This window comes from Streptomyces sp. NPDC004561, from assembly GCF_053602155.1.
Map to the genome: position 1 here is coordinate 1 of NZ_JBSGDB010000004.1, position 57671 is coordinate 57671.

Annotated in this window: 44 protein-coding genes, 2 tRNA genes and 2 pseudogenes (1 of these 48 running past the window's edge); 33 read left to right on the forward strand and 15 right to left on the reverse strand. The window is 68.3% G+C overall.

The window, feature by feature from the left end; translation table 11 throughout:
* Window positions 1-94 (forward strand): annotated as a pseudogene (locus ACWEN3_RS00985) (single-stranded DNA-binding protein); the annotation flags it as partial.
* Between the two features lie 5 nt (window positions 95-99).
* Here the strand turns inward: ACWEN3_RS00985 and ACWEN3_RS00990 are convergent.
* Window positions 100-1527, reverse strand: a complete 1428-nt coding sequence (locus tag ACWEN3_RS00990; protein ID WP_452963997.1) for an amino acid permease — start codon at window positions 1525-1527, stop codon at window positions 100-102.
* A 269-nt stretch (window positions 1528-1796) separates the two neighbouring features.
* Here ACWEN3_RS00990 and ACWEN3_RS00995 point away from each other — a divergent pair, with 269 nt between their 5' ends.
* Together ACWEN3_RS00995 and ACWEN3_RS01000 are read left to right on the forward strand one after the other, a co-directional pair.
* Entirely contained in the window at window positions 1797-2282 is a 486-nt protein-coding gene (locus tag ACWEN3_RS00995) for a ribose-5-phosphate isomerase (protein ID WP_452963999.1), read from the forward strand.
* Between the two features lie 74 nt (window positions 2283-2356).
* Window positions 2357-3166, forward strand: a complete 810-nt coding sequence (locus ACWEN3_RS01000) for an Fpg/Nei family DNA glycosylase (protein ID WP_452964001.1) — start codon at window positions 2357-2359, stop codon at window positions 3164-3166.
* A 142-nt stretch (window positions 3167-3308) separates the two neighbouring features.
* On the opposite strand, the gene ACWEN3_RS01005 is transcribed toward ACWEN3_RS01000, so the two are convergent.
* Complete coding sequence (locus tag ACWEN3_RS01005; protein ID WP_452964003.1) at window positions 3309-4550, reverse strand: GNAT family N-acetyltransferase; 1242 nt, start codon at window positions 4548-4550, stop codon at window positions 3309-3311.
* Window positions 4551-4725: 175 nt separating this feature from the next.
* Here ACWEN3_RS01005 and ACWEN3_RS01010 point away from each other — a divergent pair, with 175 nt between their 5' ends.
* Window positions 4726-5898: a PP2C family protein-serine/threonine phosphatase gene (locus tag ACWEN3_RS01010; protein ID WP_452964005.1), complete on the forward strand. Its 1173-nt coding sequence runs from the start codon at window positions 4726-4728 to the stop codon at window positions 5896-5898.
* 57 nt (window positions 5899-5955) lie between these two features.
* Window positions 5956-6417, forward strand: coding sequence for an HD domain-containing protein (locus tag ACWEN3_RS01015; RefSeq protein ID WP_452964006.1), 462 nt, complete (start codon window positions 5956-5958; stop codon window positions 6415-6417).
* Here the strand turns inward: ACWEN3_RS01015 and ACWEN3_RS01020 are convergent, their stop codons facing one another.
* Window positions 6418-7527 (reverse strand): acyltransferase family protein, encoded by a 1110-nt coding sequence (locus ACWEN3_RS01020; RefSeq protein ID WP_452964008.1) that lies wholly within the window; start codon window positions 7525-7527, stop codon window positions 6418-6420.
* Window positions 7528-8038: 511 nt separating this feature from the next.
* Here ACWEN3_RS01020 and ACWEN3_RS01025 point away from each other — a divergent pair.
* On the forward strand, window positions 8039-8233 hold the full coding sequence (locus ACWEN3_RS01025) for a hypothetical protein (protein WP_452964010.1): 195 nt from the start codon (window positions 8039-8041) through the stop codon (window positions 8231-8233).
* Between the two features lie 512 nt (window positions 8234-8745).
* Here ACWEN3_RS01025 and ACWEN3_RS01030 read toward each other — a convergent pair.
* A tRNA-Gly gene (locus ACWEN3_RS01030) sits at window positions 8746-8816 on the reverse strand.
* 161 nt (window positions 8817-8977) lie between these two features.
* Between ACWEN3_RS01030 and ACWEN3_RS01035 the strand changes: the two genes are divergently transcribed.
* From ACWEN3_RS01035 to clpX, 5 genes are all read left to right on the forward strand, one after another.
* Window positions 8978-9054: transfer RNA gene (locus tag ACWEN3_RS01035), tRNA-Pro, on the forward strand.
* A 179-nt stretch (window positions 9055-9233) separates the two neighbouring features.
* Window positions 9234-10604 (forward strand): trigger factor, encoded by a 1371-nt coding sequence (gene tig / locus ACWEN3_RS01040; RefSeq protein ID WP_452964012.1) that lies wholly within the window; start codon window positions 9234-9236, stop codon window positions 10602-10604.
* 392 nt (window positions 10605-10996) lie between these two features.
* Window positions 10997-11602 carry an ATP-dependent Clp protease proteolytic subunit gene (locus ACWEN3_RS01045; protein WP_452964085.1) on the forward strand — a complete coding sequence of 202 codons (606 nt, stop codon included), beginning with the start codon at window positions 10997-10999 and terminating at the stop codon, window positions 11600-11602.
* A 69-nt stretch (window positions 11603-11671) separates the two neighbouring features.
* Window positions 11672-12337 (forward strand): ATP-dependent Clp protease proteolytic subunit, encoded by a 666-nt coding sequence (locus tag ACWEN3_RS01050; RefSeq protein WP_452964014.1) that lies wholly within the window; start codon window positions 11672-11674, stop codon window positions 12335-12337.
* 169 nt (window positions 12338-12506) lie between these two features.
* Window positions 12507-13793, forward strand: coding sequence for an ATP-dependent Clp protease ATP-binding subunit ClpX (gene clpX / locus ACWEN3_RS01055; RefSeq protein WP_030648610.1), 1287 nt, complete (start codon window positions 12507-12509; stop codon window positions 13791-13793).
* 201 nt (window positions 13794-13994) lie between these two features.
* Here the strand turns inward: clpX and ACWEN3_RS01060 are convergent, their stop codons facing one another.
* Entirely contained in the window at window positions 13995-14963 is a 969-nt protein-coding gene (locus tag ACWEN3_RS01060) for a hypothetical protein (protein WP_452964016.1), read from the reverse strand.
* A gap of 137 nt (window positions 14964-15100) precedes the next feature.
* Between ACWEN3_RS01060 and ACWEN3_RS01065 the strand changes: the two genes are divergently transcribed.
* From ACWEN3_RS01065 to ACWEN3_RS01130, 14 genes are all read left to right on the forward strand, one after another.
* The gene (locus tag ACWEN3_RS01065; protein WP_452964018.1) at window positions 15101-17725 is read left to right on the forward strand and encodes a valine--tRNA ligase; all 2625 of its coding nucleotides are present in this window, start codon (window positions 15101-15103) and stop codon (window positions 17723-17725) included.
* Between the two features lie 196 nt (window positions 17726-17921).
* Window positions 17922-19436 carry a bifunctional tetrahydrofolate synthase/dihydrofolate synthase gene (gene folC / locus ACWEN3_RS01070; protein ID WP_452964020.1) on the forward strand — a complete coding sequence of 505 codons (1515 nt, stop codon included), beginning with the start codon at window positions 17922-17924 and terminating at the stop codon, window positions 19434-19436.
* A 10-nt stretch (window positions 19437-19446) separates the two neighbouring features.
* The gene (locus ACWEN3_RS01075) at window positions 19447-19803 is read left to right on the forward strand and encodes a DUF4233 domain-containing protein (RefSeq protein WP_452964022.1); all 357 of its coding nucleotides are present in this window, start codon (window positions 19447-19449) and stop codon (window positions 19801-19803) included.
* Between the two features lie 64 nt (window positions 19804-19867).
* On the forward strand, window positions 19868-20281 hold the full coding sequence (ndk, locus tag ACWEN3_RS01080; RefSeq protein WP_452964024.1) for a nucleoside-diphosphate kinase: 414 nt from the start codon (window positions 19868-19870) through the stop codon (window positions 20279-20281).
* Between the two features lie 273 nt (window positions 20282-20554).
* Window positions 20555-21574, forward strand: a complete 1020-nt coding sequence (locus ACWEN3_RS01085) for a rod shape-determining protein (protein WP_046421714.1) — start codon at window positions 20555-20557, stop codon at window positions 21572-21574.
* 163 nt (window positions 21575-21737) lie between these two features.
* Window positions 21738-22679 carry a rod shape-determining protein MreC gene (mreC, locus tag ACWEN3_RS01090; protein WP_452964026.1) on the forward strand — a complete coding sequence of 314 codons (942 nt, stop codon included), beginning with the start codon at window positions 21738-21740 and terminating at the stop codon, window positions 22677-22679.
* A gap of 13 nt (window positions 22680-22692) precedes the next feature.
* The gene (gene mreD, locus ACWEN3_RS01095) at window positions 22693-23370 is read left to right on the forward strand and encodes a rod shape-determining protein MreD (protein ID WP_452964028.1); all 678 of its coding nucleotides are present in this window, start codon (window positions 22693-22695) and stop codon (window positions 23368-23370) included.
* A 167-nt stretch (window positions 23371-23537) separates the two neighbouring features.
* Window positions 23538-25796: a penicillin-binding protein 2 gene (gene mrdA / locus ACWEN3_RS01100; RefSeq protein WP_452964030.1), complete on the forward strand. Its 2259-nt coding sequence runs from the start codon at window positions 23538-23540 to the stop codon at window positions 25794-25796.
* Window positions 25793-26989, forward strand: coding sequence for a rod shape-determining protein RodA (gene rodA, locus ACWEN3_RS01105; RefSeq protein WP_452964032.1), 1197 nt, complete (start codon window positions 25793-25795; stop codon window positions 26987-26989). The genes mrdA and rodA overlap by 4 nt, the downstream gene beginning before the upstream one ends.
* A 112-nt stretch (window positions 26990-27101) precedes the next feature.
* A complete protein-coding gene (locus tag ACWEN3_RS01110) occupies window positions 27102-28601 on the forward strand; it encodes a CYTH and CHAD domain-containing protein (RefSeq protein ID WP_452964034.1) in 1500 nt (499 codons plus the stop codon).
* Between the two features lie 70 nt (window positions 28602-28671).
* Complete coding sequence (locus tag ACWEN3_RS01115) at window positions 28672-30633, forward strand: TIGR03960 family B12-binding radical SAM protein (RefSeq protein WP_452964036.1); 1962 nt, start codon at window positions 28672-28674, stop codon at window positions 30631-30633.
* Window positions 30634-31025: 392 nt separating this feature from the next.
* Window positions 31026-32636: an MFS transporter gene (locus tag ACWEN3_RS01120; RefSeq protein WP_452964038.1), complete on the forward strand. Its 1611-nt coding sequence runs from the start codon at window positions 31026-31028 to the stop codon at window positions 32634-32636.
* Between the two features lie 718 nt (window positions 32637-33354).
* Window positions 33355-33885 (forward strand): hypothetical protein, encoded by a 531-nt coding sequence (locus ACWEN3_RS01125; RefSeq protein WP_452964040.1) that lies wholly within the window; start codon window positions 33355-33357, stop codon window positions 33883-33885.
* A gap of 56 nt (window positions 33886-33941) precedes the next feature.
* Window positions 33942-34802, forward strand: coding sequence for a hypothetical protein (locus ACWEN3_RS01130; RefSeq protein ID WP_452964042.1), 861 nt, complete (start codon window positions 33942-33944; stop codon window positions 34800-34802).
* Window positions 34803-35762: 960 nt separating this feature from the next.
* Here ACWEN3_RS01130 and ACWEN3_RS01135 read toward each other — a convergent pair.
* From ACWEN3_RS01135 to ACWEN3_RS01150, 4 genes are all read right to left on the reverse strand, one after another.
* Entirely contained in the window at window positions 35763-36716 is a 954-nt protein-coding gene (locus ACWEN3_RS01135) for an NADP-dependent oxidoreductase (protein WP_452964044.1), read from the reverse strand.
* Between the two features lie 1582 nt (window positions 36717-38298).
* Window positions 38299-39558: a radical SAM protein gene (locus tag ACWEN3_RS01140; protein WP_452964047.1), complete on the reverse strand. Its 1260-nt coding sequence runs from the start codon at window positions 39556-39558 to the stop codon at window positions 38299-38301.
* 142 nt (window positions 39559-39700) lie between these two features.
* Window positions 39701-40030 carry a hypothetical protein gene (locus ACWEN3_RS01145; protein ID WP_452964050.1) on the reverse strand — a complete coding sequence of 110 codons (330 nt, stop codon included), beginning with the start codon at window positions 40028-40030 and terminating at the stop codon, window positions 39701-39703.
* A gap of 30 nt (window positions 40031-40060) precedes the next feature.
* Window positions 40061-41245, reverse strand: coding sequence for a glycosyltransferase (locus tag ACWEN3_RS01150; protein WP_452964052.1), 1185 nt, complete (start codon window positions 41243-41245; stop codon window positions 40061-40063).
* A 1174-nt stretch (window positions 41246-42419) separates the two neighbouring features.
* Between ACWEN3_RS01150 and ACWEN3_RS01155 the strand changes: the two genes are divergently transcribed.
* The 4 genes and pseudogenes from ACWEN3_RS01155 (at window position 42420) to ACWEN3_RS01170 (ending at window position 50821) form a co-directional block, all read left to right on the forward strand.
* Window positions 42420-43277: a YncE family protein gene (locus ACWEN3_RS01155; protein ID WP_452964055.1), complete on the forward strand. Its 858-nt coding sequence runs from the start codon at window positions 42420-42422 to the stop codon at window positions 43275-43277.
* Between the two features lie 69 nt (window positions 43278-43346).
* Window positions 43347-43806: pseudogene (locus tag ACWEN3_RS01160) on the forward strand (ISAzo13-like element transposase-related protein); the annotation flags it as partial.
* Window positions 43807-46093: 2287 nt separating this feature from the next.
* The gene (locus tag ACWEN3_RS01165; protein WP_452964056.1) at window positions 46094-46471 is read left to right on the forward strand and encodes an STAS domain-containing protein; all 378 of its coding nucleotides are present in this window, start codon (window positions 46094-46096) and stop codon (window positions 46469-46471) included.
* Between the two features lie 1926 nt (window positions 46472-48397).
* Window positions 48398-50821 carry a SpoIIE family protein phosphatase gene (locus ACWEN3_RS01170; RefSeq protein WP_452964059.1) on the forward strand — a complete coding sequence of 808 codons (2424 nt, stop codon included), beginning with the start codon at window positions 48398-48400 and terminating at the stop codon, window positions 50819-50821.
* A gap of 95 nt (window positions 50822-50916) precedes the next feature.
* Here the strand turns inward: ACWEN3_RS01170 and ACWEN3_RS01175 are convergent, their stop codons facing one another.
* The 4 genes from ACWEN3_RS01175 to ACWEN3_RS01190 form a co-directional block, all read right to left on the reverse strand.
* Entirely contained in the window at window positions 50917-51090 is a 174-nt protein-coding gene (locus ACWEN3_RS01175) for a hypothetical protein (protein ID WP_452964062.1), read from the reverse strand.
* 154 nt (window positions 51091-51244) lie between these two features.
* On the reverse strand, window positions 51245-51667 hold the full coding sequence (locus ACWEN3_RS01180; RefSeq protein ID WP_452964064.1) for an arsenate reductase ArsC: 423 nt from the start codon (window positions 51665-51667) through the stop codon (window positions 51245-51247).
* Between the two features lie 30 nt (window positions 51668-51697).
* Window positions 51698-52378, reverse strand: a complete 681-nt coding sequence (locus ACWEN3_RS01185; protein WP_452964088.1) for an aquaporin — start codon at window positions 52376-52378, stop codon at window positions 51698-51700.
* A 59-nt stretch (window positions 52379-52437) separates the two neighbouring features.
* A complete protein-coding gene (locus ACWEN3_RS01190) occupies window positions 52438-52818 on the reverse strand; it encodes an ArsR/SmtB family transcription factor (protein WP_452964067.1) in 381 nt (126 codons plus the stop codon).
* 79 nt (window positions 52819-52897) lie between these two features.
* On the opposite strand from ACWEN3_RS01190, the gene ACWEN3_RS01195 reads away from it, so the two are divergent.
* The 4 genes from ACWEN3_RS01195 (at window position 52898) to ACWEN3_RS01210 (ending at window position 55857) form a co-directional block, all read left to right on the forward strand.
* A complete protein-coding gene (locus tag ACWEN3_RS01195) occupies window positions 52898-53374 on the forward strand; it encodes an ArsI/CadI family heavy metal resistance metalloenzyme (protein WP_452964070.1) in 477 nt (158 codons plus the stop codon).
* A 220-nt stretch (window positions 53375-53594) separates the two neighbouring features.
* Entirely contained in the window at window positions 53595-54125 is a 531-nt protein-coding gene (locus tag ACWEN3_RS01200; RefSeq protein ID WP_452964072.1) for a carbonic anhydrase, read from the forward strand.
* 111 nt (window positions 54126-54236) lie between these two features.
* Window positions 54237-55307 carry an MBL fold metallo-hydrolase gene (locus tag ACWEN3_RS01205; RefSeq protein WP_452964075.1) on the forward strand — a complete coding sequence of 357 codons (1071 nt, stop codon included), beginning with the start codon at window positions 54237-54239 and terminating at the stop codon, window positions 55305-55307.
* 190 nt (window positions 55308-55497) lie between these two features.
* Window positions 55498-55857 carry a PASTA domain-containing protein gene (locus tag ACWEN3_RS01210; protein ID WP_452964078.1) on the forward strand — a complete coding sequence of 120 codons (360 nt, stop codon included), beginning with the start codon at window positions 55498-55500 and terminating at the stop codon, window positions 55855-55857.
* A 19-nt stretch (window positions 55858-55876) separates the two neighbouring features.
* Here ACWEN3_RS01210 and ACWEN3_RS01215 read toward each other — a convergent pair whose 3' ends face one another.
* A complete protein-coding gene (locus tag ACWEN3_RS01215) occupies window positions 55877-57055 on the reverse strand; it encodes an FUSC family protein (protein WP_452964081.1) in 1179 nt (392 codons plus the stop codon).
* A 12-nt stretch (window positions 57056-57067) separates the two neighbouring features.
* On the reverse strand, window positions 57068-57671 hold the 3' portion of the coding sequence (locus ACWEN3_RS01220; RefSeq protein ID WP_452964083.1) for a hypothetical protein. Its footprint extends 395 nt past the window's final position; 604 of the gene's 999 nt are visible here — the last part of the coding sequence; its start codon lies beyond the right edge, outside the window; the stop codon is at window positions 57068-57070.

Below are 57671 nucleotides of genomic sequence, written 5' to 3' on the forward strand. Positions count from 1 at the left end.
GTACCGGGAGTCGGCGGCGGGCCCGTCGGCCCAGTTCCGGCTGGCGGTGACCGCGCGCTACTGGGACCGGGAGAGGAACACCTGGACGGACGGGCGGTGTCAGCCGATGGTGACCTTCTCGGTCTCCTCGACGGCGGGGGCCGCCGTGCCGCGGCGGGACTGGACCGCCTGCTTCACGAAGGCGATCACCACCACGGTCACGGCCACGGCCACCGACAGGATCACGGTCTTGAAGCCGCTGCTCGGTCCCTTGGTGTCGGTCAGCATGTAGCCCAGGACGAACACGATCAGCGCGGCCGTGGCCCAGGTCAGGTACGGGTACAGCCACATCTTCACGACGAGCTTCTCCGGCGCCTCACGCTGGATGATCCGGCGCATCCGCAGCTGCGAGAAGCAGATGGCCAGCCACACGAACAGGGCCACCGCACCGCTGGAGTTGAGCAGGAAGAGGAAGACGGTGTCCGGGTACTTGTAGTTGAAGAAGACCGCCAGGAAGCCGAAGACGACCGAGGACAGGATCGCCGCCATCGGCACACCCCGGGAGGTGGTGCGGGCGAACGCCTTCGGGGCGTCACCGCGCTGGCCGAGCGAGAAGGCCATCCGGGAGGCCGTGTAGAGGCCGGAGTTGAGGCAGGACAGCACCGACGTCAGCACGATGACGTTCATGATCTCGCCGGCGTGTGCGATCCCGAGGGAGTTCAGTGCGGCGACGTACGAGCCCTGCGACTGGATGGTCGGGTCGTTCCACGGCACCAGCGAGACCACGATGAGGATCGAGCCGAGGTAGAAGACGCCGATACGCCAGATGATGCTGTTCGTGGACTTGGTGACGGCCCGCTGCGGGTCCTCCGACTCGCCGGCCGCCAGGGTGGCGATCTCGCTGCCCATGAAGGAGAAGACGACCAGCAGCACACCGGTGAGGATCGAGCCGGGGCCGTGCGGCAGGAAGCCGCCGTGGTGCGTGAGGTTGCCGAAGGACGCCTTGTCCGCGTGCACGCCCGGCAGGACGCCGAACACGGCGAGGAGGCCGATGACGATGAACGCGCCGATGGCCACGACCTTGATGCCGGCGAACCAGAACTCGAACTCGCCGTAGGAGCCCACCGAGACCAGGTTCGTCGCGGTCAGCACGGTCATGACGATGAGGGCCCAGCCCCACTGCGGTACGGCCGGGACCCAGCCCGCCAGGATCTTGGCGCCGGCGGTCGCCTCCACGGCGAGCACGACGACCCAGAAGAACCAGTAGAGCCAGCCGATGGAGAAGCCGGCCCAGCGGCCGAGCGCCCGGTCGGCATGCGCGGAGAAGGAGCCGGAGGTCGGGTTGGCGGCGGACATCTCGCCGAGCATCCGCATCACGAGGACGACGAGGGTGCCGACGAGGGCGTAGGACAGCAGAATGCCCGGGCCCGCCGTGGCGATGCCGGAGCTGGAGCCGACGAAGAGTCCGGCACCGATCACACCACCGATGGCGATCATCGTGAGGTGGCGGTTCTTGAGGCCTGCTTGAAGTCCGGAACCAGGGGTCATGGACGGATTTCCTTTGCGCCGGTGGAGCGGTTCCCGTAAGAGCGGGGAGCGCCGTTGTGGGGCGGGACACGGGGGTTCGTACGAGCGGTGTACGAGCTGGTCCAGTGAATCCGAGGCGAACGAATTCGGGAACCTCTGAATCCGGATTGTTACTTGAGGTTTCCTTGAGGTTCTATGGTCTGGCTCACAATTCCGGCAGCAATTCCATGGCGCCTGGGGCGCCGCCACCCGGGGCTGCTGCCCTGAAACGGGCGTGTCACACTCGTTCCATGCGCGTGTACCTCGGCTCCGACCATGCGGGCTACGAACTCAAGAACCACCTCGTCGAGTGGCTCAAGGAGGCGGGCCACGAGCCCGTCGACTGCGGGCCGCACATCTTCGACGCCCAGGACGACTACCCGCCCTTCTGCCTCCGCGCCGCGGAGCGGACGGCCGCGGACGCCGACGCCCTCGGCATCGTGATCGGCGGCTCCGGCAACGGGGAGCAGATCGCCGCGAACAAGGTGAAGGGCGTGCGGGCCGCGCTCGCCTGGAGCGAGGAGACGGCGTCCCTCGGCCGGCAGCACAACAACGCCAACGTGGTGGCCGTGGGTGCGCGCATGCACAGCACGGCGGAGGCGACGAAGTTCGTCGAGGTGTTCCTCGACACGCCGTTCTCCGGTGACGAGCGTCATATCCGCCGCATCGACATGCTCTCCGCGTACGAGGCGACGGGCGACCTCCCCCCGATCCCGGCCCACCACCCGCAGCAGTAGCGAGCCCGCCCATCCGGTCGTCCGCCGAGCGAGGCGGGCGGCCGGGTGGGAAAACAGGAAAGGACAGCTCAGCCTTGCCGGAAGGGCACACGATTCACCGGCTGGCCCAGGATTACGCCGAGCGCTTCCGCGGCACGGCCCCCCGTGTCAGCAGCCCGCAGGGCAAGTTCTCCGACGCCGCGGCCCTCCTCGACCGCGCCGAGCTGACGGCCACCGAGGCCCACGGCAAGCACCTCTTCCTCCGCTTCCGGGACGACGAGTGGGTCCACATCCACCTCGGCCTCTTCGGCAAGGTCGGCTTCGGGCCGGTGCCCGCGCCCCCGCCCACCGACACCGTCCGGCTCCGCCTCGCCAACGACACCGCGTACGTCGACCTGCGCGGCCCCACCACCTGTGCGCTGATCACCGACACCGAGAAGCAGGCGATACACGCCCGCCTCGGCCCCGACCCGCTGCGCACGGACGCCGACCCGGCCACGGCGTACCGGAGGATCACCCGCAGCCGTACGACGATCGCCGCGCTGCTCATGGACCAGAAGATCGTCGCCGGCGTCGGCAACGTCTACCGCGCCGAGGTCCTCTTCCGGCACGGCATCGACCCGTACCGCACCGGCAGGGAGATCACCCCCGGCGAGTGGCACGCCATCTGGGGCGACCTCGTCGAGCTGATGCGCGAGGGGGTGCGCAGGAACCGGATCGACACCGTCCGCGCCGAGCACACACCGGAGGCCATGGGCCGCCCGCCCCGCGTGGACGACCACGGCGGCGAGGTGTACGTCTACCGCAGGGCCAGCCGGCCCTGCCACATCTGCGGCGACGCGATCCGCACCGCCGACCTCGCCGCCCGCAACCTCTTCTGGTGCCCCACCTGCCAGCGACGCTGACCCGGAAGGCCTCCTAGTGTCCTGCGCCGGAAGTTCGTAGGTAGTTCGCACTGAGCCTCAGGCGATCAACCCGCCTGGTTGTCGACCGGAACCCAAACGCCGGGACGAGACAGATCTACCAACGGATTACTGGCGCAGAACACTAGAAGCCGTGCGGCAGCCAGGGGGCCACCGCCGAGCCGAACGCCACCGAGGCCTCCGCCAGCGCCCCGGCCCGCAGCTCCCGGACCCGCCCGGCCGCCGCCAGCGACAGCAGGCTCACCCCGCCCAGGTAGACCGCCCCCAACTCCCGCACCGACAGGGAGAGTTCGGGCGCGTCCGTGGTGCGCTCGCAGGACGCTCCCTTCGCGTCCCCGGTCAGCCGCCAACGGCCCGTGTTCCAGGGGCAGAAGGAGTCCTCGACCTCCAGCACGACGTCCACCGGCGCCTGGTACGTACGGGCCGCCAGCGCCGCGCCGACGTCGACCAGCCGGACGTAGCAGTCGTCCCGCGACCGGAGCCGGCAGCGGCGGATGTCGGAGACCTGGTACTGCCAGCCGTCGTCGACCGGCCGTCCCCCCACCGACAGGGTCGTCATCAGGTCGACACCGAACAGGAACCGCCACAGCGCGGCCTCGGTCACGGGGTCGAGCGCGGCCACGTCCTTCAGCCGCACCGTGCCGTCGTGTCCGCGCTCGCCCCACCCGAGCTTGGTGTGGAACCGCGCGTACCCGGTGACCTCCCCGTCCCGCTCGGCGACCACGCACTGGAGCGCCGACGCCCCCTCGCGCTCGCTCTCCGGGTCGAGCAGCCCGGCCCGCTCCCAGCCGGGCCGCCGGACCAGCATCCCGGGCCGCGACGGCACCAGCGCCGCGTACACCGCCTCACAGGCGTCGAGGACGTCGGCGGGCGCCGCGTACCGCAGCCGGACCTCCTCGGCGCCGGCCGGCAGCGACAGCGTCACCCGGCTCGTGTCGATCTCGGCGGAGACCCGGAAGGTCGCGGCGTCGAACCCGAAGCGGCCGTAGATCGCGGGCTCGGACGCGGTCAGCACCGCCAGCGGCTCGCCCAGCGCCCGGACGTCGTCCAGCTGGCGGCGCATCATCGAGGTCAGCACCCCGCGCCGCCGGTGCGTGGCCGCGACGGAGACCATCGTCACACCGGCCGCCGGGACCGCGGCCCCGCCCGGCACGGTCATCCGGAAGCTGAAGGCCCCCGCCGAGCCGACGACCTCGTCCCCGTCCCACATCGCGAGGGAACGGTCGAACTCGGTGAGGGACCTGTCCAGTTCGCGCTCCTCCGGCGGCGCGGCGGAGGCGCCGAAGGCGCGGTACAGGGTGTCGTACCAGCGGTCCCACTCGGACTCGCGCAGCACCCTCAGCTCGGTTCCCCGGTCAGTGCCCATGAGTCATGACTAGCAGCGCATCGCGGGACGAGCCAGTGAATTTCTCCCGGTCGGCGGCGCGACGGCCGCCGGTGCCGTTCACTGTGAGGACGAACCGAGAAGTCGGGCCCCGCACGGGGGACAAGTGGGACCTCCCGTGCCAAGCGGCCGGTGCGATGGATAGGGTCCCGAACTAATGGCAGCAGGACGAGGGCGGCGCGCGAAGGCCGAGACGTTCACGGCGCGGTGGCGGATGCAGTGGCACCGGGTCCGTGTCGGGCTGCGCAGAAGCGCGGTGGACTACTTCCGCGGCGACGGCTCCGACTGGATCGCGTTCGCCGGTCTGCTGCTGGCGATCCCGGTCCTCGCGGCCATGACCCTGGCCGACTCGGTGTGGTGCTCCCCGGCCACCCTGGTGCTGCCGATCGTCGCGGGCGGGCTGCTGCTGCGCCCGGCGAGCCTGCTCGGCCTGTACGCGGCGGGCGCCACCGCGCTGATCGTGGAGTCGGTGCGGCTCGGCCCGTACACCGAGGGGCCGTCGCGGGTCACCCCGGGCGTGGTCCTGGTGGTCGCCGCGTGCGGCTTCTTCGGCCTGCTGACCGCGCAGTTCCGCAGCCGGGTCGGCGTGCCCTGGCGGCGCGGCGGCACCATGCTGTTCGACCTGCGCGAGCGGATCCGGGTGCAGAGCAAGCTGCCGAAGCTGCCGCAGGGCTGGCACCACGAGATGGCACTGCGCCCGGCGGGCGGCCAGTCCTTCTCGGGCGACTTCGTGGTGGCAGCCCGGACGAACGGCGGCCGCACCGTGGAGGTCGTCCTCACCGACGTGTCCGGCAAGGGCATGGACGCCGGTTCGCGCGCCCTGCTGCTGTCGGGCGCCTTCGGCGGCCTGCTCGGCTCCCTGCCCCCGCACGCCTTCCTGCCGGCCGCCAACGGCTATTTGCTGCGCCAGGACTGGGAGGAGGGCTTCGCCACCTCCATCCATCTGGTCCTGGACCTCGACTCCGGGGACTACGAGCTGTACTCCGCGGGCCATCCGCCGGGGCTCCAGCTGAGCGCGGGCAGCGGGCGCTGGGAGGAGAAGGCGGCCGAGGGTCCCCTGCTGGGTGTGTACGACGGAGCCCAGTTCGACCCCGTGAAGGGCTCGCTGCGGCCCGGGGACGTGCTGATGCTGTTCACCGACGGTCTGGTGGAGACCTCCGACCGCGACATCGTCGAGGGCATCGACCGGCTCACCGGCGAGGCCGACCGCTATGTCGCCGGCGGTTTCCACGGCGCCGCCTGGCACCTCATCGAGGCCGTCGCCAAGGACGTCAACGACGACCGGGCCCTGCTTCTGATCTGCCGCGAGGCGTTCGCGGTCACCCGCTGAGCGCGCCCCGCGAAACCCGGGCGGCGGGTGGGGTGGGGTACGGTGCAGACTCGAGGGGTGACCGAGAAATCCGTGACACTCACCCTCGCCGAGGTCGAAGCCGTCGCGCGGGCCGCCCACGAGGGGCAGACCGACAAGGCGGGACGGCCGTACGCCGAACATCTCGCGGCCGTCGCGGCGGGCGTGCGCGCCCGCCGCGGCGACGCGGAGCAGATCGCCGCGGCCTGGCTGCACGACTCCGTCGAGGACGACGCGCTGACCCGCGAGTGGCTCGCGGCCGCCGCCCTGACCCCGCGCACCAAGGCCATCGTGGACGCCCTCACCAAGCGGCCGGGGGAGGAGCCAACGGCGTACGCGCGGCGGATCCTCGCCACCCCGGGCGCGCGACTGGTGAAGGAGGCGGACCTGGCGCACAACGCCGACCCCGGGCGGCTGGCCGTCCTGGACGAGCCGACCCGGAGACGACTGACCGAGAAGTACGCACGGATGCGCGCACTCCTCGGTCTCACGACGGACTAGTCAGACGGCGGCCCGCACGCGCTCCTTCTGCTGGCGCTCGCGGGCCAGTTGGGCGGCGTCCTGCTTGAACGCCCACTCCATCCGCGGCTCCATCGCGAACCGGAAGAGACGCTGCACCGGCGGGGTGCACAACAGGGTTACGGCGGTGCCCGCGAGCAGGGTCACCAGGATCTCGCCGAGCGGGCGGTGCAGCGAGGCGTGGTCGAACCAGCCCCGGTAGTCGGCGAACTTCACCAGGAAGCCGTGCAGCAGATAGCCGTAGAGGGTGCCAGCGCCGAGCGCCGTGAACCACGTCCTGCGGCCCGGCACCCAGGAGAAGAAGCAGGCCGTCAGCAGCAGCGAGCAGCCCATCATCGCGAGCGTCGTCACCGGGCCGCACCACCAGGGGGCGCCCAGCTCCTGCGCGGAGTCGCGGTGGTAGAACCACGCGGCGTTCATGCGCGGCACCGCCCACCAGCCGACCAGCAGCGCCGCCGCGAACACCGGCACCGCGGCGATCCGCACCGAGCGGCGGCGCACCAGCCGGAAGTGCTCGGGCTTCATGCACAGGCCGAGCACGAAGTACGGCAGGAACTGCAGGACACGCTGGAGGTCGAGGTCGTCACCGATGCTCGGCGTGACCGACGCCAGCATCGCGATGCCGAGGGCCACCGGCAGCGGCCGGCGCACCAGCTTCCAGATGGGCGTCGTCAGCCGCCAGACGAACAGGGCGCACAGGAACCAGGTCAGATACCAGGGGTCGAGGAGGCTGATCTCCTCGTGGGAGCCGACGACGAGATTCTTGAACAGCGGGTACGCGGTCTCGAAGAGGACGTACGGCACCACCACTCCGGTGAGGAGCCGCTTGAGCCGGTCCGGGCGCATGTCGAAACTGCGCGAGAAGAAGCCGGAGATGATGACGAACGCCGGCATGTGGAAGGCGTACACGACGGTGTACACGGCCTCCAGGATCCGGCTGTCGCCCTTCAGCGGCTCCCAGGAGTGCCCCATCGCGACGAGCACGATGGCCAGGTACTTGGCGTTGTCGAAGAACGCGTCGCGTTGTTTGCCGGGTCTGTCCGACTTCGTGTCCCGCTCCTGCGAACGCGGCGGGGTACGTGGACCGGGCACTCCCTCCACCGGCGACTGTGCCGGGGGAGCGGCCCTGGGCTCTGGCCGGGGGACGAGGCGGCGTCAAACATCTCAGGCACCCTGGCGTCGTCTGTGGGATTCCGTAAAACCCCCGCAGTCTTTCCTGGTTATCGCGTTCGGGTACCCCCTGATTTAACGAACTCGCCTCCTCTGTCTACGTGATGATGCACACACAGGGACCCGTCATTCACCCCCGATGTCCCGATTCATCCCTACTGATTAGGGCATACGGCGCCTCTGTGTCATGAATTCGAATTACCCGCGCATGGGATGTGTGGACACGGAAACGAAGTGGCGCAATTCCTGGTGGAGTCGTGCGCGGACGCCCGTCGAATTACTGTGCGGGGTGTCGCCCGCCCCGTACCGCGTGTCCGGCATCCTGTCAGCGGCCGCATAGAGCAGCCTGGTTGGTGGCACGATGGTTCTGGCGGGGGTGCGCGGCACGGTACCCCCGGGCCGGGAGAGGGACCGACCGAGGGTGTGATCAGTTGTGGCCATTTCACTGTCCGTGGTGCTTCTGTTGGCGATCATCCTGGTGGTGCTGATCCGAGGGGGGAGCATCAAGGCGGGTCCCGCCATCGTCGCGATCCTCTTCGGCTTCTTCCTCGCCTCGACCGGCATGGCGCCGTCCATCGACCGGTTCCTGAACTCGATAGCGGAGTCCATCAACTCGATCAAGTTCTGACCGGCGCGGACCGGCGGAGCCTGAACCGTGCGACTCGGACCGACGAGGACGGCCTGTGCGGCGGGGCGCGGACGTGGCGCCCCTCGCCCGGTCCACCCCCGGCCGCCGGGCGCGCCCCGCTGGAAGCGCGTCATGCCCACCCCGCACACCGCGTGCGTGCGCCCCAGAACACCTGTGCGAGGCCCCGGCCCTCGGAGTGTCGCGACACGATCCTCGCCGGCGACAAATCCAGGCCCGACAGATCGCGTCAGGTCGCGATGCTGCGCCAACTCCAGATGAATGGGCGCTGGGCAGCCCGGCCAGAGGAGCCACGTCTGCTCGGCTCCGCCTGGGTCGACCGGTGGTCGTCACCGTCGTCACCCATATGAAGCAGTTCGCGGAGCCCGGTGCTGACGGCCGGGCCCTCCGCCCGGGCGAAGGGCTCCACACCTTGCCGGAACCACGCACACCGCAGAACGGCTGAAGGCCCAGAGAGAGGAGAACGACCTCTCGCCTGGGCCTTCGGCGTACAGAGCGGGCGACGGGAATCGAACCCGCGTAGCTAGTTTGGAAGACTAGGGCTCTACCATTGAGCTACGCCCGCACCACTGCGCCGCAGGTCCGTGACCGCGGCACTGCAGGCATCGTAGCGGGTCGCCCACCGGTCAGGCCAACGACTACGGCCACGGAGGCACCCCGCGCGCCGCCTCGAAGAATGCGGCCGACGCGATGGGCCCAGCCATGTACCCTACGTGTCGCACCAGACGGGGTGTGGCGCAGCTTGGTAGCGCGTCCGCTTTGGGAGCGGAAGGCCGTGGGTTCAAATCCCGCCACCCCGACCACCGGCACGCGACGTCGGGAAGATCGCCTTTTGGGGCGCTGACCGGCTGCGGTTACTATGCAAGCTGCGCGCCCGTGTGTCCCGGCCCACTCGGCCTACGAACTCCCCCGGGCGGCGAAATCCGCCGGACCACTCTGGCTCCGGCGGAACCCGAGAAGTCAGCCACAAGGAGACCGAACCGTGAAGAGCGCCGTGGAGACCCTGAACCCGACCCGGGTTCGGCTCACTGTCGAGGTGCCCTTCGAGGAGCTCAAGGACAGCCTCGACGCGGCGTACAAGAAGATCAACCAGCAGGTCACGGTGAAGGGCTTCCGCAAGGGCAAGATCCCGGCCCGTGTCATCGACCAGCGGTTCGGCCGTGGCGCCGTGCTGGAGGAGGCCGTCAACGACGCGCTGCCGAAGTTCTACACCGAGGCGGTCAACGAGGCGGACCTGAACCCGCTCGGCCAGCCCGAGGTCGACATCACCGAGCTGAAGGACGGCGAGACGCTGAACTTCACCGCCGAGGTCGACATCCGCCCGGCCCTGGAGATCCCGGACTACTCCGGCATCGAGGTCGAGGTCGACGCCGTCGAGGTCACCGACGAGGACATCGAGAAGTCGGTCGAGCAGCTGCGCGAGCGCTTCGCCTCCACCTCGCCGGTCGAGCGCGCCGCCCAGGACGGCGACGTCGTCACCATCGACCTGCAGGCCAAGGTCGACGGCGAGGTCCTCGAGGACGGCATCGCCGACGGCGTCTCCTACACCATCGGCTCCGGTGAGCTGCTGGACGGCATCGACGACGCCGTCAAGGGCCTGTCCGCCGACGAGGAGGCCACCTTCACCTCCGAGCTGAAGGGCGGCTCCGCCGCGGGCAAGGAGGCCGAGGTCTCCGTCAAGGTCACCGAGGTCGCCGCCCGCGAACTGCCCGAGCTGGACGACGAGTTCGCGCAGCTCGCCTCCGAGTTCGACACCCTGGAGGAGCTGAAGGCGGACAGCCGTAAGCGCCTCACGAACATGAAGCAGTTCGACCAGGCCACCCAGGCCCAGGAGCGCGTCCTGGAGAAGCTGCTCGAGCTGGTCGAGGTCCCGGTCCCCGAGAAGCTGCTCGAGGACGAGATCAACACCCGCAAGCACAACCTCGAGCACCACCAGCTCGGCCAGATGGGTCTCACCCTCGACAAGTACCTGGAGATCCAGGGCAAGACCGCCGAGGAGTTCGAGACCGAGACCCGCGAGGCCGCGGTCAAGGGCATCAAGACCCAGTTCGTCCTCGACGAGCTGGTCAAGAAGGAGCAGCTCAACGTCAACCAGGAGGAGCTCACCGAGCACCTCATGCGGCGTGCCGCCTCCTCCGGCATGTCCCCCGACCAGTTCGCCCAGGCCGTCGTCGAGGGTGGCCAGGTGCCGCTCCTGGTCGGCGAGGTCGCCCGCGGCAAGGCCCTGGCCGTCGTGGTCGAGGCCGCCACGGTGAAGGACACCAACGGCGAGGTCGTCGACCTGGACGACGAGGAGGAGGAGACCGAGGCCGCCGAGGCGTCGGAGACCTCCGAGGAGAACGCCGAGGGCTGAGCCGCCCCACGGCGCCTCTGAAGCGCGTACGACGGGCCCCCGGGACTTCCCCCGGGGGCCCGTCGCGTCTCCCGGGAGCGGCCGGCTCAGGGGCGCGGCCGTATCCCGATGCGCGGCTCCTCCGCGGGGCGCGAGCAGCCGTGCGGGACCCGCGGTGCGGTGGCCGAAAGCGCCCCGGCCCCACGCCCCGCGTCCGGCTCCCCGGCGGGGCCCTTCGCTACGCCCCCGGCGAACACCCCCATCTCCGGGATTCCCCGAAGGGGCCTGAGCGTTAGGGTCCATGAGTACGGGGGCAGGGGAGTCTCCTGAAACCCCCGCCAAGCCTCCGGCAGGACGACGTGAGACGGCCCGGCGCCGTCGTAAGACGAGCAGGTGGATACGTGACGAATCTGATGCCCTCCGCCGCCGGCGAGCCTTCCATCGGTGGTGGCCTCGGCGACCAGGTCTACAACCGGCTGCTCAACGAGCGGATCATCTTCCTCGGCCAGCAGGTTGACGACGACATTGCCAACAAGATCACCGCACAGCTGCTGCTTCTCGCCGCCGACCCTGACAAGGACATCTACCTCTACATCAACAGCCCCGGCGGCTCGGTGACGGCCGGCATGGCGATCTACGACACCATGCAGTACATCCCGAACGACGTGGTGACGATCGCCATGGGCATGGCGGCCTCGATGGGCCAGTTCCTGCTCACCGGCGGTGCCGCGGGCAAGCGCTTCGCGCTGCCCCACGCCGACATCATGATGCACCAGGGCTCCGCGGGCCTCGGCGGCACGGTCTCGGACATCAAGATCCAGGCCGAGTACCTGCTGCGCACCAAGAGGCGCATGTCCGAGCTGACCGCGCTCCACTCCGGCCAGACGGTCGAGGCGATCATCCGCGACGGCGACCGCGACCGCTGGTTCACGCCGGAAGAGGCCAAGGAGTACGGTCTCATTGACGAGATCATCACGCACGCCTCGGGTGTTCCGGGAGGCGGCGGCACCGGTGCCTGACCGGCACGGCCACGCCAAGCACCGCCACGACCTCAGCCCCCAGAACGCCACCAGGACGGTGAACACCCCATGAGCAACTTCCCCGGCGCCGCCAGCGGCATGTACGACGGGCCCCGCCCCGACAGCCGTTACGTCATCCCGCGCTTCGTCGAGCGCACCTCCCAGGGCATCCGCGAGTACGACCCGTACGCGAAGCTCTTCGAGGAGCGCGTGATCTTCCTGGGCGTCCAGATCGACGACGCCTCGGCCAACGACGTCATGGCGCAGCTGCTGTGCCTGGAGTCGATGGACCCGGACCGGGACATCTCGATCTACATCAACAGCCCCGGTGGCGACATGACCGCCCTCACGGCGATCTACGACACCATGCAGTTCGTGAAGCCCGACATCCAGACGGTCTGCATGGGTCAGGCGGCCTCCGCCGCGGCCATCCTGCTGGCCGCCGGCACCCCGGGCAAGCGCATGGCGCTGCCGAACTCCCGCGTGCTGATCCACCAGCCGGCCGGCTCCACCGGCCGCGGTCAGCTCTCCGACCTGGAGATCATCGCCAAGGAGTTCACCCGGATGCGTGACCAGCTGGAGAACATGCTGGCCAAGCACTCGAACCAGCCGATCGAGAAGATCCGCGAGGACATCGAGCGCGACAAGATCCTCACGGCCGAGGAGGCGCTGGAGTACGGCCTCGTCGACCAGATCATCTCCACCCGCAAGCTGAACAACGCCGCCGTCCGCTGACGCGGAGCGGCGCACTCTGTGCCCCTCTTGGCGGGGTTCACGTCAAAGTGAACCCTGCCAAGGGGGGCCCGAACACCGGGCCCGGCAAGGTACCGTCGGACATAAGGCAGCACCAGGAGCCGCTGGACCGCAGTGTCCAGGCAGCTCCCAGGCGAAGGGGAAGCACACCGTGGCACGCATCGGTGACGGCGGCGATCTGCTCAAGTGCTCGTTCTGCGGCAAGAGCCAGAAGCAGGTCAAGAAGCTCATCGCAGGGCCCGGTGTGTACATCTGCGACGAGTGCATCGATCTCTGCAACGAGATCATCGAGGAGGAGCTCGCGGAGACCAGCGAGGTGCGCTGGGAGGAGCTGCCCAAGCCCCGCGAGATCTACGAGTTCCTCGAGGGCTACGTGGTCGGCCAGGAGGCCGCCAAGAAGGCCCTGTCGGTCGCGGTGTACAACCACTACAAGCGGGTCCAGGCGGGCGAGAACGGCGGCGCGAGCGGCCGTGACGACGCCATCGAGCTGGCGAAGTCCAACATCCTCCTGCTGGGCCCCACGGGCTCCGGCAAGACCCTTCTGGCGCAGACCCTGGCCCGCATGCTGAACGTCCCGTTCGCGATCGCCGACGCCACGGCGCTGACCGAGGCGGGCTACGTGGGCGAGGACGTCGAGAACATCCTCCTGAAGCTCATCCAGGCGGCCGACTACGACGTCAAGAAGGCCGAGACCGGGATCATCTACATCGACGAGATCGACAAGGTGGCCCGCAAGAGCGAGAACCCGTCGATCACGCGGGACGTGAGCGGCGAGGGCGTCCAGCAGGCTCTCCTGAAGATCCTCGAGGGCACCACCGCCTCGGTTCCGCCCCAGGGCGGCCGCAAGCACCCGCACCAGGAGTTCATCCAGATCGACACGACGAACGTGCTGTTCATCGTGGGCGGCGCCTTCGCCGGCCTGGAGAAGATCATCGAGGCCCGGGCGGGCGCCAAGGGCATCGGCTTCGGCGCGACGATCCTGTCCAAGCGCGAGCTGGAGTCCAAGGACGTCTTCGAGGACGTCATGCCGGAGGACCTGGTCAAGTTCGGCATGATCCCGGAGTTCATCGGCCGTCTCCCGGTCATCACCTCGGTCCACAACCTCGACCGCGAGGCGCTCCTGAAGATCCTGGTGGAGCCCCGCAACGCGCTCGTGAAGCAGTACCAGCGCCTCTTCGAACTCGACGGCGTGGAGCTGGACTTCGAGCGCGAGGCCCTGGAGGCCATCGCCGACCAGGCCATCCTGCGCCAGACCGGCGCCCGCGGCCTGCGCGCCATCATGGAGGAAGTCCTCCAGGGCGTCATGTACGAGGTCCCCTCCCGCAAGGACGTGGCCCGCGTGGTCATCACGGCCGACGTGGTCCTCTCCAACGTCAACCCGACCCTGATCCCGCGCGATGCCCGCGGCCGGGGGTCCGGGGAGCAGAAGACGGCGTAAGCAGAACCGGTCCGGCCACGACCTCGTACGCCACAACAGCCGCCTCGCGAGAGGCGGCGGCCGTTCGCATTGCGCGCTTGTCCGGCCGGAGCCGGCGCCCCGGGCCCGGCGGGGGCATCGTGCGGGAACCCCCCCGGCGGAACCGGGCACGAGAAAGGCCCCGGTCGCCCGACCGAGGCCCTTGCCGGTGACGGAGTGACATCAGGCCTTGACGCGCACCTCGTTGCGGAACTTGGCCGTCAGCTCGGCGTCCGTCGCCGGATCGCTCGACCGGCCCGCGGCGAGCGTGGCGACGTCCATCGGCATGACCATCCCGAGGGTGCTGTGGTCACCCCAGATGCAGAAGTCGAAGGTCATCTCCTTGGGCCCGGTGGAGTCGGAGTTCGCGCCCTTGGCCTGCTGGCACTTGAGCACCGCGCCGTCGAGCGAGGCCGGCGTGTACGCCTTCGGCTCACCCACCAGGGTGTACTTGTCGGTGGAGTCCTTGGTGCTCTGGTCCTTCATGTAGGCGAACATCGCGTCGACGGTCTTCGCGGGGTCGTCGATCGTCCCGTAGACGCCGCCGAACTCGATCAGCTTCTGGCCCAGCGGGTTGGACGCGTCCCCGGACTTGTACTCGGCGCTGACGTCCTGCGGGTTGTGCACGCCCCACTTCTCGGCGTCCTTGAGGTCGCTCGACGTCATCGTGTCGCTCTTGCTCGACCCCCGCTTGTACTCCGTCAGCACCGTCGCCGGAGTCGTCAGCTTGTGCGGGCCGTCGTCCGCGACGCTCGCGCCGCCGCTGCTGCTGCCGATCAGGAGGTACGCCGCCACCGCGACCGCCGCCACCACGGCCACCGCGCCGATGATCAGGCCCGTCTTCTTCTTGCCGCCGCCGGGCTGGGGCGCCTGCGGCATGCCGTAGGGCTGCTGGCCGTACGGGTTCGGCTGCTGCGGCACGCCCTGCTGGGGGTAGCCGTACCCCGGCTGCGGCGGAGCGGGCGGCTGCTGGGGGTAGCCGTAGCCGGGCTGCGGAGCCTGCGGCTGCTGGCCGTACGGGCCAGGCTGGCCCGGCTGGCCGTACGGGCCAGGCTGGCCCGGCTGGCCGTACGGACCAGGCTGCCCCGGCTGGCCGTAGGGACCCGGCTGCTGGGGTGGCTGGCCGTACGGGCCCGGCTGGTTGTTGCTCATTTCTGGGTTCCCCCTAGGACGCTTATGTGTTCCTGACATCCTGGACCAGGCCCGGAAACCGCACGGCACCGGGGGCCGCACCGTTACAGAACAAACGCGTTTCGGGACCGCCCCGTGACACCTCTAAACTGACCCCCGTGACCGAGAACGCTCAGCAGCAGCCACCCGCGCCCGAGACCGAACTGCCGACCCAGTACGCGCCGGCCGATGTAGAGGGGCCGCTGTACGAGCGCTGGGTGGAGCGGGGTTACTTCGAGGCGGACGCGAAGAGCGACAAGCCGCCGTACACCGTCGTCATCCCGCCGCCGAACGTCACGGGCTCGCTCCATCTCGGGCACGCCTTCGAGCACACCCTCATCGACGCGCTGACCCGCCGCAAGCGCATGCAGGGCCACGAGACGCTGTGGCAGCCCGGCATGGACCACGCCGGCATCGCCACGCAGAACGTCGTCGAGCGCGAGCTCGGCAAGGAGGGCAAGTCCCGGCACGACCTCGGCCGTGAGGCCTTCGTCGAGCGCGTCTGGCAGTGGAAGGGCGAGTCCGGCGGCCAGATCTCCGGCCAGATGCGCCGCCTCGGCGACGGCGTCGCCTGGTCCCGTGAGCGCTTCACCATGGACGAGGGCCTCTCCCAGGCCGTCCAGACCATCTTCAAGCGGCTCTACGACGACGAGCTGATCTACCGCGCCGAGCGCATCATCAACTGGTGCCCCCGGTGCCTCACCGCGATCTCCGACATCGAGGTCGAGTACCAGGACGACGACGGCGAACTCGTCTCCATGAAGTACGGCGAGGGCGACGACACCATCGTCGTGGCCACCACCCGCGCCGAGACCATGCTCGGTGACACCGCCGTCGCCGTCCACCCGGAGGACGAGCGGTACAAGCACCTGATCGGCAAGCTGGTCAGGCTGCCGCTGACCGACCGCTCCATCCCGGTCGTCGCCGACACCCACGTCGACCCCGAGTTCGGCACCGGCGCCGTCAAGGTCACCCCGGCCCACGACCCGAACGACTTCGAGATCGGCCAGCGGCACAACCTGCCGTCCCTCACGATCATGGACGAGCACGCCGTCATCACGGCCCACGGCCCCTTCCAGGGCCTGGACCGCCTGGAGGCCCGCTCCGCCATCGTCGCCGCGCTGCGCGCCGAGGGCCGGATCGTCTCCGAGAAGCGGCCGTACGTCCACTCCGTCGGCCACTGCTCGCGCTGCAAGACCACCATCGAGCCCCGGCTGTCCATGCAGTGGTGGGTCAAGGTCGGCCCGCTCGCCAAGGCCGCCGGTGACGCGGTCCGCGAGGGCAAGGTCAAGATCCATCCGCAGGAGATGGAGAAGCGCTACTTCGACTGGGTCGACAACCTCCACGACTGGTGCATCTCGCGGCAGTTGTGGTGGGGCCACCGCATCCCCGTCTGGTACGGCCCGAACGGCGAGGTCGTCTGCGTCGGCCCGGACGACGAGGCCCCGACCGGCGAGGGCTGGCACCAGGACACCGACGTCCTCGACACCTGGTTCTCCTCCGGCCTGTGGCCCTTCTCCACCCTCGGCTGGCCCGAACAGACCGAGTCGCTCGCGAAGTTCTACCCGAACTCCGTCCTGGTCACCGGCTACGACATCCTCTTCTTCTGGGTCGCCCGGATGATGATGTTCGGCCTCTACGCGATGGACGGCACCCCGCCGTTCCACACCATCGCCCTGCACGGCATGGTCCGCGACCAGTTCGGCAAGAAGATGTCGAAGTCCTTCGGCAACGCGGTCAACCCGCTGGACTGGATGGACAAGTACGGCTCCGACGCGCTCCGGTTCACCCTCGCGCGCGGCGCCAACCCGGGCGTCGACGTCCCGATCGGCGAGGACTGGGTCCAGGGCTCCCGCAACTTCGCCAACAAGATCTGGAACGCGACCCGCTTCGCGCTGATGAACGGCGCGACGGTGGACGGGCCGCTGCCGGACGCGTCGAAGATGTCGGCGACGGACCGCTGGATCCTCTCCCGGCTCAACTCGGTCGTCGCCGAGGTCGACGCCTACTACGAGGACTTCCAGTTCGCGAAGCTCTCCGACACCCTCTTCCACTTCGCGTGGGACGAGGTCTTCGACTGGTACGTCGAGCTGTCCAAGACCGTCTTCCAGGCGGGCGGCGAGCCGGCCGAGGTCAGCAAGCGGGTCCTCGGCGAGGTCCTCGACGTCACCCTGAAGCTGCTGCACCCGGTCGTCCCGTTCGTCACGGAGACGCTGTGGACGACGCTCGCCGGCGGCGAGTCGCTCGTCGTCGCCGAGTGGCCCGAGGACAGCGGCTTCCGGGACCCGGCGGCCGAGCGGGAGATCGAGTCCCTGCAGTCCGTCATCACCGAGGTCCGCCGGTTCCGCGCCGACCAGGGCCTCCAGCCCGGCCAGCGGGTCCCGGCGCGCCTGACCCTGGACGGTACGGCCCTCGCCCCGCACGAGGCCGCCATCCGCCAGTTGCTGCGCCTCCAGCCCGAGGGCGACGCCTTCACCGCCACGGCCACCCTCCCGGTCGCCGGCGCCGAGGTCGCCCTCGACCTGTCCGGCACGATCGACGTGGCGGCCGAGCGCAAGCGCCTGGCCAAGGACCTGGCCGCCGCCGAGAAGGAGAAGGCCCAGGCCACGGGCAAGCTCGGCAACGAGGCGTTCCTCGCCAAGGCCCCGGAGAACGTGGTGGACAAGATCCGCACCCGCCTGGCCAAGGCCGAGGAGGACATCGCCCGCATCCAGGCCCAGCTGGAGAGGTTGCCGCAGGCGTAGCCGTACAGCGTGCCGAAGGCCCCCGGAGCCGCAGGGTTCCGGGGGCCTTCGCGCATTCGGGCGCCGCTCGCAGGCGCCGCCGCGTGCGAGGGGGCGCGGGGAACCGCGCGAGCGCTCGTCACGGACCCCCGCCCGGCGATGCTGAGCGGCCACCCCGAACCGGCCCTTTGTCGGCACGGCTCCGTAGACTGACCCTGTGAGCGACCTCCCGCACGAGAACGACCAGCCCGACCCCCTCGACGGCTTCGACGAGATCATCGACGCCGAGACCACCCGCGACCCCGACCTCGCGGTCATCGAGGCCGGCAGCCGTACCCTGCGAACCCAGGGCGGCCAGCCGTCCGCCGACGTACCCGCGCGGCCGGCGGACCCCGAGGTCGACAAGGCCCTGCGCGAGGTCGAGGCGGAACTGGCCACCCGCTGGGGCGAGACCAAGCTGGAGCCCTCGGTCGCCCGCATCTCCGCGCTGATGGACGTTCTGGGCGACCCGCAGCGGTCGTACCCCTCGATCCACATCACCGGCACGAACGGCAAGACCTCCACCGCCCGCATGATCGAGGCCCTGCTCGGCGCCTTCGATCTGCGCACCGGCCGCTACACCAGCCCGCACGTGCAGTCGATCACCGAGCGGATCAGCCTGGACGGCGCCCCGATCACGGCCGAGCGGTTCATCGAGACGTACCAGGACATCAAGCCGTACGTGGAGATGGTCGACGGCCTGCAGGAGTACCGCCTGTCCTTCTTCGAGGTGCTCACCGGCATGGCCTACGCGGCCTTCGCGGACGCGCCGGTCGACGTGGCCGTCGTGGAGGTCGGCATGGGCGGCAGCTGGGACGCCACCAATGTGATCGACGGCGACGTCGCGGTCGTCACCCCCATCGACCTCGACCACACCGACCGCCTCGGCGAAACGCCCGCGGAGATCGCCGGCGAGAAGAGCGGCATCATCAAGCAGGACGCGACCGTCATCCTCGCCCAGCAGCCGGTGGACGCCGCCCAGGTGCTGCTGAAGAAGGCCGTGGAGGTCGACGCGACCGTGGCCCGGGAGGGCCTGGAGTTCGGCGTCGTCGCCCGGCAGGTCGCCGTCGGCGGGCAGCTGCTCACCCTGCGCGGCCTCGGCGGCGAGTACCCCGAGGTGTACCTCCCGCTGCACGGCGGCCACCAGGCGCACAACGCGGCCGTGGCGCTCGCCGCCGTCGAGGCGTTCTTCGGCGTCGGCGCGCAGCGCGCGGAGCCCCTGGACATCGACACCGTCCGCAAGGCGTTCGCGGCCGTGTCCTCGCCCGGTCGCCTGGAGGTCGTACGGCGCTCGCCCACGGTCGTGCTGGACGCCGCCCACAACCCGGCGGGCGCCGCGGCCACCGCCGAGGCCGTCCGCGAGGCCTTCGACTTCACCCGGCTGATCGGTGTCGTCGGCGCGAGCGGCGACAAGAACGTACGGGGGCTGCTGGAGGCCTTCGAGCCGATCTTCGCCGAGGTCGTCGTCACCCAGAACTCCAGCCACCGGGCCATGGACGCGGACGAGCTGGCCGCGATCGCCGTCGAGGTGTTCGGCGACGAGCGGGTGCAGGTCGAGCCGCGGCTGCCGGACGCCCTGGAGGCCGCGATCACGCTGGCCGAGGAGGAGGGCGAGTTCGCGGGCGGCGGTGTGCTGGTCACCGGATCCGTCATCACGGTCGGCGAGGCCCGGCTGCTGCTCGGGAAGGGCTGAGGCTCAGAGGATGCGTACGCTCTGTTCGTCCACGCTGATCGGCGAGTTCTTCGTCATCGGGTTCGCCGGACTCGTCGCCATGAAGGACCCGGGCCTGTCCGTGTCCACGGTATGGCTGGTCAGCGGCATCGCCATGCTGCTGTGCGTGCTGCTGTGCGCCATGGTGACCCGCCCCGGCGGGGTGGCCCTGGGCTGGGCCCTGCAGATCGCCCTGATCGCCTCCGGCGTCTTCGTCCCGACCATGTACTTCATGGGCGCGGTGTTCGCGGCGCTGTGGTGGGCCTCGGTGCACTTCGGCCGGAAGGTCGACGAGGCCAAGGCCCGGTTCGCCGCGCAGAGCGCCTCCTCCACGGCTGACGCTGCGTAACCGGCGGCCCGGCACGCCCTGTAACCTCGTCCCACCGCGAAGGTCCGTCCTAAGGAGTCCCCCCGTGAGCCAGCGCACCCTCGTCCTCCTCAAGCCCGACGCCGTCCGTCGCGGCCTGACCGGCGAGATCATCAGCCGTATCGAGCGCAAGGCCGGCTGGCAGATCACCGCGCTGGAACTGCGCACCCTGGACCGGGCCACGCTGGAGCAGCACTACGCCGAGCATGTCGGCAAGCCCTTCTACGAGCCGCTGGTCGAGTTCATGTCCTCCGGCCCCGTCGTCGTCCTGATCGCCGAGGGCGAGCGGGTCATCGAGGGCGTGCGCGCGCTCGCCGGCCCGACCGACCCGATCGCCGCCGCGCCCGGCTCCATCCGCGGCGACTACGGCGTGATCGTCCGCGAGAACCTGATCCACGCCTCGGACTCCGAGGAGTCCGCCGAGCGCGAGGTGAAGATCTTCTTCCCCGGCCGCGCGTAACGCCCGCGGCAGTCGCGAAGTCAAGGTCCGGGGACCCGTCCCCGGGCCCGACTTTTTATGCATGGGTACCGGCGATTGAGGGAACGAGCGAACCCGAACGCCCGTCTCCAGAAGCGAGGCGGCCCGCCATCTGGTGACAATGGCGGAGACCCTCGCGCAGTGTTCGTGCAGGCCCGTTTACGATGGAGGCCTTCACGTCACAGCACCCGCCTCGCCGACCTGATATGCCCTCAAAAGCTCAGGAAGGCCAGATGAATCCGGATGGGGAACTCAATGTCGTTCATCGGCCGTGACATGGCTGTCGACCTCGGGACCGCCAACACGCTGGTGTACGTCAGGGGTCGCGGGATCGTACTCAACGAGCCGTCCGTCGTCGCGATCAACACCAACACCGGTGGCATCCTGGCGGTCGGCGCCGAAGCGAAGAAGATGATCGGCCGGACGCCGGGCAACATCGTTGCCGTGCGGCCGCTGAAGGACGGCGTCATCGCCGACTTCGAGATCACCGAGCGGATGCTCCGCTACTTCATCCTGAAGATCCACAAGCGGCGGTACCTGGCTCGTCCGCGAGTCGTCGTCTGTGTGCCCTCGGGCATCACGGGCGTCGAGCGCCGCGCGGTCATCGAGGCGTCCACCCAGGCGGGCGCCCGCCAGGTGCACATCATCGAGGAGCCCATGGCCGCGGCCATCGGCTCCGGCCTGCCGGTCCACGAGGCCACGGGCAACATGGTGGTGGACATCGGCGGCGGCACCACGGAGGTCGCGGTCATCTCGCTCGGCGGCATCGTCACCGCGCAGTCCATCCGGGTCGCCGGTGACGAACTGGACAACGCGATCATCCAGTACATCAAGAAGGAGTACAGCCTTCTGCTGGGTGAGCGCACGGCAGAACAGATCAAGATCACGATCGGTTCGGCGTACGAACTCGACTCCGACGAACACACCGAAGTGCGCGGCCGGGACCTCGTGTCCGGGCTGCCCAAGACCGTCGTCATCTCGGCCGCCGAGGTCCGCAAGGCGATCGAGGAGCCCGTCAACGCGATCGTCGACGCGGTCAAGACGACCCTCGACAAGTGCCCGCCGGAGCTGTCCGGCGACATCATGGACCGAGGAATCGTTCTGACCGGCGGCGGAGCCCTGCTGCGCGGGCTCGACGAGCGGCTGCGGCGGGAGACCGGCATGCCGATCCACATCGCCGAGGACCCCCTGGACAGCGTCGCGCTCGGATCCGGAAAGTGCGTCGAGGAGTTCGAGGCCCTCCAGCAGGTCCTCGACGCCCAGCCGCGCAGATGACGTAACACTTCGATTCCGCCGTACGAGACATTCTCCTCTCGTACGGCGGATCGTTGATTCGAGGCATAAGCTCCCCCAAATGGGCCCTGTCGGTTTGCGTTTCACACATCGCACCGCAAAGGGGCTCCCGAATTCCTATTGAGGAAGGGCACGGCCGCCGCACGTGAGGGACACGAAAGAGAGCCGGCTGCTCCTGGTCCTGCTGATCGCCATCGCGTTCGCGTTGATCACGGTGGACATCCGAGGAGGCCGGAACTCCCCGGTCGACGGCGCCCGGCAGGCCGCGGCGGCGGTGTTCGGCCCGGTGGAGAACGGAGTGTCCTCCGCGGTCGACCCGGTCGGCAACGCCGTCTCCGCGATCCGTGACTCGGGCAGCCGGCACAACCGGCTCGCCACGCTGGAGAAGGAGAACGCGGCCCTCAAGGCGAAACTCGGCAGCGACGACCGCAACCGCAGCCGGCTGAACCAGCTCGACCGGATGCTGAAGATCGCCGGCGAGGGCCAGTACGGCCTCAAGGGCGCCCAGGTCATCGCCATAGGGTCGGCGCAGGGCTTCTCCTGGACCATCACCATCGACGTCGGCGCCAACGACGGCATCAAGCGCGACATGACCGTCCTCAACGGCGACGGCCTGGTCGGACGGGTCACCACGGTCGGACCCGACACCTCCACCGTGCTGCTCGCCAACGACCCCGACTTCACCGTCGGCACCCGTATGGAGGGCAGCGACGAACTCGGCTTCGCCTCCGGGCAGGGCGACCGCCCGCTGCGCGTGGAACTGCTCAACGGCCAGGCGGAGGTGAAGAAGGGCGACCGGCTCGTCACCTTCGGCTCGGAGGCCGACAAGCCGTTCGTGCCGGGCGTGCCGGTCGGCGTGGTCTCCCGCGTCGACCCCTCCGGCGGCGGCCTCACCCGCACCCTCTACGTCACCCCGTACGTCGGCTTCACCAAGCTCGACATCGTCGGCGTGGTCGTCGCGGCCCCGAACAAGGACCCGCGCGACGAGGTCCTCCCGGCCAAGCCGAAACCGGTACCGACACCGACGGTGACGGTCACCGTCACCCCGTCCGCCAACGCGACCGCCAACGACCAGCAACAGCAGTAGGAGCTGAATCCCCATGCGTGTCAACCGGATCCTGCTCTCCTCCGCGCTGGTCGTCGTCGCCCTGGTGGTCCAGGTGAGCGTCCTCGCCCGCCTGCACCTGCCGGGCGCCGTCCCCGACCTGCTGCTGCTCACCGTCCTGGGCCTCGCCATGGTGTACGGCCATGTCGGCGGCGCCCTCGTCGGCTTCGGCGCCGGACTGCTGGCCGACCTCGCCCCGCCCGCGGACCACGCGGCCGGCCGCTACGCCCTCGTCCTCTGCGTGACCGGCTACTTCGCCGGACTCATCAAGCCGGACCACGGGCGCCTGAAGTCGGCGACCGGCCCGATGGCGGTCGTGGTCGCCGCCGCGATCGGCTCCACGCTGCTGTACGCCGGGGTCGGCGCCCTCGTCGGCGACACCGTCGCCCGCCATGTCGGCCTGCCCGGCCTGCTGTTCTCCGCGGCCCTCTACGACCTGCTGCTGGCCCCCTTCGTGGTCCCGGCGATCATGTGGCTGGCCCGGCGCGCCGACAACGACCCGCTGACCGAGACCACCACCACCGCCAAGGCGAGCGACATCTCCTCCGGCTGGCTCTCCTCCGGCACCGGCCTGCGCATCGGCAGCCAGCGCAGCGGCCTCGGCGCGCTCAAGGCCAAGGCCCGCACCCGATCCGCCCGGGTCGGCCGCATCAAGGGGGTCAAGCGCCTGTGAACGCGCGTCAGACGGCCGCACGGCACCGGCAGTTCACCCGAACGGGTCAGCGTTCGCGGAACGCGGCCTCACAGACTGATCGTTCATCATTCGTACGCACGCGGCCGGTTCGCACACACGCGCCGCGCGTACACACGTCCATGCACTGAGAGGGGGAGGCAGCCGCAGTGACCAACATCCCCGAGACCGGTCGGACCCCACGGGTCCAGATCCGGCTCGTCGTGATCCAGATCCTCGTCCTCTCCCTGCTCGGCACGCTCGGCGGCCGGCTCTGGTACCTGCAGATCCGGGAGGGCGCCCAGTACCAGAAGGAGGCCTCCGGCAACCACGTCCAGCAGGTCGTCCAGCCCGCCGTGCGCGGCGACATCCTGGACGCCCGCGGCGTGCCCCTCGCCGACAACGAGACGCGCCTGGTGGTCTCCGCCTCCCGCACCGACCTGCTGAAGCAGCGCGACGACGGGAAGGCGGTCCTGATCAAGCTGGCCGGGATCCTCGGCATGAAGCCCGAGGACGTCATGCAGAAGGTCCGGCTCTGCGACGCCAAGACCCCCCAGCCGTGCTGGAACGGCTCGCCGTACCAGCCGATCCCGATCACCGACAAGGCCACGCCCCGGCAGGCCCTGCAGATCCGCGAGCGCTCCGAGGACTTCCCCGGCATCAGCGCCGAGCCCGAGGCCGTGCGCCGCTACGCGGGCCCCGGCAAGTCCAACACCGCGCAGGTCCTCGGCTATCTCTCGCCCGTCACCGACGGCGAGATCCAGAAGGCCAAGGACACCAGCTCCCCGTACCTGCGCTCCGACATGGTCGGCCGCTCCGGCCTGGAGCGGCAGTACGACAAGGAGTTGCGCGGCAAGGCCGGCGTCACCCGCTACGAGGTGGACAACCTCGGCCGGGTCATCGGCAAGGCCAAGGCGGACGCCGCCCAGCCCGGTTCGAACCTGGTCACCAGCATCGACTCCCGGGTACAGCGCGTCGCCGAGTACGAGCTGGACAACGCGATGAAGGCCGCCCGCCAGCAGTACGACAAGATCACCAGCGAGAACTACAAGGCCGACTCCGGCGCCGTCGTGGTGATGGAGGCCAAGACCGGCCGCATCGTCGCCATGGCCTCGGCCCCGACCTACGACCCGAACGTGTGGGTGGGCGGCATCTCCGCCAAGGACTACAAGGCCCTCACCGGCAAGGACTCCGACTACCCGCTGCTCAACAGGGCCATACAGGGTCAGGCCGCGCCCGGCTCGACCTTCAAGGTGGTCTCCACGGCCGCCGCGGTCCAGGCCGGCTACGCCTGGGACGGCGGCTACCCGTGCACGAGTTCCTACTCGGTGGGCAGCCAGGTCTTCAAGAACTTCGAGGGCGAGAACTTCGGCGACATCTCCCTCGGCCGCGCCCTGGAGGTCTCCTGCGACACCGTCTTCTACGGCCTCGCCGACCGGGAGTGGAAGCGGGACGGCGGCATCAACCCCAAGAAGGGCCAGCCGAAGGACTACTTCTTCAAGACCGCCCACCAGTTCGGCCTCGGCCACGAGACCGGCATCGACCTGCCCAACGAGGTCACCGGCCGCGTCCCCGACCGCCAGTGGAAGCTGAACTACTGGAAGGCCAACAAGGACGCCTGGTGCAAGTCCGGGAAGAAGGACGGCAGCTACGTCGAGAAGATCGCCTACGAGAACTGCCTCGAAGGCAACAAGATGCGCGAGGGTGACGAGATCAACTACTCCATCGGCCAGGGCGACACCCTCGTCACGCCGATCCAGGAGGCGATGATCTACGGCGCCGTCGCCAACGGCGGCACCGAGTACGCGCCGACCATCGGCAAGGCGGTCATCAGCGCCGACGGCAAGACCGTCCAGGAGATCAAGCCCAGGGTGCAGCGCAAGCTGCCCGTCAGCCAGGCCACCCTCAAGGGCATGGACGACGCCTTCGCGGGCGTCATCACCCGCGGTACCGCCGCCTGGAAGTTCAACGGCTGGCCGCAGGACAAGATCCCGCTGCACGGCAAGACCGGTACGGCGGAGGTCTACGGCAAGCAGACCACCTCCTGGCTGGCCACCTACTCCAAGGACTACACGGTGATCATGACGATCGCCCAGGCCGGTACCGGTTCCGGCGCCTCCGGTGAGGCCGTGCGCAACATCTACAGCGCGCTCTACGGCGTCCAGGGCGACGGCTCCGTCGACAACAAGAAGGCGCTGCTGCCGCAGCCGCAGAAGGACCTGCCGAAGGTCCGCACGGACGGCACCATCGCCGCGCCGAAGGTCACCGGCGACCCGGGGAAGGACGCCGAGGCCTCCCAGAAGGACAACCCGAGCAACGGCAGCGACCAGCAGCCCGCCGCCACCGCCTCGCCCACCACGGGCAACCGCAACACCCGCAGAAGGCCACGCCGGAACCGCGGGCGAGGAAGCCGGAGGATGCCCTCATGACCGGCGCGAACAGCTTCTCCGTCTCCGGGTACGGCCCCGAGCGAGCCGGCTGGACCAGGATCTTCGCCCGCGACTCGCTGGCCCGCCGACTCGACTGGCCGATACTTCTGGCCGCCGTAGGGCTCTCGCTGCTGGGCTCGCTGCTGGTCTTCTCGGCGACCCGCAACCGCACCGAGATCAACCAGGGAGACCCGTACTTCTTCCTGGAACGGCACCTGATGAACCTCGGCATCGGGTTCGCCCTGATGCTCGCCTCCCTCTGGCTGGGCCACCGCGCCCTGCGCAACGCGGTGCCGGTCCTCTACGGCCTGTCCGTCCTGCTGGCCCTGGTGGTCCTCACCCCGCTCGGCGCCACGATCAACGGCCAGCGCAACTGGATCGTGATCGGCGGCTTCTCCATCCAGCCCGCCGAGTTCCTCAAGATCGCGATCATCCTGGGCATGGCGATGCTGCTGGCCGCGCGGGTGGACGCGGGCGACAAGCCGTACCCGGACCACCGGACCGTGGCCCAGTCCCTGGGCCTCGCGGCCGTGCCCTGCATGATCCTGCTGCTCATGCCGGACCTCGGATCGGTCCTGGCCATGGTGGCCATCATCCTGGGCGTCCTGCTCGCCTCGGGCGCCTCCAACCGGTGGGTCTTCGGCCTGCTCGCCACCGGCGTGATCGGCTGCATCGCCATCTGGCAGCTGCACGTCCTGGACCAGTACCAGATCAACCGCTTCGCGGCCTTCGCCAACCCCGCCCTGGACCCGGCCGGCGTCGGCTACAACACCAACCAGGCCCGCATCGCCATCGGCTCCGGCGGACTGACCGGCGCCGGGCTCTTCCACGGCTCCCAGACCACCGGCCAGTTCGTGCCCGAGCAGCAGACCGACTTCGTGTTCACCGTCGCGGGGGAGGAGCTGGGCTTCCTCGGCGCCGGCTTCATCATCTTCCTCATCGGCGTGATCCTGTGGCGGGCCTGCCGCATCGCCCGCGACTCGACCGAGCTGTACGGCACGATCGTCGCCGCGGGCATCGTCGCCTGGTTCGCCTTCCAGGCGTTCGAGAACATCGGCATGACCCTCGGGATCATGCCGGTCACCGGTCTGCCGCTGCCCTTCGTGTCGTACGGCGGCTCATCGATGTTCGCGGTGTGGGTGGCGGTGGGGCTGCTCCAGTCGATCAAGGTCCAGCGACCCATGTCGGCGTGAGGCCTACAAGCCACTTCACGAGGCCGTTCACAGGGTGATGGAGGGGAGTTTTCCCGCCATTCACCCGGAACGGCCTCTGCCGCTTCGGGCCGCAGCGCACTAGATTCGGTTCATGGCGGATGCGAAACGCGAGATAGAGCGCAAGTACGAATCCGACGACAGCGGGCTGCCCGACCTGACCGGAGTCGGCGCGGTGGCCGCTGTCCTCGACAAGGGCCTGGTCGAGCTGGACGCCACCTACTACGACACGGCCGACGAACGCCTGGCCGCCGCCCACCTCACCCTGCGCCGCCGCACCGGCGGATCCGACGCCGGCTGGCACCTGAAGTTCCCCGTCGCCCCCGGCGTCCGCGACGAGATCCAGGCCCCGCTCTCCGACACCGTCCCCGAGGACATCGCCGCCCTCGCCCGCTCCCGCGTCCGGAACGCCGAGCTGATCCCCCTGGTCCGCCTCCGCTCCGCCCGCGACGTCCGCCACCTGGTCGACGCCGACGGCGCCCTGCTGGCCGAGGCGAGCGTCGACACCGTCACCGCCGAGCGCCTCACCGGCAAGGGCGGGGCCGCCCAGTGGACCGAGATCGAGGTGGAACTCGCCGACGACGGCGACCCGGCCCTCCTCGACCAGGTGGAGAAACGATTGGGCAAGGCGGGCGTACGACCCTCCGCCTCGGCCTCCAAGCTGGCCCGCGCCCTGGAGCAGACCGGCGGCCCCCGCCGCAAGACGGCCAAGCCCAAGAAACCGGTCACCGCCGGCGACCACGTCCTCGCCTACCTGCGCGTCCAGCGGGACGTGCTGGTCGACCTCGACCCCGCCGTACGCCGCGACATACCCGACTCCGTGCACCGTATGCGGGTCGCCACCCGCCGCGCCCGCAGCACCCTGCGCACCTTCCGCAGCGTCCTGGACCGGACCGTCACCGACCCCCTCGGCACCGAGCTGAAGTGGCTCGCGGGCGAGCTGGGCATCGACCGCGACCAGGAAGTACTGGCCGAACGCCTGACGGCCGCCCTGGACGCCCTCCCGCCCGACCTGGTCACAGGCCGCGTCCCCGACCGCCTCGCGTCCTGGGCGCAGACCCGGCACGGCGGCGCCCACGCCCACCTCAACGGCGTCCTCGACTCGTCCCGCTACCTCACCCTCCTGGACACCCTGGACGCCCTCCTCGCCGACCCGCCCCTGCGGAAGGCGGCCGCCAAAAAACCCAAGAAGGTCCTCACCAAGGCCGTACACAAGGACCTGGCGAAGGTCACCACCCTGGTGGGGCACGCCCTGAAGACACCCCCCGGCGGGGAACGCGACCTCGCCGTCCACGAGGCCCGCAAGAAGGCCAAGCGCACCCGCTACGCGGCCGAGGCCGCCATCCCCGCCTTCGGCGCCCCCGCCCGCGCCCTCGCCACCTCCATGAAGTCCCTCACCTCCCTCCTCGGCGACCACCAGGACAGCGTCATGGCCCGCCGGACCCTCCGCGAGCTCGCCGCGGTGGCCCACGCGGCGGGCGAGAACGCCTTCACCTACGGGCTGCTCCACGGGAGGGAGGAGCAACGGGCGGCGACAGCGGAGACGGAGTTGCCGGCCCTGTGGAAGAAGATCAGGTCCCAGGTGTCCCTCTGAGCGTTCGGGGGAGCCCTTCGGCCGGGTTACGCTGAATGGTCACCCCTGTCAGCTCATGAAGGTTCGCGAGATGCCTGTCGAGTCGGTTTTCCCGCAGCTCGAAGCTCTGCTTCCCCACGTGCAGAAGCCGATCCAGTACGTCGGCGGAGAGCTCAACTCCACCGTCAAGAACTGGGACGAGTGCGACGTCCGCTGGGCGCTCATGTACCCGGACGCGTACGAGGTCGGCCTGCCCAACCAGGGCGTCATGATCCTCTACGAGGTCCTCAACGAACAGGAGGGCGTCCTCGCCGAGCGCACGTACAGCGTGTGGCCGGACCTGGAGGCGCTGATGCGCGAGCACGGCGTCCCCCAGTTCACGGTCGACACCCACCGCCCGGTGAAGTCCTTCGACGTGTTCGGCCTCAGCTTCTCCACGGAGCTGGGCTACACGAACATGCTCACCGCCCTGGACCTGGCCGGCATCCCGCTGGAGTCCAAGGACCGCACGACCGACGACCCGATCGTGCTGGCCGGCGGCCACGCGGCCTTCAACCCCGAGCCGATCGCCGACTTCATCGACGCCGCCGTGATCGGCGACGGCGAGCAGGCCGTGCTCGACATGACCCGGATCATCCGCGAGTGGAAGGCGGAGGGCCGACCCGGCGGCCGCGAGGAGGTCCTCTTCCGCCTGGCGAAGACCGGCGGGGTGTACATCCCCGCGTTCTACGACGTCGAGTACCTCCCCGACGGCCGTATCGCCCGCGTGGTCCCCAACAAGTCGGGCGTCCCGTGGCGCGTCTCCAAGCACACGGTGATGGACCTGGACGAGTGGCCCTACCCCAAGCAGCCCCTCGTGCCCCTCGCCGAGACGGTCCACGAGCGCATGTCGGTGGAGATCTTCCGCGGCTGCACGCGCGGCTGCCGCTTCTGCCAGGCCGGCATGATCACACGCCCGGTGCGTGAGCGTTCGATCACCGGCATCGGCGAGATGGTCGACAAGGGCCTGAAGGCCACGGGCTTCGAGGAGGTCGGCCTCCTCTCCCTGTCCTCCGCGGACCACTCGGAGATCGGCGACATCGCCAAGGGCCTGGCGGACCGCTACGAGGAAGACAAGATCGGCCTCTCCCTCCCCTCCACCCGCGTGGACGCCTTCAACGTCGACCTGGCCAACGAGCTGACCCGCAACGGCCGGCGCTCGGGCCTGACGTTCGCGCCCGAGGGCGGCTCGGAGCGCATGCGCAAGGTCATCAACAAGATGGTCTCGGAGGAGGACCTGATCCGTACGGTCGCCACGGCCTACGGCAACGGCTGGCGCCAGGTGAAGCTGTACTTCATGTGCGGCCTGCCGACGGAGACGGACGACGACGTCCTCCAGATCGCCGACATGGCGACCCACGTCATCCAGAAGGGCCGCGAGGTCTCGCGCTCGAACGACATCCGCTGCACGGTCTCGATCGGTGGTTTCGTCCCGAAGCCCCACACCCCCTTCCAGTGGGCGCCCCAGCTGTCGGCGGAGGAGACGGACGCCCGCCTCGAGAAGCTCCGCGACAAGATCCGCGGCGACAAGAAGTACGGCCGCTCGATCGGCTTCCGGTACCACGACGGCAAGCCGGGCATCGTCGAGGGCCTGCTCTCCCGCGGCGACCGCCGCATCGGCGCCGTGATCCGCGCGGTCTACGACGACGGCGGCCGCTTCGACGGCTGGCGCGAGCACTTCTCCTACGACCGCTGGATGGCCTGCGCCGACAAGGCCCTCGCCACCTTCGGTGTCGACGTGGACTGGTACACCACCCGCGAGCGCACCTACGAGGAGGTCCTCCCCTGGGACCACCTCGACTCCGGCCTCGACAAGGACTGGCTCTGGGAGGACTGGCAGGACGCCCTCGACGAAACAGAGGTCGAGGACTGCCGCTGGACCCCGTGCTTCGATTGCGGCGTCTGCCCGCAGATGGATACGGCCATACAAATCGGCCCGACCGGCAAGAAGCTCCTGCCCCTGACGGTCAAGAACACTGGTTCGACACCGGCTTCGAGTGGTCATACGCACTGAGGTGGGCAAGGCACTCGATCCGGTGATGGAGGCGCTGGCGGGGTGGAGCGAGGACGAGGTGGCTGCGGCGCTGTTGGCGATCGACACCGTGGGTTCTCGTCCGTCGGCGCCGTCAGCGTCCACTCGGACGCCGCTGCCGCCCCCTGGAAGCGCTCCGCACATCGCCTCCGAAGTGGAGTGGGTTTGAGGCCCGGCCAAGCCGGTCCCCGGGGGCCGCTCCGGCCCCGCCCCTCTTCAGTCGGGCCTCTGCCCCGCTTGCTGCCCGGCGCGATGGACTGGAAGTGACCGCAGTGCTCCTCCTGGACCAGTTGACCGGCCTGATGCCCGCCAAGCGGTTGATCCGTGTGGCGTGGTCGAAGGTCGGTCCCCCGGGAGGCTGAGATGCTGCGCGCATGACTCCCGGAACTGGCATTGCCGAGAGTTCGGCGAGGGCGCGGCTCGTCCTTCTGACGCTCGCTGCCGGTCAGTTTCTGATGGCGCTCGACAGCTCTGTCATGAATGTCTCGATCGCGGCGGTGGCCGCTGATGTCGGCACGACGGTGACCGGGATCCAGGGCGCCATCACGGCGTACACGCTCGTAATGGCGATGTTCATGATCCCCGGCGGCAAGGTCGGTGCGCTGATCGGCCGAAGGCGCGCGTTCATGATCGGCTGCTGTATCTACGGGTGCGGCTCCCTCACCACGGCGCTCGCACCGAATCTCCCCGTGCTGCTGGTCGGCTGGTCACTCCTGGAGGGCCTCGGGGCGGTGCTCATCCTGCCTGCGGTCGTGGCGCTCGTGGCCGGCAACTTCGTCGCCGAACGACGTGCCGCCGCTTACGGACTCGTCGCGGCCGCGGGTGCCGTGGCGATCGCACTCGGACCGCTCATCGGAGGTTTCGCAGCGACGTACCTTTCCTGGCGATGGGTGTTCGCCGGTGAGGTCCTGGTAGTGATCGGCATCCTGTTGCTCGCTCGCCATCTCGCTGACGTGCCGAACGACAAGCGTCCACACATCGATCTCGTCGGCACCGTGCTGTCCGCGCTCGGGCTCGGCACCTTCGTCTACGGGGTGCTGCGCTCCGACGAATGGGGCTGGTTCCGGCCGAAGCCCGATGCCCCGTCGTGGCTCGGAATCTCGCTGGTCGTGTGGCTGATGCTGACGGGCGTGCTTTTGATCTGGCTCTTCGTCGCGTGGGAGGCCCGCCTCGTCGAGCAGCGCCGGGAGCCGCTCATCGATCCGGCCCTGCTGCACAACAAGCAGCTCACCGGCGGCTTGACCATGTTCTTCTTCCAGTACCTCGTCATGATGGGCGTGTTCTTCGTCGTACCGCTCTATCTGTCCGTCGCTCTGGGCCTGTCCGCGCTCGCGACCGGCGCGCGACTACTGCCTCTGTCGCTGACTTTGGTGGCAGCCGCCACTCTCATCCCACGTCTCCTCCCGGACATCTCACCGAGGCGGGTGGTTCGGCTCGGGATCGTCGCGATGTTCGCCGGCGCGGTGATACTCATGGCTGCCCTCGACACGGGTGCCGGCGCGGAGATCGTCACTGTCCCCCTCCTGCTCATCGGGGCCGGCATGGGACTGCTGGCGTCCCAGCTCGGCTCCGTCACCGTCTCCGCGGTGCCGGACGAACAGAGTGCGGAAGTCGGCGGCGTGCAGAACGCCGTCACCAACCTCGGCGCCTCCATCGGTACGGCACTGGCGGGATCGATCCTGCTCGCCGTACTCACCTCCTCCTTCTTGACCAACGTCGAGCAGAATCCGGCCGTTCCGGCCAGGGTGACGAACGAGGCGGTGATCAAACTTCAGAGTGGTGCGACGTTTCTGTCGGACGCCCAGCTCAAGACCGCTCTCGATGAAGCGGGCACGAATCAAAAGGTGACCCAGGCCGCATTGGAGGCCAACGCCGACGCCCGGTTGGACGGCCTTCGCGCAGCGCTCGCGATCCTCGCGTTCGCCTCTGTCCTGGCGATGTATTTCACATCGAGGCTCCCCACTGCTCAGCCCCGCTCGGTGTGACCCGGCACATCCGACACATCATCGAGGGCGGGTGGATCGCTGCCTCCCCCGCACTGCCGCTGGGGAGACCTGCACCGGCTGCCCCTTCCGCCGCATGGAACCGGCAATCTGCATACACCCGAGGCCTTTGGAACTCACGCTGCACCGATGGGCGAACTGGCTTGCGCGCACGGCACCATCGTTACGCGCCTCACCGCAGCACACACGCATCGCCGACGCCTTGCGCGTGATCTTCTTGCGCCAGGGATGGCCCAAGGTAAACCTGACCGAATGAGATCCGTCGCACGCGGGGGCTCGCTCGGAGCCGCTGCGGTTGTAGACGGATGCCTGCCCGCAGATGGATACGGCCATACAAATCGGCCCGACCGGCAAGAAGTTGCTGCCTCTGACGGTCAAGAACGCTGGTCCTAAGCCCGCTTCGAGTGGTCACACGCACTGAGGTGAGCGAGGCACTCGATCGGGTGATTGAGGCGCTGGCGGGGGTGAGCGAGGACGAGGTGGCGGCTGCACTGGCTGCGTTCGGCGCCTCGCCCCCTCGCCCGTCTGCGTCGTTGGCGCCCTCCCGAACTCCGCTGCCGAGCCCAAGGAGCGCCTCGCGGATCGTCTCCGAGGTGGAGTGGGTCTGAGGTATCGGCGCCACGAGGCGGACCGCCCACGACCGCACACGCCATTGGATACCCGCCCCACAGCAGGTGGAACGAAGCAACCTCTACCGGGCTTGACCGGTACCAACAGCGTCGTCGGCTCCGATAGCCGACCCGCTTTCCTGCTGCACCAGCATCTGTCGAGTGCCGGCAAGCATGCTCAGTCGCACAGCCAGGCGGCTGCGAAGAGCCTGGGGAACGATGGCTTCGACATGGGCGCTGCGCTGGCAGAGGCCGACGGGGGCTGGCAAGCGCAGTTGCAGGTGCTGGTCGACGCTTGCGCTCAGATCTCCAACCATCTGGACTACTCGGTGAAGTCGTCGCGGCGGGACGACGACTTCATCGCGACGCGGATCAGCGCCTCCAGGATCTCTCAGTATCTGGACGTGCCACCGCCGACTTCAGATGACGTGGTGCCTCAGACGCCGAAGGCGGAAGGTCCCATCATGGGACGGCCGGCCAGAGTACGCGGAAGGGAGGGCCTCTCAAGTGGACCGGGGCCGTCCGGATACCACGGCGACGACGCCGTGAACAACAGGGGGAGCGGTGCCGACCTTCGAAGAACTTCTTCACGTCAATCTCTCGTCGTTGCAGTCGGCAGCTGACGACTGGGCTGCCACGGCGGCCTTGCTGAAGAAAGTAGCCAAAGAGGCTGGGGGGCATGCGCAGTCTGGCCCAGGGCACCGAGTGGAAGGGCGAGAATGCCACCGTCACCAAGGCATTCGTCGTCCGGGTGTGTGATGAGTTCACCGACGCCGTCACTGAGGCAGAGTCCATCGGAAACCTGCTGAGTTCCGCCCACGACAAGATCAAGGCGGCCAGGGACGACCTGAAGAGTCTTTGTGGGAACCCGCCTGAGGGCATTACGATCCACGCCGACGGCTCGCTGACGCGCAGCCCACAGCCTCCTCGCATGTCGCACGGCGATCCAGAGATCGTGGTGACGCAGGGCGACCTCGATGCCGTGCAGCGTCGCATTGATGCCATCCTCGGTCGGGCTGCGGAAGCGGACTCGACCTGCTCTTGGGGCCTGCGGCAACTCGCCAAGAACAGGCATGAGTTCGGAAGCACTTACTACGGCTCCCTCAAGGATGCGAAAACCGACGCCCGTATGGAGCTGCAGAACACGACGGACTCAGAGGAGTACACGCCGCCCGCGAAATGGGGTAGCGGAACCATCAAGCTCATTGCCGAGTTCCTCAGCTACCGCTCCTGGATGGACGGTGGCGAGGCGCTTCTGCACGGAGACATCAACGGTGCGATTCAGGGCCTGATCGGCGGCGCTCCGTCCGCGGCGGGCGGCGAGGCCAGCAAGCACCTCTCGAAGGGAGCGCTCCTGAGCGATGTGCGCGGCAAACACCATCGCCCCACGTTTATTAATACGATCGGCAAGGTCGGAGAGAAGATATTCGGGGTGCCGGTCGCTGTGATCGCGACCGGGATCGACTTCTACTACACGCCCAAGGCGCCGGGCGACACACATGTGGATGCCCCGGGCGAACCGGGAAAGGTGAGGTACTGATGACGCACTCTGCCGGCCCACCCACGTTGGGGCGCCGCCGCCCAGACCTGCGGCACTGGTTGAGGCCCCAGAGTTCCCGGTCGGTTGTCCTGGGTATGTGCATGTCTGTCGGTGGCCTCGCTGGTGGGGTGCGTTCTGCGATGGACGGGAAGGGGATCTGGACGATCCTCGGCATCTTCGGCGTGGGCGTCCTTGGCGTGCTCATTGTCGTGGGCTATTTCGTCAACCAGGGGGACCGCTGAGAGCACCTGGCCGTGTGCTCTGCTTGCCTTTCTGGGCCCTGCCTCAACTGCGCGATCCGTCCGCAGATGGACACGGCCATACAAATCGGCCCGACCGGCAAGAAGTTGCTGCCTCTGACGGTCAAGAACGCAGGTCCGACGTCGGCTTCGAGTGGTCACACGCACTGAGGTGAGCGATGCACTCGATCGGGTGGTTGAGGCGCTGGCGGGGGTGAGTGAGGAGGAGGTGGCTGCGGCGTTGGCTGCGGCCGGTGCTTCGAGTTCTCGTCTGTCGGCGCCGCCGGCTTCGTCCTGGACTCCGCTGCCGGGCCCTGGAAGCGCTCCACACATCGTCTCCGAGGTGGAGTGGGTCTGAGGTCGTCCCAGGCCTGTCCGCGACCGCGCAGCCCCGCGAGCCCCCTTTCCTGACTGGAAAGGGGGCTCATTGGTGTTCGATGGCGCGTGATTTCGTGAGCCGGCCCCTGGGGCGGCAGCGAGCTACGGCCCTGAGCCGAGACCTGGACATGCAAGGTTGCGGTCAGAACGATGCCTCCGGCGGGGGATCGGCCGGCACCGGGATGGAGGGGGCGCCGTTTCCGGCTGCGGGTCCGTAGGGGTGTGCGCGGGATGCGAGCGAGCTGAGGGAAGTCCTGGGTTGTGGACGCAGGTTGCGGTGTCGGCCCGAGAGACGAAAGCCACTCCACGGCGCCACGGTGTATGCCTGCGGGGCCGCGGTCGGCTATCCGTCCGCGACGTGAATGACGATCTTGCCGCGCCGGTGCTCCTTCTCGAGCGCCTCGTACGCGGCGCGGGTCTGCTCGAGGGGAACGAACCGGTCGATCTGCGGGCTCAGCCGTCCGCTCGTGATCAGCTCGCTGATCGAGTCGAGTCCGTCGCGGTCCGGCTCGACGACGAAGAACACTCCGCGTGTGGCAGGGTCCTGGGCCGCGCCGGGGTCGGGGGGCGCGACGATGCTGACAAGGACGCCGCCCGGCCGCAGAACGCCCCAGGAGCGGGTCTGGGTGTCGCCGCCCACCGTGTCGAACACGACGTCCACGTCGGCCACCTGGTCGTCGAACCTGCCGCTCGCGTAGTCGATGACGTTGTGGGCGCCGAGGCCAGCGACGAACTCGGTGTCGCGGGCCGAGGCGGTCGCGGTGACCGTCGCGCCCAGGGCGGCGGCGATCTGTACGGCGAACGAGCCGACGCCTCCGGCGCCGCCATGGACGAGGACATGCTGGCCGGGCTCCAGGTGGGCCTGGCCGACCAGTCCCTGCCATGCCGTGAGCGCCGCCAGGGGGACGGCCGCCGCGCTCTGGTGGTCCAGCCCCTCCGGCTTGGCGGCGAGGACCCCGGCCGGCACGGCGACGTACTCGGCGGCGGCTCCGTCACGCAGAAACGGGATGAGTCCGTACACCTCGGCACCCACGGCGGGAGTCGTGACACCGGCCCCCTGCTCGACCACGACGCCGGACACCTTGTGCGCGGGAATGACGGGCGTCCGGTCCCGCCCGGATCCGTCGAAGCTGTCGGTCCAGGTGGCTTCCCAAGCGAGTTCTCCGGTGGTGATGGAGGCGGCCCGTACCGCGACGACGACGTCGCCGGAGCCGGGCTCGGGACGCGGTGCGGTCTCGTAGACCAGCTGTTCGGGGCCCCCGCGCCGGTGTCCGCGGACTGCGCGCATCGTGTTCATGAGGCAGTCACTCCTGGTGATGGGCGCTGCCGTGCCGGTGGCCGGGCCGTCGGGTCCAGCATCACAGGTACGGCCGGTGCCGAGCATCGCCCATTCAAGGGATCTTCGCCGCCGCACTCTGCCGGTCGGGGTGCTGCCGAGTTGTCCCGTCGGCGGAGACGTCCCCGTTCGATCGCCGGCAGTTCAACGCGAGACGCAGGGCATGAGCGACGACCGAGCCGAACTCCTAAGGCGGTGGTCGGCGCGGCAGCCGCGTACAGCAGCCCGCTTCCGGGGGCCTGTGTGAGTTGTGGATGACTCCCTGTCCCGCCATGGACACGCAGATCCAGGTCGGCCCGACCGGTAAGAAACTGCTGCCTCTGACGGTCAAGAACGCGGGTCCGACGCCGGCTTCGAGTGGTCACGCGCACTGAGGTGAGCTAGGGGCTCGATCGGGTGGTTGTGGCGCTGGCGGGGGTGAACGAGGAGGAAGTGGCGGCTGCGCTGGCTGCGCTGGCTGCGGTCGGCGTTTCGGTCCCTCGCCCGTCGGCGCCGCCGGTGTCCTCCCGGACGCCGCTGCCGGGCCCTGGAGGCACCCGGAGATCGTCTCTGAGGTGGAGTGAGTCTGAGGGCCCTGTGCAGGCTGTATGCCACTGCATGAGCCGTTGAGCCCTCTTCCTGCTTGGGAAGGGACTCAACGGCTTTTTGGGCCCTCCGCTGCCGGATCCACGTACAACCTGCAAGAATTTGCTCGCCATCCTCCGGCGCCCTTCGAAGGGGATGCTGTGTCGCGTTTGCGACGACTCAGACAGCCTCCTCTATCCGTCCCTGGGGCGTCCCTGGGGGTGTTCGTCGTGCTTCTTTGCCTGGAGGGGTGCGCTACTAGCGCGCCAAGGCCGACGGTGACCCGCACGGTAACAGTGACCCCAACGGTGGTCGTGAAGAGCGCCTCGGTCCAACCCTCTGCGAGCGCAACCCCGACCCGTGCAACCTCCGCACCCCCGTTCACCACCCGTGGTTGCCACCAGTGCCGTCAAGGCGCCCCAGGGAGACGTGGCTCTCGCGGAGTGGCACGACGAAGGTGCCAGTAATACGTGTGTCTCCGACTCAACTCGCTATGAAAACCGATCGGATACTGCGGTCAACACCATCACCCAGAGTTTCCAGACTCTCTACACGCCTAGGCATGAGGACGGCGAGTACCCGCGCCAGCAAGCAGAATCCTCCGCCTCCCGACGGTACCGACGGTTTCATGAGTGAGATTGGGGCGCAGCCGAAGCAGTACTCCTGGACATCAACAGCGGCGGGTGGGCCGGAAGAGAGCGGCCCTCAGCGGTCATCACACCCTCATTCGTCTCCGTTTGCGGCCGTTCATGCGAGCCTCGGCAACCCCGTGGAAATGGTGGCCAGCCCTCCATGAACGCAGGTGAACGCACCTGCACACGGTCCTGTGGAGCGCCAACAGACTTGGCCCGTTGAGGTCTGACCCAACGCCTGACACAAACAACCCCGGACGAGCGCGGGCCACGACGGTCACTGGACCGTCTCGCCACCGGCGAGCACCTGCAGCGATCACGATCTACGGCTGGAGTACTACAGGAGCTCAGGAGCGGTTCTCTGCGGCCTCCATCGACCGAGTTAGCCGCGTGATGCTGGTCAGCCCGGCGAGTTGCTTGCCTTCTGCGAAGTCGACGAACCTGCTCACCTGCTCTTGGAAGGTATGGCGGAACGTTCCACAGCGGTTCTCGTACAGAAGATCATCGAAGGCGTGGTGGGCGCACCCACCCATGCACACCGGGAGAGCGATGCATCCCCGGCACTCCTGGTTTTGGAAGGGGTTGTAGGCGAGCCATTTGGCAAGTCGACCATTGGGGTTGGCGTAGTCACGGATGTCGCCGATTACCTCGTTCTTGTCACCAACCGAGTCCCAGCACTTGTACAGTTCGCCTCTGCTGCCCACCACAAGCTCGTTCGCCCTTACGGCGGTACAGGGCGCGCCCGCCGGCGAGGGTAGGCCCGGTGCAGACAGGCCGTACCGCGCCGCTAGGTCCAGGAAGCGCCGCTCCTCGCGTGCGAACTCTGCGTTAGAGAGGCACCCACGGTAGCTCGCGGAGGGTGCGCGCACGTTCTGCTGTACGCCGACGATCTGTCCCGGATAGACGCTTAGCTTCCCGCTAAAACCCTCGTCTGCGAGCACCTTGAAGAGCTCCTCCACCTTGGAGGCGTTACCGCTGTCGATGTTGACCCGCACTGCGATGTCGAGATGGTCGACCGCCGTGCGCAAGTTGGCGAGAATGGTATGAAAACTCCCCTTTCCGCTATTGAGGGGACGCATCCGGTCGTGTACATCTGGTGGGCCGTCAATGCCAACCTGCACATTGGAGACGCGCCGGTCCGCCAACTCCTGGCAGGTTTCCTCGTCCAACAGATACCCATTGGTCACGATACTGGCGCCATAGTGCACCCCTGCTGCGTCACAGCGGTCGATGAACGCGTCCGACAGCTGAAGAAGCGATCTCTTTCCCAGGAGGGGCTCGCCACCGAACCATGTGACTTGGAAGGACTTGATGTGCGGAAGCTGCGCGTTTAGGACTCCCAGGATTTGTTCCTGCACATCTTCGTGGAGTAGTGATGGATATTTCTCCTCGAAGCAGTAGGGACATGAGAAGTTGCATCCGAGGCTGGTCACCACGGTGAGTGCGAAATGCGCGCTATTATTCCTGCTGGCGTGATAGCGATTTTCTAGACCCTGCAGTTCATCGGCATCGTCGCGTACGACCATGAGGCCCGCGATCAGATTGGCCAGAAGGCTCGGCGGACAGTCGGCTTCGGTATCGCCGGCCATGAAAGAGCGGTACGCCATGCATTGCTCCGCCGGGATGCGTAGGAGGGCGCCGCTGCGGGCGTTAAAAACGTACGCGGCATCAGGTCGCTCCACCCAAACGTTGTAGCGGGACTCTCGCACTATGGCCTCATCTGATGGTTGGATCCGGCATGGAAAGGGATTACTCCGGCAACGATTTTTTGAATGTCGTACAGCTTTCGAGCTTGGGGCAGCCACCACCGCCGTGGTTGAACGTGTTGCAACTCTTGAGTTCCGGGCACGAGCTATCGAATAGACTGTCTACGGCCCCTTCTCCCAGCTCGGATTCCTGAACGCGGGTCATGAGCTGCTGCAACAGCTCCAACATGTCGGGGGTGACATGTTCGGACTTTGTGAAGCTGGCGAGTTCGATGCTGGTCCCGTTCGGCATGGTTGGCCGAACCACCCAGTCGCGATCGGCCGGTCCGTTCTCCTTGGGGTGCCCGTCCGTATCCGTCTTCGTTTCTTCCATCGTTTTCCTCTCTCTGCTGTCCTTGCGAGGTTATCTTTCTTCAGTGAGGGACTCCAGGAGGTCAGCCGCGAGACGGTGCCCATCCATTTTTGATAGACGGGATTGGATCTGTTTGGCTGAGGTCCGGAATCGGGGTTTTTCGCCGATTTCATGGAGGGCCGCTTCGATCGATTCGGAAGTGACACCTCCAGGGTCAAGAGTCAAGGCTGCTCCCATGCGTTCACACATGGCAGCCACCTCCAACTGTTCACCGCCGCCTGGAAGGAGGAGGAGTGGTAAACCATGGGACAGGGCTCCTAGGACAGCGGTGGTGTTGGCCGCGCTGATGACCAATGTCGCGTGGGGGAGAACCTGGTTCTGGGGGATGTGAGGCCGGACGAAGAAATTGCAGGGTGGGGGGTTGATCGGCTTCCCGCCCATTCTTCCGATCGAGGCCACGACGCGAATGTCCGCGTTACCGAGGCACTCGGCCAGGGCATTCCAGAAGTTTCCTAGATCGAACAGACGGCCGTGCTGCACATAGATGACAGGGCCAGATTCTCGCGTGACTTCCAACCACTCTGACAGTTCGTCGTCAGACTCCCCGGGTTCCCACACACAAGACCCAACAAAGTGCACTCCTGGGGGCAGGTCCGTGGCTCCGAGTTCCAACTCCGGAACTGACTGGAGTAGAAACTTATCACCAAGCAGAAAATCGGCAGCCTGACGCGAAGAAAGGGGCGGCATGTGGAGAAAGTCTCGGGCCTCATGCATCTTCTCGGACATCGACTGCAGCCGCCAAGCGGCCCGCTCTTCGGCCTCATTCATTTTTCCGTTACTTTGCCCCTTCTCCCTCCTGGGCTTGGGCAGCAGATACGTGGCGAATCCAAGGATTGCCACCGGAAGATCAAGAACCTCACCGATGAGAATGGGTCCATAACTGAGTTGGCCGCACATGAGGACATCGGGTCCGAATTCCGAGACGGCATGCAGGACATGACCGGCTTGCAGGGCGATGCTCGTGGGCTCCCACCACGTCTCGAGATGGAAAGAATCGCCGTCGTGAGGGCCTCGGGGAATTCGTGGAATACCCTCCCGGCGGAGGAGGTCGTTGAACCGGGTTCCGGTCGCGAACGCGACGCTGTGGCCCCGACGAGCCAGTTCGAGTGAGATGCCGATCATCGGGAAGACGTGGCCAGGCGATGCCAGCGGGCAGAATAGGAAACGGGAGGCCACAGGAACGGTCCTTCCGGATCAGAATCACTGATACTTCTTGTTGGTCCCGCAGAAATGCAGGTTTGGACATTGCTCGCCGTCATTGTGGTACGTGCCACAGTCTTTGAGGACTGGACACGCTACACCCGCCCACGGCATAGATCCTAGACTTTGATTTTGCGGGCCCCGCTGGTCCTGTTCCTCCGCCTGGGCCATGAAGTCGTTGAGGAAATTCATTACCTCCGGTGTCAGGCGGCCTGCCCGAACAGAGCTGGTCGACCGCAGTCCCGCGTCCGCAGACACGCGAGGAGGCAGCAGCCAGTCCGCAGAATCTGACCCGGGAACCTCGAGATCCACGGAACTCTTTTCTTCATCCATGAATTGCTCGTCTTCTCCTGGCGAGAAAGCTATCGCGTCTAAAGCTACATATACTTTTTGAAAGTAACGCAGAAATTTAGTTTCGGACAGCCGCCACCACCGTGATCAAATGCGTGACAGCTGTCGAGGTTCGGGCATTGGGGTGCGACCGCATTTCGCCCAATTTCCACTTCTTGGTCCTGTACCTGATGCATGAGGGCGGTAAGATAATTTAGCATTTCGGATGTCGGGCGACCAGATCGAGCGAATCCGGAGATGCGGAAAGTCGTCCCCTGTGACAGGGTGGGGGGAATAACCCAGTTCTGAGATAGCAGCCCGGATGTTTCAGTGCTGTCGAAACAGCTCATTTCCTTACCCATTCTCCGTTCATCTTCCTTTGAGTCTGGTATGAGGTCTTGCAATCGCTGACGCTAACACTCGATGGTGCCATCGGCACGGTGACGCCTCCGAACCGGAGCCGTCAGGTTGCTCCACCTTGCCCCGTGGGTCACTCTTGAGAGGTCGCAACAGGACGCGGCATCCTGACTTGGAGGCGACTGGTTGATGCCCGAAGGAGGCTCACTGGGTCTGGCGACAACATCAGTGGCCGGTGTGTCTTTCAGTGGTATTGATTACTCCAGATGGGGCTCGAATCTGTGTGACAACGGAGACCCTCCGAGGCGGGGCGGTTGCGGTATTGACGTCAGAAGAACGCGCACCACGGCCCGCGCTCCGCGATGCGCTTCCACGCCACGACCGAGCTGCGGATGAGTTCATGGTGGCCCACTCTAGATCTACGAGATCTTGGTTATTCAATCAACAATAAAAAGGACGTCGCATGACCACCTCTGATGTCACCGACAAACCACTGGATCGTCTGTTCGCACGAGCGGAGGAGAAGGGTCTGCATGTGCGCCGGGCGCTTCCGGAGACGCCCCTCCGCGCTGCCGCAGCCGCCAAGAGACTCCCGGCTGGCCAAAGCCCCCACAGCGTGGCGGTTAGCGTCGATGAAACTCGCCTGTACGTGACCAACTTCAAGCCCGGCACTGTATCGGTGATCGACACCTCCAGCGCGGCTGTGATCGCCACGACGCAGGCGAGCGAGGGGCCATACGGCGTGGCTCTCAACCCGAATGGACGCCGCCTTCACGTCGCCAGTCCGAGCCAGCACGCATTGGTGGACATCGAACTCCCCCAGTTTCTCTCAACCGACAGCCATTTCGGGCATTCGCCGTACGGCGTGGCAGCGGCCGCGGACGGGAGCCGCGTCTATCTGACTCTCGCCCTGGAAGACTCCGTACTAGTGACGGACGCGTTCGCCAAACCCGTGTTCGCCGTGATCCAGGGCATCGACTTCCCGACCGGTGTGGCGGTCAATCCAGATGAGACCCGCCTCTATGTAACCAACTACTTCTCACACAGCGTGTCGGTGGTCGACCTCTCCAGCGAGACCGTGGTCCACACGATCCGGCTCAGCGAGGGGCCTTACGGCATGGCAGTGAGTCACGATGGGACTCGCCTCTACGTGACGCACTTCCCCTTCGACTTGGTATCGGTGATCGACACCTCTACCCTTGCGGTGGTCGACACGATCCCGGTTACTGACGGCCCGCGCGGCGTGGCGGTGAACCAGGACGGGACGCGCCTTTACGTGACCAACTTCTTCGCCGACTCCGTGTCCGTGATCGAGCTGTAGAATTAACTCGTGGCTTTTCGCTCGGTGCTTCGTTGGTCTGGCATGAGCGGGTTGGACGGGTAGCGGGCCGTGCTGGCAGCCAAGTTCGGGACGATTCTGCTGCACCTCGACGAGCGGCAGCGTCGCCTTCTGATAGGGGCGGAAGCCCAGTCCCTCGGTCACAGCGGGATCAGAGCGGTCGCCCGTGCCGCCGGTGTGCGTGAAGCCACAGTGTCCGCCGGGATGCGAGAACTCGACTCTGGTAAAGCCCCGTTGGGACGCATCCGCCGGCCCGGCGGTGGACTCAAGCGCGTCGTCGACCTGAACCCCGCGGTTCGGGAGGCACTCCTCATGCTGCTCGAGCCTGACGTCTGCGAAGATCCCATGTCGCCGCTGCGCTGGACCACGAAATCCACCCGCAAGCTCGCCGAGCAGTTGACTCGGCACGGCCTCAGGATCTCCGCGGACACGGTGGGCGATCTCCTGCGAGGAGGGCTTCAGCCTGCAGAGCAACGCCAAGGCCCTGGAAGGCAAGCAGCACCCCGATAAGAGCGCTTCGGCCCTTTTCAGCTCCTCCAAGTGGGCTAGTCCGCCCCGGTCCAATCGGCCTCAACTGAGTACTGTGCGCGGTCAGTTGCTGCGCGCGTCCTCGTTCGCTTGGCCACGACCAGCACCGTAGCGGATATGGCTCCGTTGGAGTATGGCCCGCCATGGACACGCAGATCCAGGTCGGCCCGACCGGCAAGAAGCTGCTGCCTCTGACGGTCAAGAACGCGGGTCCGACGCCGGCCGCGAGCGGTCACGCGCACTGAGGTGAGCTAGGCGCTCGATCGGGTGGTTGAGGCGCTGGCGGGGGTGAGCGAGGAGACGGTGGCTGCGGCGTTGGCTGCGGCCGGTGCGTCGAGCTCTCGTCCGTCGGCGCCGCCGGAGTTCTCTCGGACCCCGCTGCCGGGCCCTAGACGATCTCCGCACATCCTCTCCGAGGTGGAGTGGGTCTGAGGTCCATTCCAGGTCTGTGCATGACTTCCTGGTCCCGCGAGCCCCCTTTCCCGATTGGGAGGGGGCTCGTTGGCGTTCGGTGACTCGTGAGTCCGTGGGCGGCGCTGTGGAGTGCCCAACGCGTGCCCAGCGCGACTGAGTTACAACTTGCTCTACGTCGTCAAGTGCCCGCGCAAAGCGCGGGCCGGCCCCTTGGGCTCGGCCTCTCTGCGCCTTCGGCGCCGGGGCCAGCCCCCGGGGCCGCAGCATGTTACGGCCCAGAACCGCACAAGACACCATCCACGCCGCCAGTTAGCCACCGCAGCTGGAACCCAAACCGTGGGGCAGGTCAAGATGTCACCCGATCGTGCACCGGACCCAATTTGACGCCACTCGGGTGATCCTTACCGGGCGGCGCGAGGCGAAGTTAATTCGATCATATGCAGAGTGTGCAAATTGTTGTCGTCCGCGGCCGATGCCGCGAGACGCGCATGCGAAAAGCGTGAGAAGTGCGCGCGCCTGCATGTTCCCGCTCTGTCCCAAGGAAGGGTTCTCTTGAGCCGTAGAACGATCCGCAATTCGCGCCTCAGGTCCGCCATGATGGTGGGCACGGGTGCGCTTACGGTTGCGCTCAACGTCATTCCGGGCACGGTGGCCGCCGCCGACGCGATGCACCGGCTCCCCGACCGTGCCGCGCAGATGTCCCGACAGCGCGACGGACTCGGCGTTGCCATCGCCCACGCGATCGGCAGGGCCTCCGACGACAACCACTCCTCGAAGCGCCGGGGTGACCACGGCCCCGGCCCCGGGCACGGTCACCATGGTCCTGGCCCCGGGCACGGTCACCACGGTCCGCAGGGCCCGATGGGGCACGAGGGCAAGCCGGGTAGGCCCGGCAAGCACGGCAAGCCGGGACCCCAAGGGCCCCAGGGACCGCAGGGACCCCAGGGCGCCAACGGCACGGGGGCCACCGGTCCGCAGGGCGCAACGGGTTCGCAAGGTGCCACGGGTGGGCTCGGTCCGCAGGGCGCCACGGGTGGGCTCGGTCCCCAGGGCGCAACGGGTCCGCAAGGTGCCACGGGCACGTCGGGTGAGGGCACGCAGGGCGCAACGGGTCCGCAGGGCGCCACGGGTGGGCTCGGTCCGCAAGGTGCCACGGGTGGGCTCGGTCCGCAGGGTGCCACGGGTGGGCTCGGTCCCCAGGGCGCCACTGGCCCGCAGGGTGCCACGGGTGGGCTGGGTCCGCAGGGTGCCACTGGCCCGCAGGGCGCCACTGGCCCCCAGGGCACCACGGGCGTCTCTGGGTACCAAGTGCTTACCGCGACTGCGACATGCGCTCCAGGGCCTGGCAGCTTCTGCGGCACCACAGTGACCTGCCCGAGCGGGAAGGTACTTACAGGCGGAGGCGCCCAAACCGGCACCCTCACCACCGGTATCGTCCTGCTGACCTCCGGCCCGGTGCCGGGGACCAACATCTGGAGAGTTCAGTACGACAACGAGTCGAGCTCTTCAACGGTCGTCACAGCGACTGCCTTCTGTGCCGACGCGTCATGATCTGGTCTGCGCTCAGTGGTCCGGCGGCCCTCGCAAGGCACCTGTCAAGCGGTCCGTTGATGTCTGACATCAACGCCTGACATCAACAGCCGCGTACACGAGCGGATCAAGGTGGATCACGGCGACCGGGGCCGGGCGACCACGCCGCGCAGCACCCAGCTTCCTGGGTCGCCGTGATCGACCTGATAAGGATGAGGCCAGATCCCCAAAGCCGGTGTCGTGGAGGTCTGGCTTCGCCCGTTGGAGGCCTCGATCTTTAATCTTCCAGGCTTCAGCTCGTCACATCGGGCCGCCATACTGAGAACGTGAGTCTGGCGGACGCGAACAGCGAACAGCCGAAGAAGCAGGTCAAAGTACCTGTTCCGGAGGCAGCTGCGGTTCTGCAGTACGAGTGGGACGGTGCGTGGGTGATCGTCGCGCACGGCCAGTACGACATGCAGAACATCGCGCCCTTGGCTGAGGCCCTAGAAGACGCGTCGGAGAAGTACCCCAAGGTCGTCGTGGACGCCTCCCAGGTAACGTTTGCAGATTCAACGTTCTTGAACCTGCTGCTCCACGTCCGTTCCATGACCGCGTTGCGCGTAGCTGAGCCGGCGGATCAGCTTCTGAGAGTGCTCGAACTGACCGGAGCCGACTCCGTACTTGATGTTCGAGACTCAGTCGAGGAAGCGACCGCATCGTAGGGACGTCGGTGGCGGCTTGACTCGCCATTGAGGCACCACCGACCGCGTGATCACGTCACCGGGCCGTGCCACGAGCGTGCCGGATCGAGGGGGAGCCGCGGGGAATCACGGAGACTCGCGGTAACCGTAGACGAGATCAGCCCCCGACCAAACTTGCTGGTCAGGGGCTGATTCCCGTTACTGTGGCGGCGCCAGGATTCGGACCTGGGAAGGCTGAGCCAGCAGATTCCCAAGCTGAGGCGAGGCGCCTCCCCCGGACCTGGGCCCCGCTACCACAGCCAGCGTCCTGGGAACTCGGGCCAGATGTATCCCTGGTACCCCTCGAACGCTGGAGGGTCGCATTCCTCCAACTCGGCCGCCAGTTCTTCCAACTCAGCCAGGACGGCGTCTTCCTCATGGTCGTCGGCATTGAATTGAGAAGCAGGTCGCAGGTATCGACCCGCAGACCGTAGTGGTGCAGGAACTGCACCCAGAGAACGACGGAGGAGTTGGCGAACCATGGCTCGCCGTCCGGCTGAACGTAGTAGACAGCCCCGGTATCCGGCTCAACGGCCCATGGGGACGTCAGGGCAGCGTCCGGGCGGTCCGAGATCGGGTTCTCAGCCACGAGGTACAGCAATCGTCCATCAGCGGTCGGCAGCGTCGGCTGAACTCTCTCCTGAAAACACACTCGGGTGAGAGGCGTGTCCTCGGTGCTGCCTGCGGCGTCACATGGTTCAGACGGTGCTGCGGCTCGCATCCGCTGCCTGATCACCTAGGTCCAAGGCCCCACCACCTCAGTTGGAAAGCGGTCGCGGCAGGTGTAAGGCGGTCGGAGGTCATCCGGACCACCAAGGAAACCACCCTGAGATCAGCTGCTGTCGTGGCACTCGTTTTCGGTGGGGGACTGGCAGGCCCGGCACAGTTCGTGCCGCCCCTGGAAAGTGATCACGCTTCCCCAACCGTTGCACACCTCGCAGCGGGCAGCCAAAGCGGCGTTGGCGCGGGGGTTGGGCTCGGGAGCGGCCGTCGTTCCGTAGGTCATTGATTCTCCTGACGTCGGGACTGCTCCAGATGCGCCCCTTGGCTGCACGATGCCTATTTTATTCCGTTTTATGTCTGATTACGCCCGTTCATGCAGATTTTATGACCGTTTTACCTATGGTGGCAGCGGACTCGCCTGTGGCCGAGGAATCGACCCTGAAGTGGCGCCGTGGTGGGGTGGTCGGCCGGCGGTCAAGGGGGTCGCGGCGGAAGTCGTCCGGCTCCGTCTGCCGCGGGGCGAGCACCCCGACGTACGAGCGCGTCGTGATGGAGGGCCCGAAGAACGCGGCGTATGCGGCGGCGAGGCTTGGAAATGTCACCGCGCAAGCGGGCGCCCTGGCTCTTCACCTGTTTACCAACGACCGATGCGAGGCCACGCCCGATCACGGGGCCGACCTTGTCGAAATCCGAGAGGTCTTGACCATCGCCAAGCGGGCCCAACATGCCTTTCGCCTGCCGCGATGGTTGTGATCCGCGCGGACGGCCAAGAGCCCGAAGCGGTCCAGGCCCGAGCCCGGATGAGATCCTTCGAGCGGGCGGAGGAGCGTCGACGTGCGGCGTCTCAGGATGACGCTTGACATCCAGGTTTCGGGCGGACTCGCCAGCCGGCACAGCTGACATCCATCGCTGACATCAACGACGCCGGACGGGGAGGTACATGAGCACCTCTGTCCGACAGCCGTGCCTGTCGACTTGCCGCTGTGGAGGGCCTTGGCGACCTTGTCGGTGTCCTCCGACTTGGCCGCCTTGATGCCTAGGGCGATGAGCTCGACTGCGGTTGCCCGAACCGCACCGACCTGCGGGCGGGGGTGGAGAACGGTAGAAGTGGGGTAAGGCACTCGCGGTACCCCCGGTCGGGGTGGCGTGTTCCGGCAGCTCCGGCTTTCGCGTGCCAGATGGGCGATGATCGAGATGCACGGTGCCACAACTGACGATGGCCCCGGCGTGCTCTCTGACCCGGCGGCCTCAGCCACGGCCGTCATTGACGGCCAGGGGATCCTCACGGGGTGGAGTGCAGGCGCCGAGCGGCTGCTCGGCTACTCCTATCAAGACGTCGTCGGACGCCCTGCGGCCTGTCTGCTCGACTTGGATCAGGATGCCGAAGGCGGCCGCTCCGCGATTCTCGACGGGCAGAACAGGAACGTCCTGCTCCGCCATCGGGACGGTCGACGCGTCGAGGTGCGGCTGTGTGCCTTTCCATCGGTCGACGGCAAAGGCAATGGGCAACAGCTCGTGGTCGGGACTGCGACGTACCGCCGAGAACTGCATGGGACGACGACAACGGAGGAAGCGTTCGCGCAGTGTCATCTGCCCTTGATGGTGTTCGACTCCGAGCTGCGAGCTCTGCGAGCGAGCGCCGGCGCCATTCGTGAGCTCGGCTTTCCAGAAGATCAGCTGCGTGGTCGGCCGGTCACCGAGATCATGCCTGCTCACTTCTGCCGAACGGTTGAGGATGGCATGCGCCGTGCGTTCGAGACAGGGAAGCCGGAGCAGTTCCACGTGCGTGGTAAAGCGCGCCCTGTGGCACGCGACAGGATGTGGTCCATCACCGTGTCCCCGCTCAGGTCACCGACGGGAGAGGTGCGAAGTGTGCAACTGACCGCGCTCGACGTCACCGAACAGCACATGGCCCACGAGCGGCTGGCCCTGCTCAACGATGTCAGTACACAGGTGGGCAGCACCCTCGACGTGGTGCGTACAGCTCAGGAGATGGCCGACGTCGCTGTGGGCCGGCTTGCCGACTTCGTCACCATCGACCTGCTGGACTCGCTGTTCCGCGGTGTCGAGCCGAGGCCTTCCGCCAGCAGTGCTGTCGCCCTCCGTCGGGCTGCGCAACAATCCGTGATCCCTGGCGTGCCCGAGGCGTTGATCCGGCCGGGAGACGTGGATTACTACCCGCAGTCCACGCCGCCCGTGCGCTGTCTGGCCACCGGTCGGGCCTCGCTTCATCGCGTCCTGGACACAGCGATCAAGGACTGGCAGGAGGCCGATCCCCAGCGGTCGTGGGTGGTCCGGACGTTCGGAGTCCACTCGATCATGGTGATCCCGCTGCGTGCCCGAGGCATGACGCTGGGTGTGGCCATTTTCGTGCGCCACAGGCAGCAGGAGCCCTTTGACGATGACGACCTGCTCCTCGCAGAGGAAATCGGTGCACGCGCCGCTGTGGCCGTGGACAACGCACGCCGCTACACCCTCGAACGCACCACCGCGCTGGAATTGCAGCGCAGTCTGCTCCCACGTAGGTTCGCCGCCCAGGACGCGGTCGAGGTGGCGTACCGCTATCTTCCGGCTCGGACCCGGGCAGGGCTGGGGGGCGACTGGTTCGATGTGATCCCCTTGTCGGGCGCGCGGGTCGCCCTGGTGGTGGGGGATGTCGCGGGCCATGGCCTGCGCGCCTCCGCGACCATGGGCCGCCTGCGGACTGCGGTTCGCACTCTGGCCGATGTCGACCTTCCCACCGACGAACTCCTCATCCACCTCGACGACCTTGTCACCCACCTGGCGGCAGAGGAGGGCGCCGCCGCGGATCCCGGTATCGAACCCGACCTCGACACCTCCGCCGATCTCATAGCCACGTGCCTGTACGTCGTCTACGACCCGATTGAACGGCACTGCACCGCTGCCACTGCGGGGCACCCGCCTCCAGCCGTCGTCATGCCCGACGGCAAGGCCCGCTTCATCGACATGCCCCCGGGGCCTCCACTGGGCGTGGGCGGTCTGCCGTTCGAAACGGTCGAGTGGCAACTTCCCGAAGGCAGTCTTCTCGCGCTGTACACCGACGGTCTCGTCGAGGGAACCCACCGCGACCTCGACGCGGGCCTCTCGCTGCTGCGCCGGCGCCTGGAGCACCCCGCGCACTCGCCGGAGGCCGTCTGCGAGGACCTGGTCCAATCCCTGCTCCCGACACAGCCGCGGGACGACGTTGCTCTCCTGGTCGCCCGCACGCGTGTCCTGGACGCCAGTCAGGTCGCCACGTGGGATGTGCCGTCCGACCCGGCTGCGGTGGCCGGAGCTCGTGCGGACGTTCAGGCGCGGCTCGCGGCGTGGCGGGTTTCAGATGTCGCGTTCACCGCAGAACTGGTGATCAGCGAATTGGTCACCAATGCCATCCGCTATGGGCAGCCACCCATCCGGCTCCGCCTGATTCGCGACGCCGCGCTCATCTGCGAGGTCTCCGACTGCAACAGCACCGCTCCACACCTGCGGCGCGCCCGTACCTTTGACGAAGGCGGCCGCGGCCTGCTGCTTGTCGCACAGTTCGCCGATCGCTGGGGGACACGCCACCATCCTCAGGGGAAGACGATCTGGGCCGAGATCGCATACTGAGGCGTCGCTGGGCAGCGCCATCTCCGAATCAGGCCCAACAGCCCAAGAAAGGTGTGGAGGGGGCCCAGGGGGCTGTGTGCACCGATCGGGACCTGTCAGTGCTTGAAGGATCCCTTGGTCTGCTCTTTCGTGGCGCGCATCTTGCCCCGTGCTTCGAGGGCCGCGCCTTTTGATGCGAGGGTTTCCTTGTGCACCGCGTGGGCCGTCTTCCGCACGGTCTTTCCTACGATCTGCTCGGCCATTGCCTTGGCCCGTTCTCCGGCACTCATCTCAGTACCTCCGCGGAGTCTCACCAGCCGTCTGCCCTTGCAGCAGGGGGCAAAACACCCTGCGGTTCACCCGAGGGCCCCGCCCGCACCGGCCGGGGTCATCGCAAAAACTGCCGGCCTGCGCGCCCCACGACGCGAACTTCTGCCGCGGCCGTCACGCTCGGCTCGCCGGGACGATCTCGTCGAGCAAGCTGTGGATGCGCTTTTCGATCTCGTCGCGGATGGGTCGGACGGCGTCGACGCCCTGTCCGGCCGGATCGGGCAGCGCCCAGTCGAGGTAGCGCTTGCCGGGGAAGACGGGGCAGGTGTCGCCGCAGCCCATCGTGATGACCACGTCGGACGCCTGGACGGCTTCGACGGTGAGCACCTTGGGCACCTCGGCGGAGATGTCGATGCCGGCCTCCGCCATCGCCTCGACGACGGCCGGGTTGACCGTGTCGGCAGGTGCGGAGCCGGCGGAGCGGACCTGTACGCGTTCGCCCGCAAGGTGCGTGAGGAACGCTGCGGCCATCTGGGATCGCCCGGCGTTGTGGACGCAGACGAACAGCACGGAGGGACGTTCGGCGGGGGTGGTCATGGCAGGTGTGTCTTTCTGGGCGGAGGCCGGTCAGGGGAGTGCGGGAGCGGCGAGTTCGGGTTCGCCCCGGAGAGGGGCGGAGATGGTCCGCGCGGGTGCCGGGCGTCCGAAGACCGCAAGCACCAGGCCGAGTCCCAGCGCGGCACCCACCAGCTGGGCGGCGATGAACGGGGCGAGCGAGCCGGGTGCGATGCCGGCGAAGGTGTCGGTGAAGGCACGGCCGATGGTGACCGCCGGGTTCGCGAACGAGGTGGAGGACGTGAACCAGTACGCCGCTCCGATGTACGACGCCACGGCCACCGGGCCGAAGTGGGCCCGGCCGGTGCGGGCCAAGCCGAAGATCAGCAGGACCAGTCCGGCGGTCGCGACCGTCTCGCCCAGCCACAGGTGACCGGCGGAGCGGTCATGGGTGGACCACCGGAGGAGCGGTTGACCGAACATGGCGTCGGCCACGATCGCGCCGACGATGGCTCCACCGACCTGGGCCGGGATGTAGGCGGCCACGTCTCGGGCGGTCAGCCCGTCCTGGCCGCGACGGCCGGTGAGCCAGGCCGCGAGGGTGACGACGGGGTTGAAGTGCGCACCGGAGACCGGCCCCAGGAGCGCGATGAGCACGCCCAGGCCGAAGACCGTGGCCAGCGAGTTGGCCAGCAGCTGCACGCCGACGTCCCTGCTCAGCTCGGTGGCTTGGATGCCGGAGCCGACGACCATCGCGACCAGGGCGGCCGACCCCACGGCTTCGGCGACGGCCCGGCGGCCCAGAGGGGCGGTCACGCGGTTGCCTCGGCTGTCTGCGACGTCTTCAGGAAGGCGGCGAGCCGGTCGAGGGTGGCGGGCAGCGCCCAGTAGTAGACCCATGTGCCGCGCCGTTGGCAGTCGATCAGACCGGCCTGCCGCAGCAGCTTGAGGTGATGCGAGATCGTCGGCTGGGACAGGTCGAAAGCCGGGGTGAGGTCGCAGACGCAGACCTCACCGCCCGCCCGCGAGGCGATCATCGAGAGCAGGCGCAGGCGCACCGGGTCGCCCAGCGCCTTGAACAGCTTCGCCAGCTCCGCCGCCTGGTCCTCGTCCAGGGGAGCGGTCGCCAGCCCCGGGCAGCACGCCTCGTTCTCGTCGCTCTGTCCGAGCACCACAAGCTCTTGCTTCGACATGCGTCTATGTTGACATCCTTCGATCCAGTGCGCAATCTTGCATTGACAGACATCAATGCAAGCGGATGGGAGCCCTGCCATGTCCCGTGCTCAGCTCGCCCTGCGTGTCGGCGACCTGGAGGCGTCGATCACCTTCTACTCGAAGCTGTTCGGCACCGAGCCGGCCAAGCGGCGCGAGGGGTACGCCAACTTCGCCATCGCCGAGCCCCCGCTCAAGCTCGTACTCATCGAGGGCGAGCCCGGCGAGGAGACTCGCCTCGACCACCTCGGCGTCGAGGTCGACTCCAGCGACCAGGTCAACGCCGCCGCCACCCGGCTCAAGGACGCCGGCCTCGCCACCTTCGAGGAGAACGACACCTCCTGCTGCTACGCCCTCCAGGACAAGGTCTGGGTCCACGGCCCAGGCAAGGAGCCCTGGGAGGTCTACGTCGTGAAGGCCGACGCCGACACCCTCGGCAAGAGCGCCGATTCCAACGCGACCGCGACCGGCGACGGCTGCTGCACCACCCGGGCCGCCGAACCGACCTCCGCGTCCACGGGCTGCAGCTGCGGCTGAACCGGCAATCGGGGTATCGGCCGCCGCGGTGCCTTGGCGGACCGGTCGCACGCAGTTGGCCGCCCCGCCATGGACACGCGGATCCAGGCGGCTCAGTGACGATTTGCCGCGAAGTCGAGTGGCAGGGGAGGCAGCGGCGGGCCAGGATTGGGGGCAACCGGAGGTCGCCGTCGGCATCCCGGGGGGCCCAGGCTCAGAGCGACAAGGGGTTACCGTCACAGTGATCGACACGGACGAACTGGCCGAGCGGAACGCCGGGTTCGCCGACGGCGGATCATTCGCCGGCCTCAAGCTCATGCCCGGTGGCGGTCTGACGGTCGTCGGTTGCGTCGACCCTCGTGTCGACCCGTCCGACGTGCTAGGGCTCAAGCTCGGCGAGGCAGCGGTGATCCGCAACGTCGGAGGGCGGGTCACGCCCGCGACACTCCGGACGCTGGAGATGCTCGCGAAGGTCGTCCAGGCCCGCGCGGGCGGCCCTCGCCCGGGCGGCGTCCACTATGCGGTCCTGCACCACACCGACTGCGGGATCACGGACCTGGCGGCGTTCCCCGAGTTGCTGGCCGATTACTTCGAAGTTCCGGCCGGAGACCTGGACGTCGAGGCGGTCACCGACCCGGTCGCCGCCGTCCGCGTCGACGTCGAACTCCTCAAGCAGAAGCTTCCGGCCGGAGTCTTCGTCTCAGGGCTCGTGTACGACGTGGCCACCGGGCTCATCGACGTCGTCGTTCCGCCCGCGCGAGTGGAAGCATGACACCGCGCGGCGCCCGCGGCCTGTCCGGCTGGCACGACCGCCGTGGGCCTGCGGCTCGTACCGGGGTCTGCTTCCCCGGCCGGTCGTATCGGCGGGGAGGCGCTTTCTAGCATGTGCGACGATCACGGGCACTCGGCGGCAGAGGCGGCGTGGTCGGCGCCTCGCGTCGCGGAGGGACCGGCTGTCGACCCGGTGACGCTGCCCGAGGTCGACGAGGTCAGGGTCACGACGATGGTCGACAACACCTTCGACGCCCTGCTGGTCTCCGCCGAAGGCGTCACCCGGGCGCCGATGGACGCCGGGCGGACCGCAGCGCGGCAGTTCGCCGGCGGCGAGACCCTCGCGGGGCTGCGTGCCGAGCACGGCTTCTCCGCCCTGGTCACCGTCCGAAGCGGGAACGCGAGCAGCACGCTGCTGTTCGATACCGGCGCGTCGCCGGACGCGCTGGCGGTGAACGCCGAGCGTCTTGGCATCGATGCCGGCGGCCTGCAGGGCGTCGTGCTCAGCCACGGACACTTCGACCACGCGGGCGGCTTCGACGGCCTGGCCCGGCTGCGCGGGCGCTCCGGCCTGCCGTTGACCGTCCACCCCGCGGTCTGGACCCGCCGCCGCCTGGAACTGCCCGCCGGCCAGGGGCTGGAGATGCCCACGCTGTCACGGGGTGCCCTGGAACGCGAAGGGTTCGAGGTGATCGAGCGGCGCCGGCCGTCGCTGCTGGCCGGCGGCATCCTGATCACCGGCGAGGTGGACCGCGTCACCGAGTTCGAGCACGGCATGCCGCAGGCACACCAGGCCTGGGACGGGAACGGCTGGCGACACGACCCCACCGTCATCGACGACCAGGCACTCGTCGTCAACGTGCGCGGCCGGGGACTTGTCGTCATCACCGGGTGCGGCCACGCCGGAGTGGTCAACATCGTCCGGCACGCCATGAGGCTGACCGGCGTCGGCAGACTGCTGGCCCTCATCGGCGGCTTCCATCTGAGCGGCCCCGCCTTCGAGCCGGTCATCGGCCCGACGGTGGCCGCGCTCACCGAACTCGCCCCCGAGCTGATCGTCCCCGGTCACTGCACCGGCTGGCGCGCCCAGCACACCCTCGCCGCAGCCCTCCCGGACGCATGGGTGCAGACCAGCGTCGGAACCACCTGCACACTCAGCGCCCCACAGGCGGCTGCTGCCTGATCCCGGCTCAGCAGTCCCGGCTCAACCGGTGCAACGGGAAGTGCAGCGAGTCCCACCGTCACAGCCCTACCGCACGGCCTGTCAAGACCGCGCGCAGCGGGTGACCCCAACCAGGCTGCCTGTGCTGGCTAGGATCTTCGTACGCAGGTGAGACCGCAGGGGGCGGAGCCGCGAAGCCTAGGAGCAGAGCATGAGGAAGTACATCCGCGGCGCGGCGCTCGTACTCGCGGTGGTGCCGGCGCTGGCCGGGTGCGGCGCCTTCGGGCAGGGCGCACCCACGCCGGTCGCGACAGGCCCGGTGACGATGCCCGATCTGGCCGGGAAGAACGCCGAGAAGGCCGAGGAACAGCTGGAGAAGCTCGGTGTGCCCAAGAGCCGGATCGAGCTGCGGGCGGATGACGGAAACCACGCGGTGGTGCTGGTGGCATCGAACTGGGACGTGAACACCCAGTCGGTGAAGGCGGGTGAGCGGCTCGGAGTGAAGCAGGTGCTCGTGCTCGGCGTGGGCAAGCTGACGCGGCGCGAGCGTCATCACGGCCACTTGCTCTAGCGAGCGATCTTCGCGGCGATCAACCCGGCACCGCTGTCCGGGAATCCGTGGTCCGGCGGATCGCCGTGACCACCCCCTGCAGGCTCGTCAGCCAGATCGCGGCGTCGACGGCGTAGTACGGCAGTGGGTCGGTCGCCCGGCCGTCCGAGGCCGCGAGCAGATCGGCGATGACGGTGCGGTCCGTCGGCATGTTCGGGGCCGGGGGCTCGACGGGCGCGGGGAGTGGCTTCTTGGAGCGCAGGTCGTACGTCAGCGGCAGCGCGGTCAGCCGAAGGCGGTGGGCGGCGTCGCGCAGGTGCGCGGCACTGAGAGGGTAAGCCGCCAGGGCGCCCGGGGGACAGTGGTCGACCAGGCTCTGCCCCATGGTGATCACCAGGTTCCCGGCAAGCAGGATGGCCATCCAGTCCTCGTCGGCGGGGTGCGTCGGGTCCGGGTCACCGCGCTCGGTGGCGTACTGCGCGTAGCTCGCATCCGCGATCACCTGGTCGAGACGGGCCCGGGCCAGCGCGTCGCCGGCCGTCCCGTCCCCCGCGATGGTGTCGATGGTCTCGGTGACGGCCCGGGTGCTCTGGTCCAGCAGCCGCGAGCAGGCCCGCCGCAGTTCCCCGGCGCCGCCTTGCGGCCAGGCCAGCAGCCCGGCCAGGGCGCCGGTGAGGCCGCCGACGAGGACGTCCGTGAACCGGACGGCGGCCAGCCCCGTCCTGGCGGGATCGAGCTGGGCGAAGGCGGCGGCCGCGGCGATCGTCGAGAACGCCTGGCCCCATCCCAGGCCGAGCACGGGCTTCGCGGAGAACGCCAGGAGGTACAGAGGCGGCAACACGATCGCGTACACCGCCACGTGGTCGGCCACGGAGTACAGCATCACCGCCACCACGGCCGCGCCCGCGAGGGTGCCGCTGAAAGCCGGCCTCAGCGCTGTGCGGGTGCCCGTGGCGCTGGTCCCCATCACGGTGATGGTGGCCAGCAACGCCCAGTTGCCGTGGGCCAGGCCGAGCTCGCCCACGATCAGCCGGGCGGCCGCCAGGGCCAGCGCGATCCGGACGGCGTTCTGGAAGTACACCGACCGGGGCGTGACATTGGCCAGCAGGCGGCGCGCGTAGAGCGAGAGCGTGGGACGCCCCGCGTACCAGAACGGGCCCGGCCGCCGGGCGGGCGGCGTCGCGTCCGCGGGGACGGGCGCGCCGAGCGCGATGCGCACCGCTGTGACCAGCTAGGTTCCGGTGTGCGCGATGTCCAAGGCGATCGCGCCGCCGCGCAGCACGGCCGCGCTGTTCGGGCCCCACGCCGGGGGGCGGACACGGTGCGCCTCGAAGTCCGCCGCGGCGGCGGTGTACGGCGCGTCGGAAGGCGCCGGGCCCCGGCCGGAGAGCCCGAGTGCGACGTCGTGGCACGCGGTGGCCGACGCTTGCAGCAGCCGGGCCGCCGCGGGGTCGCGGGTGCCGTGGTCCTCATGCATCAACTGCCGGGTCTGGGCCAGCAGATGACGCATGTAGGTGGCACCCTGGCACAGCGCCCGGTGCCGCGCCGACGCCGACGTCGGACGTTCGTCGTCCGGCACCCGGCTCAGCCGCAGCTCCCGCGACGCCGTCGTCAGCTGCTCCGGGCCGTCGAACGGTGGTGACCGCGGCTCCGCCGCGAGCGCCCGCAGCGCCCTGGACGCCAGCGCCGCGGCGTGCGCCAGCCGGTCCGCGTACCGTCCCGGCGGGGGATCCGGCAGCAGCCACATCTCCGCCACCGCCATCAGCACGATTCCGGTCGCCAGCCCGGCCAGGCGCGCCCCCAGCGTCTGGGGGGCGTACGGCGGAAAGCACGCC

What these genes read in the sequence shown, in the direction of transcription:
- ACWEN3_RS01130 (WP_452964042.1), top strand. Translation starts at nt 33,942, where the DNA reads ATGCGCAGTCTGGCCCAGGGCACCGAGTGGAAGGGCGAGAATGCCACC.
- ACWEN3_RS01180 (WP_452964064.1), bottom strand. Translation starts at nt 51,667, where the DNA reads ATGACCACCCCCGCCGAACGTCCCTCCGTGCTGTTCGTCTGCGTCCAC.
- ACWEN3_RS01195 (WP_452964070.1), top strand. Translation starts at nt 52,898, where the DNA reads ATGTCCCGTGCTCAGCTCGCCCTGCGTGTCGGCGACCTGGAGGCGTCG.
- ACWEN3_RS00990 (WP_452963997.1), bottom strand. Translation starts at nt 1,527, where the DNA reads ATGACCCCTGGTTCCGGACTTCAAGCAGGCCTCAAGAACCGCCACCTC.
- mreD (WP_452964028.1), top strand. Translation starts at nt 22,693, where the DNA reads ATGCGTGTCAACCGGATCCTGCTCTCCTCCGCGCTGGTCGTCGTCGCC.
- ACWEN3_RS01110 (WP_452964034.1), top strand. Translation starts at nt 27,102, where the DNA reads ATGGCGGATGCGAAACGCGAGATAGAGCGCAAGTACGAATCCGACGAC.
- ACWEN3_RS01050 (WP_452964014.1), top strand. Translation starts at nt 11,672, where the DNA reads ATGAGCAACTTCCCCGGCGCCGCCAGCGGCATGTACGACGGGCCCCGC.
- ACWEN3_RS01010 (WP_452964005.1), top strand. Translation starts at nt 4,726, where the DNA reads ATGGCAGCAGGACGAGGGCGGCGCGCGAAGGCCGAGACGTTCACGGCG.
- ACWEN3_RS01175 (WP_452964062.1), bottom strand. Translation starts at nt 51,090, where the DNA reads ATGAGTGCCGGAGAACGGGCCAAGGCAATGGCCGAGCAGATCGTAGGA.
- ACWEN3_RS00995 (WP_452963999.1), top strand. Translation starts at nt 1,797, where the DNA reads ATGCGCGTGTACCTCGGCTCCGACCATGCGGGCTACGAACTCAAGAAC.
- ACWEN3_RS01005 (WP_452964003.1), bottom strand. Translation starts at nt 4,550, where the DNA reads ATGGGCACTGACCGGGGAACCGAGCTGAGGGTGCTGCGCGAGTCCGAG.
- ACWEN3_RS01185 (WP_452964088.1), bottom strand. Translation starts at nt 52,378, where the DNA reads ATGGTCGTCGGCTCCGGCATCCAAGCCACCGAGCTGAGCAGGGACGTC.
- ACWEN3_RS01045 (WP_452964085.1), top strand. Translation starts at nt 10,997, where the DNA reads ATGCCCTCCGCCGCCGGCGAGCCTTCCATCGGTGGTGGCCTCGGCGAC.
- ACWEN3_RS01075 (WP_452964022.1), top strand. Translation starts at nt 19,447, where the DNA reads ATGCGTACGCTCTGTTCGTCCACGCTGATCGGCGAGTTCTTCGTCATC.
- ACWEN3_RS01060 (WP_452964016.1), bottom strand. Translation starts at nt 14,963, where the DNA reads ATGAGCAACAACCAGCCGGGCCCGTACGGCCAGCCACCCCAGCAGCCG.
- rodA (WP_452964032.1), top strand. Translation starts at nt 25,793, where the DNA reads ATGACCGGCGCGAACAGCTTCTCCGTCTCCGGGTACGGCCCCGAGCGA.
- ACWEN3_RS01115 (WP_452964036.1), top strand. Translation starts at nt 28,672, where the DNA reads ATGCCTGTCGAGTCGGTTTTCCCGCAGCTCGAAGCTCTGCTTCCCCAC.
- ACWEN3_RS01155 (WP_452964055.1), top strand. Translation starts at nt 42,420, where the DNA reads ATGACCACCTCTGATGTCACCGACAAACCACTGGATCGTCTGTTCGCA.
- ACWEN3_RS01210 (WP_452964078.1), top strand. Translation starts at nt 55,498, where the DNA reads ATGAGGAAGTACATCCGCGGCGCGGCGCTCGTACTCGCGGTGGTGCCG.
- ACWEN3_RS01205 (WP_452964075.1), top strand. Translation starts at nt 54,237, where the DNA reads ATGTGCGACGATCACGGGCACTCGGCGGCAGAGGCGGCGTGGTCGGCG.
- ACWEN3_RS01085 (WP_046421714.1), top strand. Translation starts at nt 20,555, where the DNA reads ATGTCGTTCATCGGCCGTGACATGGCTGTCGACCTCGGGACCGCCAAC.
- ACWEN3_RS01170 (WP_452964059.1), top strand. Translation starts at nt 48,398, where the DNA reads ATGATCGAGATGCACGGTGCCACAACTGACGATGGCCCCGGCGTGCTC.
- ACWEN3_RS01135 (WP_452964044.1), bottom strand. Translation starts at nt 36,716, where the DNA reads ATGAACACGATGCGCGCAGTCCGCGGACACCGGCGCGGGGGCCCCGAA.
- ACWEN3_RS01120 (WP_452964038.1), top strand. Translation starts at nt 31,026, where the DNA reads ATGACTCCCGGAACTGGCATTGCCGAGAGTTCGGCGAGGGCGCGGCTC.
- ACWEN3_RS01140 (WP_452964047.1), bottom strand. Translation starts at nt 39,558, where the DNA reads ATGGCGTACCGCTCTTTCATGGCCGGCGATACCGAAGCCGACTGTCCG.
- ACWEN3_RS01190 (WP_452964067.1), bottom strand. Translation starts at nt 52,818, where the DNA reads ATGTCGAAGCAAGAGCTTGTGGTGCTCGGACAGAGCGACGAGAACGAG.
- ACWEN3_RS01145 (WP_452964050.1), bottom strand. Translation starts at nt 40,030, where the DNA reads ATGGAAGAAACGAAGACGGATACGGACGGGCACCCCAAGGAGAACGGA.